The organism is Bradyrhizobium sp. MOS001 (assembly GCF_004634465.1).
Lineage (GTDB): Bacteria > Pseudomonadota > Alphaproteobacteria > Rhizobiales > Xanthobacteraceae > Bradyrhizobium > Bradyrhizobium barranii.
Genome location: NZ_SPVJ01000049.1, coordinates 1 through 53,757 on the forward strand (window position 1 = coordinate 1; position 53,757 = coordinate 53,757).

At 63.2% G+C, this 53,757-nt stretch carries 64 protein-coding genes, 1 tRNA gene and 2 pseudogenes (1 of these 67 only partly in view); 26 read left to right on the plus strand and 41 right to left on the minus strand.

Annotation, left to right across the window (positions count from 1 at the left end; all coding sequences use genetic code 11):
- A partial coding sequence (locus tag CT676_RS44885) for a hypothetical protein (protein WP_205124620.1) occupies positions 1-265 on the plus strand: 265 nt, incomplete at its 5' end.
- Positions 266-1,139: 874 nt separating this feature from the next.
- Here CT676_RS44885 and CT676_RS35900 read toward each other — a convergent pair.
- Together CT676_RS35900 and CT676_RS35905 are read right to left on the minus strand one after the other, a co-directional pair.
- Entirely contained in the window at positions 1,140-1,322 is a 183-nt protein-coding gene (locus CT676_RS35900; protein WP_135216479.1) for a hypothetical protein, read from the minus strand.
- A gap of 18 nt (positions 1,323-1,340) precedes the next feature.
- Entirely contained in the window at positions 1,341-1,541 is a 201-nt protein-coding gene (locus tag CT676_RS35905; RefSeq protein WP_135216480.1) for a hypothetical protein, read from the minus strand.
- Between the two features lie 576 nt (positions 1,542-2,117).
- On the opposite strand from CT676_RS35905, the pseudogene CT676_RS45545 reads away from it, so the two are divergent.
- A pseudogene (locus CT676_RS45545) lies at positions 2,118-2,198 on the plus strand (DNA ligase); the annotation flags it as partial.
- Between the two features lie 992 nt (positions 2,199-3,190).
- Positions 3,191-4,069, plus strand: coding sequence for a hypothetical protein (locus tag CT676_RS35925; protein ID WP_135216482.1), 879 nt, complete (start codon positions 3,191-3,193; stop codon positions 4,067-4,069).
- A 281-nt stretch (positions 4,070-4,350) separates the two neighbouring features.
- Here CT676_RS35925 and CT676_RS44485 read toward each other — a convergent pair whose 3' ends face one another.
- The gene (locus CT676_RS44485; RefSeq protein ID WP_167768278.1) at positions 4,351-4,539 is read right to left on the minus strand and encodes a hypothetical protein; all 189 of its coding nucleotides are present in this window, start codon (positions 4,537-4,539) and stop codon (positions 4,351-4,353) included.
- A gap of 431 nt (positions 4,540-4,970) precedes the next feature.
- Here CT676_RS44485 and CT676_RS35935 point away from each other — a divergent pair, with 431 nt between their 5' ends.
- Positions 4,971-5,240 (plus strand): hypothetical protein, encoded by a 270-nt coding sequence (locus CT676_RS35935; RefSeq protein ID WP_135216483.1) that lies wholly within the window; start codon positions 4,971-4,973, stop codon positions 5,238-5,240.
- 595 nt (positions 5,241-5,835) lie between these two features.
- On the opposite strand, the gene CT676_RS35940 is transcribed toward CT676_RS35935, so the two are convergent.
- From CT676_RS35940 to CT676_RS35955, 4 genes are all read right to left on the minus strand, one after another.
- On the minus strand, positions 5,836-6,078 hold the full coding sequence (locus CT676_RS35940) for a hypothetical protein (protein ID WP_135216484.1): 243 nt from the start codon (positions 6,076-6,078) through the stop codon (positions 5,836-5,838).
- A 584-nt stretch (positions 6,079-6,662) separates the two neighbouring features.
- Positions 6,663-7,328, minus strand: a complete 666-nt coding sequence (locus CT676_RS35945) for a hypothetical protein (RefSeq protein WP_135216485.1) — start codon at positions 7,326-7,328, stop codon at positions 6,663-6,665.
- A gap of 36 nt (positions 7,329-7,364) precedes the next feature.
- Positions 7,365-7,580: a hypothetical protein gene (locus tag CT676_RS35950; RefSeq protein WP_135216486.1), complete on the minus strand. Its 216-nt coding sequence runs from the start codon at positions 7,578-7,580 to the stop codon at positions 7,365-7,367.
- Positions 7,581-7,800: 220 nt separating this feature from the next.
- Entirely contained in the window at positions 7,801-8,010 is a 210-nt protein-coding gene (locus CT676_RS35955; protein WP_135216487.1) for a cold shock domain-containing protein, read from the minus strand.
- Between CT676_RS35955 and CT676_RS44490 the strand changes: the two genes are divergently transcribed.
- Complete coding sequence (locus tag CT676_RS44490) at positions 7,921-8,127, plus strand: hypothetical protein (protein WP_167768277.1); 207 nt, start codon at positions 7,921-7,923, stop codon at positions 8,125-8,127. The two genes, CT676_RS35955 and CT676_RS44490, sit on opposite strands and share 90 nt — an antisense overlap.
- A 291-nt stretch (positions 8,128-8,418) precedes the next feature.
- Here the strand turns inward: CT676_RS44490 and CT676_RS35960 are convergent, their stop codons facing one another.
- From CT676_RS35960 to CT676_RS35990, 7 genes are all read right to left on the minus strand, one after another.
- The gene (locus CT676_RS35960) at positions 8,419-9,420 is read right to left on the minus strand and encodes a S49 family peptidase (RefSeq protein WP_135216488.1); all 1,002 of its coding nucleotides are present in this window, start codon (positions 9,418-9,420) and stop codon (positions 8,419-8,421) included.
- A gap of 48 nt (positions 9,421-9,468) precedes the next feature.
- Positions 9,469-10,269, minus strand: coding sequence for a hypothetical protein (locus CT676_RS35965; protein ID WP_135216489.1), 801 nt, complete (start codon positions 10,267-10,269; stop codon positions 9,469-9,471).
- Positions 10,266-10,709, minus strand: coding sequence for a hypothetical protein (locus CT676_RS35970; protein ID WP_135216490.1), 444 nt, complete (start codon positions 10,707-10,709; stop codon positions 10,266-10,268). Before CT676_RS35970 ends, CT676_RS35965 begins: the two co-directional genes overlap by 4 nt.
- Positions 10,710-10,726: 17 nt before the next feature.
- On the minus strand, positions 10,727-11,308 hold the full coding sequence (locus CT676_RS35975; RefSeq protein WP_135216491.1) for a hypothetical protein: 582 nt from the start codon (positions 11,306-11,308) through the stop codon (positions 10,727-10,729).
- Between the two features lie 547 nt (positions 11,309-11,855).
- Positions 11,856-12,617, minus strand: coding sequence for a hypothetical protein (locus CT676_RS35980; RefSeq protein ID WP_135216492.1), 762 nt, complete (start codon positions 12,615-12,617; stop codon positions 11,856-11,858).
- 77 nt (positions 12,618-12,694) lie between these two features.
- On the minus strand, positions 12,695-12,964 hold the full coding sequence (locus CT676_RS35985; RefSeq protein ID WP_135216493.1) for a hypothetical protein: 270 nt from the start codon (positions 12,962-12,964) through the stop codon (positions 12,695-12,697).
- Between the two features lie 52 nt (positions 12,965-13,016).
- Positions 13,017-13,277 carry a hypothetical protein gene (locus CT676_RS35990; RefSeq protein ID WP_135216494.1) on the minus strand — a complete coding sequence of 87 codons (261 nt, stop codon included), beginning with the start codon at positions 13,275-13,277 and terminating at the stop codon, positions 13,017-13,019.
- Positions 13,278-13,315: 38 nt separating this feature from the next.
- On the opposite strand from CT676_RS35990, the gene CT676_RS35995 reads away from it, so the two are divergent.
- A complete protein-coding gene (locus CT676_RS35995; RefSeq protein ID WP_135216495.1) occupies positions 13,316-13,513 on the plus strand; it encodes a hypothetical protein in 198 nt (65 codons plus the stop codon).
- A 284-nt stretch (positions 13,514-13,797) separates the two neighbouring features.
- Here the strand turns inward: CT676_RS35995 and CT676_RS45550 are convergent, their stop codons facing one another.
- Positions 13,798-13,977 (minus strand): helix-turn-helix domain-containing protein, encoded by a 180-nt coding sequence (locus CT676_RS45550; RefSeq protein ID WP_244623374.1) that lies wholly within the window; start codon positions 13,975-13,977, stop codon positions 13,798-13,800.
- 103 nt (positions 13,978-14,080) lie between these two features.
- On the opposite strand from CT676_RS45550, the gene CT676_RS36005 reads away from it, so the two are divergent.
- From CT676_RS36005 to CT676_RS36020, 3 genes are all read left to right on the plus strand, one after another.
- Positions 14,081-14,656 (plus strand): hypothetical protein, encoded by a 576-nt coding sequence (locus tag CT676_RS36005; RefSeq protein ID WP_135216497.1) that lies wholly within the window; start codon positions 14,081-14,083, stop codon positions 14,654-14,656.
- The gene (locus CT676_RS36010) at positions 14,653-15,483 is read left to right on the plus strand and encodes a site-specific integrase (RefSeq protein ID WP_135216498.1); all 831 of its coding nucleotides are present in this window, start codon (positions 14,653-14,655) and stop codon (positions 15,481-15,483) included. Before CT676_RS36005 ends, CT676_RS36010 begins: the two co-directional genes overlap by 4 nt.
- Before the next feature lie 396 nt (positions 15,484-15,879).
- A tRNA-Thr gene (locus CT676_RS36020) sits at positions 15,880-15,954 on the plus strand.
- A gap of 245 nt (positions 15,955-16,199) precedes the next feature.
- Here the strand turns inward: CT676_RS36020 and CT676_RS36025 are convergent.
- The 6 genes from CT676_RS36025 to CT676_RS36050 form a co-directional block, all read right to left on the minus strand.
- Positions 16,200-16,829: a TerC family protein gene (locus CT676_RS36025; protein WP_244623375.1), complete on the minus strand. Its 630-nt coding sequence runs from the start codon at positions 16,827-16,829 to the stop codon at positions 16,200-16,202.
- Between the two features lie 114 nt (positions 16,830-16,943).
- The gene (locus tag CT676_RS44495; RefSeq protein WP_167768279.1) at positions 16,944-17,315 is read right to left on the minus strand and encodes a hypothetical protein; all 372 of its coding nucleotides are present in this window, start codon (positions 17,313-17,315) and stop codon (positions 16,944-16,946) included.
- A gap of 371 nt (positions 17,316-17,686) precedes the next feature.
- Entirely contained in the window at positions 17,687-18,085 is a 399-nt protein-coding gene (locus CT676_RS36035) for a hypothetical protein (protein ID WP_135216501.1), read from the minus strand.
- Positions 18,086-18,223: 138 nt separating this feature from the next.
- Positions 18,224-18,637: a GFA family protein gene (locus CT676_RS36040; RefSeq protein WP_135216530.1), complete on the minus strand. Its 414-nt coding sequence runs from the start codon at positions 18,635-18,637 to the stop codon at positions 18,224-18,226.
- A gap of 20 nt (positions 18,638-18,657) precedes the next feature.
- Positions 18,658-20,490, minus strand: coding sequence for a PQQ-binding-like beta-propeller repeat protein (locus tag CT676_RS36045; RefSeq protein ID WP_167768280.1), 1,833 nt, complete (start codon positions 20,488-20,490; stop codon positions 18,658-18,660).
- Positions 20,491-20,595: 105 nt separating this feature from the next.
- Positions 20,596-21,309, minus strand: a complete 714-nt coding sequence (locus tag CT676_RS36050; RefSeq protein ID WP_135216503.1) for a class I SAM-dependent methyltransferase — start codon at positions 21,307-21,309, stop codon at positions 20,596-20,598.
- 87 nt (positions 21,310-21,396) lie between these two features.
- Between CT676_RS36050 and CT676_RS36055 the strand changes: the two genes are divergently transcribed.
- A complete protein-coding gene (locus CT676_RS36055) occupies positions 21,397-22,158 on the plus strand; it encodes a dienelactone hydrolase family protein (RefSeq protein ID WP_244623376.1) in 762 nt (253 codons plus the stop codon).
- A gap of 226 nt (positions 22,159-22,384) precedes the next feature.
- Here CT676_RS36055 and CT676_RS36060 read toward each other — a convergent pair.
- Positions 22,385-24,029 (minus strand): annotated as a pseudogene (locus CT676_RS36060) (HAMP domain-containing methyl-accepting chemotaxis protein).
- Positions 24,030-24,236: 207 nt separating this feature from the next.
- On the opposite strand from CT676_RS36060, the gene CT676_RS36065 reads away from it, so the two are divergent.
- Positions 24,237-24,455, plus strand: coding sequence for a hypothetical protein (locus tag CT676_RS36065; RefSeq protein ID WP_167768281.1), 219 nt, complete (start codon positions 24,237-24,239; stop codon positions 24,453-24,455).
- Positions 24,456-24,458: 3 nt separating this feature from the next.
- On the opposite strand, the gene CT676_RS44500 is transcribed toward CT676_RS36065, so the two are convergent.
- Positions 24,459-24,623 carry a hypothetical protein gene (locus CT676_RS44500; RefSeq protein ID WP_167768282.1) on the minus strand — a complete coding sequence of 55 codons (165 nt, stop codon included), beginning with the start codon at positions 24,621-24,623 and terminating at the stop codon, positions 24,459-24,461.
- A gap of 102 nt (positions 24,624-24,725) precedes the next feature.
- Between CT676_RS44500 and CT676_RS36070 the strand changes: the two genes are divergently transcribed.
- Together CT676_RS36070 and CT676_RS36075 are read left to right on the plus strand one after the other, a co-directional pair.
- A complete protein-coding gene (locus CT676_RS36070; RefSeq protein ID WP_135216504.1) occupies positions 24,726-25,115 on the plus strand; it encodes a hypothetical protein in 390 nt (129 codons plus the stop codon).
- 296 nt (positions 25,116-25,411) lie between these two features.
- Positions 25,412-25,666, plus strand: coding sequence for a hypothetical protein (locus CT676_RS36075; protein WP_028150218.1), 255 nt, complete (start codon positions 25,412-25,414; stop codon positions 25,664-25,666).
- Between the two features lie 40 nt (positions 25,667-25,706).
- Here the strand turns inward: CT676_RS36075 and CT676_RS46320 are convergent, their stop codons facing one another.
- The 4 genes from CT676_RS46320 to CT676_RS36095 form a co-directional block, all read right to left on the minus strand.
- A complete protein-coding gene (locus CT676_RS46320) occupies positions 25,707-25,949 on the minus strand; it encodes a DUF6719 family protein (protein ID WP_038935984.1) in 243 nt (80 codons plus the stop codon).
- A 254-nt stretch (positions 25,950-26,203) separates the two neighbouring features.
- Entirely contained in the window at positions 26,204-26,911 is a 708-nt protein-coding gene (locus CT676_RS36085; protein WP_071917379.1) for an outer membrane protein, read from the minus strand.
- A gap of 287 nt (positions 26,912-27,198) precedes the next feature.
- Complete coding sequence (locus CT676_RS36090; RefSeq protein WP_135216506.1) at positions 27,199-27,591, minus strand: hypothetical protein; 393 nt, start codon at positions 27,589-27,591, stop codon at positions 27,199-27,201.
- Between the two features lie 254 nt (positions 27,592-27,845).
- A complete protein-coding gene (locus CT676_RS36095) occupies positions 27,846-28,214 on the minus strand; it encodes a hypothetical protein (RefSeq protein WP_135216507.1) in 369 nt (122 codons plus the stop codon).
- Positions 28,215-28,465: 251 nt separating this feature from the next.
- Between CT676_RS36095 and CT676_RS36100 the strand changes: the two genes are divergently transcribed.
- Together CT676_RS36100 and CT676_RS36105 are read left to right on the plus strand one after the other, a co-directional pair.
- A complete protein-coding gene (locus tag CT676_RS36100) occupies positions 28,466-29,008 on the plus strand; it encodes a tetratricopeptide repeat protein (protein ID WP_135216508.1) in 543 nt (180 codons plus the stop codon).
- A 109-nt stretch (positions 29,009-29,117) separates the two neighbouring features.
- Entirely contained in the window at positions 29,118-30,506 is a 1,389-nt protein-coding gene (locus CT676_RS36105; RefSeq protein ID WP_135216509.1) for a serine hydrolase domain-containing protein, read from the plus strand.
- Here the strand turns inward: CT676_RS36105 and CT676_RS36110 are convergent.
- Positions 30,493-32,064, minus strand: a complete 1,572-nt coding sequence (locus CT676_RS36110) for a peptidase S10 (protein ID WP_135216510.1) — start codon at positions 32,062-32,064, stop codon at positions 30,493-30,495. The two genes, CT676_RS36105 and CT676_RS36110, sit on opposite strands and share 14 nt — an antisense overlap.
- A 250-nt stretch (positions 32,065-32,314) precedes the next feature.
- Between CT676_RS36110 and CT676_RS36115 the strand changes: the two genes are divergently transcribed.
- Positions 32,315-33,094, plus strand: a complete 780-nt coding sequence (locus CT676_RS36115) for an NAD kinase (RefSeq protein WP_135216511.1) — start codon at positions 32,315-32,317, stop codon at positions 33,092-33,094.
- 13 nt (positions 33,095-33,107) lie between these two features.
- Here the strand turns inward: CT676_RS36115 and CT676_RS36120 are convergent, their stop codons facing one another.
- The 3 genes from CT676_RS36120 to CT676_RS36130 are packed head-to-tail and all read right to left on the minus strand — an operon-like array spanning position 33,108 to position 34,547.
- Positions 33,108-33,692 (minus strand): hypothetical protein, encoded by a 585-nt coding sequence (locus CT676_RS36120; RefSeq protein ID WP_135216512.1) that lies wholly within the window; start codon positions 33,690-33,692, stop codon positions 33,108-33,110.
- Positions 33,693-33,726: 34 nt separating this feature from the next.
- A complete protein-coding gene (locus tag CT676_RS36125) occupies positions 33,727-33,981 on the minus strand; it encodes a helix-turn-helix transcriptional regulator (RefSeq protein ID WP_135216513.1) in 255 nt (84 codons plus the stop codon).
- Between the two features lie 2 nt (positions 33,982-33,983).
- A complete protein-coding gene (locus CT676_RS36130; protein ID WP_135216514.1) occupies positions 33,984-34,547 on the minus strand; it encodes a DUF2975 domain-containing protein in 564 nt (187 codons plus the stop codon).
- Positions 34,548-34,719: 172 nt separating this feature from the next.
- On the opposite strand from CT676_RS36130, the gene CT676_RS36135 reads away from it, so the two are divergent.
- Both CT676_RS36135 and CT676_RS36140 read left to right on the plus strand, forming a co-directional pair.
- On the plus strand, positions 34,720-35,265 hold the full coding sequence (locus CT676_RS36135; protein ID WP_008549760.1) for a response regulator: 546 nt from the start codon (positions 34,720-34,722) through the stop codon (positions 35,263-35,265).
- A gap of 31 nt (positions 35,266-35,296) precedes the next feature.
- Positions 35,297-35,875, plus strand: coding sequence for an Hpt domain-containing protein (locus CT676_RS36140; RefSeq protein WP_135216515.1), 579 nt, complete (start codon positions 35,297-35,299; stop codon positions 35,873-35,875).
- A gap of 167 nt (positions 35,876-36,042) precedes the next feature.
- Here the strand turns inward: CT676_RS36140 and CT676_RS36145 are convergent, their stop codons facing one another.
- From CT676_RS36145 to folE, 4 genes are all read right to left on the minus strand, one after another.
- Complete coding sequence (locus CT676_RS36145; protein WP_135216516.1) at positions 36,043-37,218, minus strand: DUF2336 domain-containing protein; 1,176 nt, start codon at positions 37,216-37,218, stop codon at positions 36,043-36,045.
- Between the two features lie 182 nt (positions 37,219-37,400).
- Positions 37,401-38,420 (minus strand): lytic transglycosylase domain-containing protein, encoded by a 1,020-nt coding sequence (locus CT676_RS36150; RefSeq protein ID WP_244623378.1) that lies wholly within the window; start codon positions 38,418-38,420, stop codon positions 37,401-37,403.
- Positions 38,421-38,559: 139 nt separating this feature from the next.
- Positions 38,560-38,982, minus strand: coding sequence for a phosphoribosyl-AMP cyclohydrolase (gene hisI / locus CT676_RS36155; RefSeq protein ID WP_135216518.1), 423 nt, complete (start codon positions 38,980-38,982; stop codon positions 38,560-38,562).
- Between the two features lie 45 nt (positions 38,983-39,027).
- The gene (folE, locus tag CT676_RS36160) at positions 39,028-39,720 is read right to left on the minus strand and encodes a GTP cyclohydrolase I FolE (RefSeq protein WP_028150233.1); all 693 of its coding nucleotides are present in this window, start codon (positions 39,718-39,720) and stop codon (positions 39,028-39,030) included.
- Positions 39,721-39,962: 242 nt separating this feature from the next.
- On the opposite strand from folE, the gene CT676_RS36165 reads away from it, so the two are divergent.
- The gene (locus CT676_RS36165; RefSeq protein WP_014494348.1) at positions 39,963-40,418 is read left to right on the plus strand and encodes an iron-sulfur cluster assembly scaffold protein; all 456 of its coding nucleotides are present in this window, start codon (positions 39,963-39,965) and stop codon (positions 40,416-40,418) included.
- Positions 40,419-40,469: 51 nt separating this feature from the next.
- Here the strand turns inward: CT676_RS36165 and CT676_RS36170 are convergent, their stop codons facing one another.
- The gene (locus CT676_RS36170; protein WP_167768283.1) at positions 40,470-41,366 is read right to left on the minus strand and encodes a hypothetical protein; all 897 of its coding nucleotides are present in this window, start codon (positions 41,364-41,366) and stop codon (positions 40,470-40,472) included.
- Between the two features lie 248 nt (positions 41,367-41,614).
- On the opposite strand from CT676_RS36170, the gene yidD reads away from it, so the two are divergent.
- Together yidD and CT676_RS46140 are read left to right on the plus strand one after the other, a co-directional pair.
- A complete protein-coding gene (gene yidD / locus CT676_RS36175) occupies positions 41,615-41,953 on the plus strand; it encodes a membrane protein insertion efficiency factor YidD (RefSeq protein ID WP_063982515.1) in 339 nt (112 codons plus the stop codon).
- A 188-nt stretch (positions 41,954-42,141) separates the two neighbouring features.
- Positions 42,142-42,264 carry a hypothetical protein gene (locus tag CT676_RS46140; RefSeq protein WP_275552136.1) on the plus strand — a complete coding sequence of 41 codons (123 nt, stop codon included), beginning with the start codon at positions 42,142-42,144 and terminating at the stop codon, positions 42,262-42,264.
- 128 nt (positions 42,265-42,392) lie between these two features.
- Here the strand turns inward: CT676_RS46140 and CT676_RS36185 are convergent, their stop codons facing one another.
- Together CT676_RS36185 and CT676_RS36190 are read right to left on the minus strand one after the other, a co-directional pair.
- Positions 42,393-43,607, minus strand: a complete 1,215-nt coding sequence (locus tag CT676_RS36185) for a hypothetical protein (protein WP_135216520.1) — start codon at positions 43,605-43,607, stop codon at positions 42,393-42,395.
- A gap of 2 nt (positions 43,608-43,609) precedes the next feature.
- Positions 43,610-44,974, minus strand: coding sequence for an APC family permease (locus CT676_RS36190; RefSeq protein ID WP_135216521.1), 1,365 nt, complete (start codon positions 44,972-44,974; stop codon positions 43,610-43,612).
- Between the two features lie 328 nt (positions 44,975-45,302).
- Here CT676_RS36190 and CT676_RS36195 point away from each other — a divergent pair, with 328 nt between their 5' ends.
- On the plus strand, positions 45,303-46,628 hold the full coding sequence (locus CT676_RS36195; protein ID WP_071912671.1) for an alpha/beta hydrolase: 1,326 nt from the start codon (positions 45,303-45,305) through the stop codon (positions 46,626-46,628).
- Between the two features lie 168 nt (positions 46,629-46,796).
- Positions 46,797-47,123, plus strand: coding sequence for a GrlR family regulatory protein (locus CT676_RS36200; protein ID WP_135216522.1), 327 nt, complete (start codon positions 46,797-46,799; stop codon positions 47,121-47,123).
- Between the two features lie 60 nt (positions 47,124-47,183).
- Here the strand turns inward: CT676_RS36200 and CT676_RS36205 are convergent, their stop codons facing one another.
- Positions 47,184-47,561 carry a hypothetical protein gene (locus CT676_RS36205; protein ID WP_135216523.1) on the minus strand — a complete coding sequence of 126 codons (378 nt, stop codon included), beginning with the start codon at positions 47,559-47,561 and terminating at the stop codon, positions 47,184-47,186.
- A gap of 91 nt (positions 47,562-47,652) precedes the next feature.
- The gene (locus tag CT676_RS36210; protein ID WP_135216524.1) at positions 47,653-48,828 is read right to left on the minus strand and encodes an MFS transporter; all 1,176 of its coding nucleotides are present in this window, start codon (positions 48,826-48,828) and stop codon (positions 47,653-47,655) included.
- A 185-nt stretch (positions 48,829-49,013) separates the two neighbouring features.
- Between CT676_RS36210 and thrS the strand changes: the two genes are divergently transcribed.
- The 3 genes from thrS (at position 49,014) to CT676_RS36225 (ending at position 53,039) form a co-directional block, all read left to right on the plus strand.
- A complete protein-coding gene (gene thrS / locus CT676_RS36215; protein ID WP_135216525.1) occupies positions 49,014-51,056 on the plus strand; it encodes a threonine--tRNA ligase in 2,043 nt (680 codons plus the stop codon).
- 93 nt (positions 51,057-51,149) lie between these two features.
- Positions 51,150-51,713, plus strand: coding sequence for a nitroreductase (locus tag CT676_RS36220; protein WP_028154760.1), 564 nt, complete (start codon positions 51,150-51,152; stop codon positions 51,711-51,713).
- A 63-nt stretch (positions 51,714-51,776) separates the two neighbouring features.
- The gene (locus tag CT676_RS36225) at positions 51,777-53,039 is read left to right on the plus strand and encodes a serine hydrolase domain-containing protein (RefSeq protein ID WP_135216526.1); all 1,263 of its coding nucleotides are present in this window, start codon (positions 51,777-51,779) and stop codon (positions 53,037-53,039) included.
- Here the strand turns inward: CT676_RS36225 and CT676_RS36230 are convergent.
- Positions 53,025-53,757, minus strand: the end of a protein-coding gene (locus CT676_RS36230) for an EAL domain-containing protein (protein ID WP_135216527.1). Its footprint extends 1,730 nt past the window's final position; the window shows 733 of its 2,463 coding nt (coding positions 1,731-2,463); the start codon falls outside the window, past its right edge — the gene reads right to left on this strand; it ends in the stop codon at positions 53,025-53,027. The two genes, CT676_RS36225 and CT676_RS36230, sit on opposite strands and share 15 nt — an antisense overlap.

Below are 53,757 nucleotides of genomic sequence, written 5' to 3' on the forward strand. Positions count from 1 at the left end.
CAAGAAAGCGAGGTCCAACACCCCGCTTTCCTGCAAAATCGAATACTACATCAAGACAAATTCTGCTTATTTCTCAGATCAATCCGCATTCTTCACGGATGACTATTTGGGCCTTGGTTCGCGTCCAATTTTCTTCGGAGACAAAGCTCGCTCGATTGCGCGTTCGGCTTCCTCGATTGCAGCACCTTTTGTGGTTGTTTGTCCTCCTATGCGGACATCGCCGATGGTCGCTGACCACTTCCAAACGTGCCTTCCCAACCCCTGAACTACTGTGTAATCGACATCCCGATATTTCACAGCGTGCTCCCCGTGCTCTGCGGCGGATCGCTTCCGGCTTGATCGGATCTCGAGCGCGCTCGTGCTTCGCTGACTGAGCTGCCCCTTTTTCAATCAACGCATTCCAAGCCCGCCCTATCTAATATAACTGGGAGGTCGGTTTTGTTTCTCGGGGGGCATGCCTGCCGCGACGAACTGGCGATTGGGGAAGTACGACGGGATGTATCTCGGCCGGCGCAAGGGCGACGACTGGTCTACGCAAGGTCGACCACGGCTTCGACAAGGTCTGAGGCAACTCAGATTGCGAGAATAATCATTGCGACTAAAATGACGTTGAACGCACCCACGACAAGCACGGCAACATCAAAGATACGGGTTAAGCCAATCATGGTGTTCCCCATCCACGTCTGACTGATCAGAAAATGCTCCTGTTCGCGGCGCCAGTCTATGCAGGTTGTGCCAGCTCCTTCACCGTGCAATATCAATTGGTATATTGCTTTGCTAGCAAATGCGACTTACTGTCGGCTCTAGTACAGGTTGCATTAGTAACTTGTGCTTGTGGTAGAGGGCCCGTCAGATTAGCCAGCCCCGGCGGGCCTTCCCTCAGCCCAGTGCTGCACCACCCACACAGGCTAAGTTCCTCGAAGGAACAGCATTTTCGCCGCTCGACGAAATACCGCTGAAACAATGCAGTGTTTTGCTGACGGTACCGGGGCTGGCTGCATATTTCACTTAGATCTCTTTCACCCGGAGATTTTTGACACGGCGCGGGCCGCAGCGATTAAACTTCCGCTGCGGCCTTCGTCTTTTTGAATCGCCCGCGTGAACCGTCGCATACGAAGAGGCCTCCGATTGAGGGGGCCTTAGTTCTTCGAGTTGTCTTGAACGGCTTGTCTGAGCAAGTCGATTTTGATCTCGTTGCCGTCCATGTCGTGGACTGAGACTTGGCCCGGGTAGTCCGCTGTTAGATCGTCAAACAGCTTGACGGCCTGCGTCGGCCCGGGCGTCACCGCGATGAATGAATCCAGTCGGACTTGATAAGGCATCCGATACTTATGCCGCGCCTATTCCGGCGGCTGCAAGCCCGGCGATTTCAGCCACTCGCTCATGTGCGAGCCGGTCTCGGCCTGCCGGGCTCTGCGCAGCAGGGTTTCCCGCTCGATACCTGGAGGTGCCTTGGAGGCGTCCTCCCGCAATCTCTTAGCCTGTTCGGCAAGACGTTCTTCGAGGGAAAAGGCCTGCTTGATACGGCGGCGTTTCATCATGGCGTCCTCGTCGGTGCTCGGGTCCTAGCCGGTGGGTTGGCACTAACGAGACCTATTATGCAGAGGAACGGGGTTTGGTTCCCAGTCAGCTAGGCATAGAGGAACCGCCGGGGCGGACGAATGTTTGAGTCGTCGCTGGCTCGCCGCCAGAGCTGGCGGAGCGGTCCCGGCCTACCCTCTTATCCCCCCAGGAGCCGGGGCCGGCTCTCCGCCCAAGGAGGGCGCGATGAGTTGTTTCGTTTGCGAAGATGTCGGATGGGTCTGCGAGGCTCACCCCGATCATCCGTGGGACGGCACTTGCCCCTGTGGCGGCGCCGGCGCGCCATGCCCACGCTGCAACGTGCCGGTGGAGGGGCTGCCACCTCGGATGCCCGAGGGCTTCAGGACGGTGTTCGACAAGGACGGCTGGCGACATTGAGGTCGCCCGCGCGGCTCGGCACTCCTCGTTTTTCTCGTCGCGGACTTCTTTTCCACCCGCACGCCTTTGGCTTTTTTGCAGCCTTCTTGGCGTTTTTCGGCTTCTTCACGGCCATGAACTCGCCGGACGTCCTGTCGCGCTTGGTATAGCCGGTGGCGCTCGTGGAGATTGAGTACCGGGCGAAGTCGGCCGAGGGAAAGGTGCGGCATCCCTTTTTCAGGGGTCTGCGAGAAGATTTAATGTGTTGCCGTCGGCATCAAAAGAAAGGGCCCAGCGTCCGTAGCGCCAGGCCACTAAGTCAGCTGCGTCGCTGCATCGTGACTTGCGGAAGACTATATAAACGCCAAGACTGATGCGGCGTTCTTTCTTCATGCCGGATAGATGCATCGTGGCGCACCCAGCTAATTGAGGACCGGTCTTGCAGTCGGCAAAAGCGCGCGAACTAAATCCGCCTCGCTGACGTGGGCAGCATCCGTTGCCGCAATGAGGAGACTTAACGAAGTATTTAGGTTTCACTGATCTGGTCGAAGCTTGTAGCGTTTCTGTAGGTTGCGTTCGGTTGTTCTGACGGCGTACCGAAAGCGGTCGAGATCGGCTCCCTCTCGCGTTTTCACTGCGGCGTTCCTGGTCCGGTATCAGTCAATCGATCGTGCCGATGTGACGTTCCTATACGCGGCAAACCGCTGTGGGGCTGCATGCCCATCCCACCTATTGAGCGTCAGTCAGACGTAGCGCAGATGAGCCCGGATCGCGCTCAAGCGGACGCGCTTGTATTTGGGAATCTAGAACACCGAACGACTTTCGCGCTGGACGACCGGCTCGCGAGACTGCAGATCGCGCAAGAGCTTTCGGACCTGGCCTGCGAAGCGGGAGACAGTCCCTTGGACCAGCCAACCAGCATTGAGACATCTGGAGTCCAGCCAGCAGCAAACCATCCATCGGCGAAGCGGCGAGCTGTGGCTTACTTTCTGTTCGCAGTGCTCATTGGTGTCGCTGCTTTTTGTGGTTGGCTGTCGTCGCGCGTCGGTTGACGGCAGGCTTGGTCTGCTGGCTGGTCTTCCTCGTCCCTCGCGACGCATCGTCAGCAATAGTTCCGGGCGGCCGTTATTCGGTCGGAATTGGACGTCAACGTCCACGACAATTCGATTTCGGCCCGCACCTCGGCCACTGATTATTTCGCGCTCGACGATGATCGAGGATAGCGGCTTCCTCCAGAACAGGAGTGATTTCAGTGAAAGTATGGGCAATAGTACTTGTTGTAAGCTTCGGTTTTGTTGGTGCGCCATTGGCGAACCCGCTGGACTCTCCCAGCACCGTCTACATCGATGGGTTGCCGTGCAACCTTCCTTGCCAGTCATACATGGCGTGGAGTCGGCGGACGCTTCAGGGAAACCGGGTTGCCGCCACGAGAGCTGCCAGCACATCTGGTGCCAAGGCTTCGAGGCAAGTCCCCCACATACGCATTTCTAAGCGTGCTGAGCAAACATCCGCCGATGTCCTGCCTCCGAAGAAGAAGACCGGCAATGTTCAGGCCGCACTTTCGGCGAAGCCTGATGAGCCTACGCCGAGGCCAGCCCCCGGCACTGCCCCCCTCAATTCGGAGATCCCTGAGGCTCCGATCCCGATCACGACTGAACCAAAGGAACCGCCTGTTTTAGAGATCGAGAAGGCGGCGGCTTTGGAGAGCACAGGCTCACAAAGAGAAAAATCACCTCAGGAATTGGTCATGGCAGCGCTGGCGGTCGCGGTGCAAATGACGAATGCCGGTACACCGGAGGCGCCGAATGAGACCAAGGGTGGTGACGCTTCCTCGCCGCTGGTCGCTCTCCTGCTTTCCCGTCCGGACGTAAGATCAGCCTCCGCGCTCAACGGCCTGAATGTCGCTATCGATATGGCGCAGTCAGCGGTCGAAGAGGACATCCTTATCGCATTGGCGGCCGTGGGTGCTACAGATGTCCAGCTTTCAGTAAGCGACGCCAGTCCGCTCGATCGACTCATCAACGGAGATGTACAAGCCGCAGTAGTGAAACTGGTTTCCTCGGACGCGGCCGAGGCGTTCCCCGATATTAAGGGCTTCAAGGTTCTCCGTATTGCCTTCGCGGCTCGTTAGTGGAAGCGCCGACGTTCCAACTGCGACGTTGGCCGAATGCGCCTTACGCCGCACCGGAACAGTTGAGTCCTGAAGTACGGGAATTGTTCGAAAGGCTTAGGCGGAAGCATTGAGTGTAGGCCGCAACGCTCCGGTACACCCGCCGGTTCACGCCGGCGGGTCCCATACGATTGGTCCAGAGTACTAGCAGACCCTCACTGTTACATAGCTATATCCATTCCATTGCTGCTGGTAACAAGATGAACCGTACGCAGCCGCGGCTCCCAGCGCAGCGCCTGTTGCTACACCAGCGGCGGCAGCCCCCCAATCTGGACCGCGATAGCCGCCACGGTAATAACGACCGCCACCAGCCCAGCGTGCCCCTCCACCGTGCCAGTGCGCACCACCACCGTGGTAGCGTGCGCCGCCTCCATGGAAATGCGCACCACCACCATGGAAGTGAGCGCCGCCTCCGCGCCCACCACGGGCATCAGCCACGCCAGGAATAGCAGTTGCTGTGGCAGCGACGAAGCTGATCACTAAGAGAACCTTGGTCGGTCGCATTACACTCTCCTTACGATTACGACGAGAGGTAAAACACCGCGACGCTCGTTCGTTCCCTTGCGATCTACTACTTGGTTCGCGCTGGCGGGGCTTCTTGCCGTCCTCACCTGCAGCGTACGCGGCCCCAACGGTCTCTCCAGCACGTTAGGCAGCGCATGCGACCCCAGCGATCCCGCCAGCAACGACGCCATGAGGCTTGCACTACATCGCCGAGGTCCGCCGTAACCGCGAGAAGCTTGTGACCGCAATCGACGACTACGTCGGAGAGATGACCGGCGATCGAACTGCGCTGCACGCCAAAAATCATAAGTGCGGATGAAGTAGCCCACCCTTGCGAAGAATCGGGTAGTCGATCTGCATGAAGCTCACTGTCGAACGTGCCTTTGCCGACTCGGAAGTCGCCGCGCGAAAGCTGGTCGAACTCGCAGCCAACATCGAGGCTGTCCAGGACGGCCGCATCTACATCGAGAGGATCAACGCGCCGTTCATGTTCGAGCTGAAGGGCAGCGGCACCGAGTTCGGCGCCGGGCTCAGATATGCTGTCGCACAAGGCTGGCTAGAGCTGCACGAGAGCGGGACATATGTGCGGCTTAAGTCGACGGGCGAAGATCTGCTGGCGAAAGACTAGGAACCGCGAGTCCCCGTAGCACTACGGGCCGAATCTTCCAGTGCGGACTTTACGGGTTGGGTGTAATAACACCGGATGGTGCAGACATCGGAAGAGCGCTGGGAACTAGAGTTCGCTCTGATCGCGAAGACGGAGCAGTGCCGAAGGCTGGCACGCCAAGTCAACGACCCGATCATCGCACAGCGCCTGCTTGCTCTCGCAGACGAATATATCCGGCAAATCAAAAGTAGCCAGAACGAGTAAGGCCGCCTCATCTGGCGACCATTCTGGTCGGCTTTCCCCATCTGCGAGACGTGGAACTCGGCGAAGGGTTAAGCCCTGACACTGACGCCTTGGCTGGGAGCTCCATTGGGGGCCACCGTAAGCTGGCGCGACCGTACGCCGGCCTTACCGCAGGCGCCGACGCTCCAGCGCGTTAGCGACCTCGAATATAGCGATGATAGCCGCGATCAAGACGAGGCCCACCATCATCGTGACCAGAATTTGTGCGGGAACTCTGCTTGTGCTGCGCGCCAAATCAGATCGTCTGATGCTCCGGCTCGGTAAGCATTAAAGACAAGCTCTTGACCGTCCTCTTCATCGCTTCACATCCTGCTCAGATGCGCCCGGCTGATTTGATGCCGTTCATGAGCGCTGTCAGGGCCGCTTCAGCGGTCTCTCCTTCGCCCTTAAAATCTCCACCCCATTCCCCGATATGCACGGCAGGATGGCCGCCTGCGATAGCTCGCCAGCTTTCCTGGTCGTAGGTCAGGCATACCTCCCGGACCGTTCGACGGCCTCTCCGGGTCGTTTCAGGGAGCGCGGTCGCGATAGCTTCCATCAGTCTATCGATGCTCATTTCTCACCTCCGAGCATACCATTCGGGTGCGTCGGCCTCTGGCCGGTGGCGCCGCAGTACCAGCAGGCCATTATTCCGACGCGGCCATGTCCTTGGCAATGAGCGCATTGCTCGCGAACTGGGAAGAATGCTTCCACCAATATACAGTCTCAGCGCTGAACGTTTCGTCGAAGCCCTTCACGGGCTCGCCCAAAGGCTCGTCAGGGAATAATCGTTTCATCTGTCAGTCTCTCATCTTTCACAGAAGGGGGCACGCGCCGTGCGTCGTATGGGAGAGTTGTTGAAGCAGTTTGATGCACGGCCGATAATGCGTTGAAACAAAAGGAGGATGTCCTCCCTTTGATTTCGCAGAAGGAGGCCGCAGAAGGCGCCGGTATCTCCGAGCACCAGCGCAACCAAGCCGTCCGCGTAGCCAACCTCCCAGCGGAAAAATTCGAAGCCGCTGAAGCAGTTCGACCGGAGAGGCGGAGACCAGACCGAAAAGGGGGGCGCCCCTCTTTTTGCTCCGGAGCCAACGCGGCGAGAAGCCGCGGTGTATCCGTTCCCGGACACCGCCCCATCACAACTGACGGGAGATAACCACCTCACGAACGAGCGGCGGCTATTTCCTTCGCCCTCACGGGCTCGCCGGCGACAATGCGGCGTTCGAAGTCTCGGCGGTGCGCTGGCGATAGACATGTGGCCGACAACTCCGCCAACGTCTGCCATGCGACGTTGCTGCGATATATCTCAGGCCTGGTTCCATACATCCGCGCCACCCGCATCATCTCGCACGCCGCCACTGTGTCGACGTCAAATTGCTTGTTGCGCAGTCGGCCAAATGCCCGGTTGTTTGGCGTCTGATCCCGCAGCGCTGCTATCTGCCGGCCGATCTCGATGTTTCGCGCGTTCGCAGCACCACGCACCGCCGCAGCCGCCGCTTTGTCTGCCGCGGCCGCCGCCTTCTCCGCGGCGAGCCGTTCTGCCTTGCTTCGCTTCACAGGCTCAGGCTCGGGCTTGATCAAGATGCGCCGGAGCTTGTTCCGCAGAATAATGGAGAGCGCCATCGGGGCATCGGTCGCGCTGAAGTATTCGAGCTCCCGCATCATCGACATGATGCGCAGTAGTGGAATTGAATCGAAGGCCTCGACAAGCTTGAGGCCGTGATCCTCGAACTCCCGAACGACGCCAGCAACGGCCCGAACGATCGGTTCGCATAGCGCAGCCTCGTTACCCTCCGATTCCAGAATGCATCGAAGCACTATCGTCACATGCTCCCGCCCGGGCCACGCCCCAGGGATGCCGAGCTACAACCAACGAGCACTCCGGTGAACAATCCTTTGAAGTTCGAAACGCGTCGGCTCGTCTATCTCGCCAACTTCGAAGGCGTCCAGAATCTCGCGCACTTCCTTCGCGGCGGCGCCGTCATTCACCCAAGGCTGCGGCGGAGCCACGTAGTTCGCCGGCGGCGGGATGTCCTCCTCGTCGTCGTCCACCCGGGAAGGACGCGGTCGCTTTGCCATGGTACACCCTCTCAGTGCGTTTTGATGCGGCGGCCACCACCCTACCTGACCGTGTCAGCAGGGCTCTGGAAACCCTATAGAATAAGGCCCGCCGCCGCGGTCGGCGACGGCGGGTCCGCTGTCGGCAACCGGGGGCTTCCCCAAGAAGGCGGCGCGTACATCCGGCGCTACCTTCTTGGGTGCAATGACGGAGCGAAATCTCGCTCCACCAAATCAAACTTCACGCAATCTCCAAACGCAACTTGACGGCCCGCGTTCGACCATCGGGCAGCTCGGCCCGCTCGAATGAAAGTCTCAGGCCGATCGCCGGCTTGATCTCAGAGCGTTGGAAGGCGGTTGCATGAACGAATTCATCACCGGTGCCGTCGTCGCACTTGATGAATCCAAAGCCGCGAGTTTCATCGTAAAATCGCAATTTCCCGCCGTTCATTATCGCACCCCTCCTATTCGGTGTGCGGCGTCAGCGGCGATACGGCGCGAGCGGCGCGAGCTCGGTCGCATGACGCTCGCCGGCGGTGTAGAAGTCGACCTTGCGGTATTGTCCTGACGGCCGGGACCAGGACGGTGCCGCGGCCGTCGCCGCGGTCGGCGACGGCGTGCTGGTTGCCGATCAGCACGCCGGTTTCAGCGAGACACCACAGCCGGACTACCTCCTCGGAAACGACCTCACGCTTGACGGCGTCCAGGTTGATTGGGGCGGCGGATTTTCTAGCGGGCATTTTGCGGTCCTAGGATTGTGTTTCGTGAATGTGGCGCCGCGCGACCGAGGAAATCGCGCGGCGCCGGACGCCGGCAGCTTCGAAAGCGTGCCCACCGGCGGCGACCGTTTTCGGTTTGGTTACACGAATCCGCGACCTGCCAACGCTGCGGCCATCCCGGCGCGTACGCCGGCGGCATGAACGTCTTGAATCCGTTGATCCACGGCCTCGGCCTTGCCGTACAGCAGTTCGGTGCGATCGTATTTGTCTAGTTTCTTTTTCGCTTCCGGATGTAGACCCGCCATTTCGGAGATCACGCTTTCAATCGTCCCGACGGAGTCGACCAGGCCGACGGCCACGGCTTCGGCGCCGATATAGGTCCGAGCTTCGGTGGCTCTGATCGCTTTTTCGGTCAGCGAAGGCCGGTGCGCCGCGACGCTACTGACGAATAGAGTCATGTAACGATCAATCTCGCGCTGGATGTCTGCGCGGACGTCGTCGGCCAAAGGCTCGTACGGATTTCCGTCAGCCTTGTGGGCGCCAGCGTGGATCAGCGTTGGAGTGATCCCGTGAGCATCAAGGTTGCGTGAATAGTCGACGTGTAACGCAATGACGCCGATGGAGCCAACGATAGCCGAGGGTGCCGCCACTATTCGGCTCGCTGCCGCGGCTAAGGCGTAAGCGGCACTGCAGGCCATTTGGTTGCAAACTGCCACAACCGGGCGGCGTTTGGCGACCGAGGAAATTACATCAGCGCACTCAAACGCTCCAGCAGCAGCGCCTCCAGGCGAGTCGATATCCAAAATAACGCTGGTAACCTCTTCATCCCGATCCGCCGCCAAGACGGCGCGTTTCACACGATCGTACGAAACCAGGCCGCTTTCGGCTTCGAGGAAACTGGCACGCGAAACACGTGATCCGACAACGGAGATGATCGCCACGCCAAGCCCCAGCTTCGCATAGCCGATTGATGCATTAGTCGCCGGCCGCGCGGCGGACACCGACCAATCAGGTGTCGCAAGGGCGCCGACATCTACACCGATCCTCGGGCCGAGGACGGCCGCGATCGTCGCTGCTTTCTTCGGCAAGATCGCAAGCGGCGTGTTCAACACGAGTGCGGCGAGATGTGGAAGATAATCCAACGCTTCGGTCCTCTTCTATGCAGTGCGCGGCGAATCCTGCGCGACCATTCACGCAGCCTCGTTGTTGACCGGCTTGGCGGGGGCGCCGTGGGCGGGGACCAACTCGACCAGCTCACGGCGCGGCGTTGGTTCGACGGCATGACCGCGATCGAACAACAAACCGGGGCCATCGAAACGCGGGAGACGCAGCACCGATCCGAGCGACTCGGCCCATTCACGGTCGCCCTGCTCCAGATAGGTGATCTGCCGAAACCTTCGGCGGACAACTGGGACATTGCGCATGGGGGACCGGATGAGCCCGCGCTCATATGAGTGTTCGACCACGTCGCCCGGATCGCCAACAATCTCGCCGCTCTGCTCGAAAGTCCACAAATCGACGACGGTCTCTTTGATGTCTTCCCGCGGCGCCGGATCGCGATGGCGCGCGATATGGTCTGCATGAAGTAGCCGCCGTTCATCGGGAAGTTCACGGTTGAGCTGCTCGACCGCCTCTGCGTCGGCCCGGGCTTCCTCGGCGAGCTGAACCAGTGTTGCGGCCGCAGCACCGCCCTCCTCGGATATTCGGCGCGCCAAGGCGGCGCTTTGCTTCTCCAGTTCAGCCCTGCGAGATGCCAGGTCGGCGCTAGCGGCATCGGCGGCCTCTTGTTCGAGCTCGCCTGCCAGCTTGTCGACGAGCAACCCGAGGCGTTCACGTTCGAGTTCAGCTTCCTCGTGGGCAAGGCGCCATTTCGAAAAAGCTGCGGAACTCTTGAGGGCATCGGCCTTCTCCGCATCCAGAGCGATCAGCGCCTGGTCTCCCGCCGCCAAGTCGGCGCGCGCTTGCGTGAGTTGCTTCGCGATCTTTGTCACTTTTGATCCTCGTCTATCGAACTGGTCTCGGCATAACTAAACAACGGCTGCGCATCTGACGCTACCGACAACGCGGACTTGGCGGACACCGCGAACGTCGCTTCACCGCGCTCTACGCGAGCCGCGAATTCGTCGAACAAGTCGGCGTCGACATGCCAGGCGCCGTCCGTAAGCCGTTTTGCCCACTCCAGATGGTTCGAGCAGATTCGACGCACCGTATGCGGCTCGAAGCCGAACCTCCTGAATGCTCTCGCAGCTAGTTCCCAGCGAGGACGACGCTCCGCAACGAGTTGCTTTCTCGCAGCGTCCGGCTGCGAAATCACCGGTACGGCCGGCGCGCGTGCTTGTTGCAGTTTGAGCAAGGCTTCGAGCGAAGCTTTATGGAAATCTACCTGCGCTGCGATCTCGGCGTCGCTCATCGTGCTCGTGGTGTCGGTCATGTCGGGGTTGCTCTTGCTCACCGGCGACGGGTGGACGCTTTAGCGCGTCCGCGCTTCTTTTTCGGCCTCGGTCGCTTCTTTGCGATCCTCTCCTCCGGCGGAACCATCTCGATCAGTTCGGCATCGTCGGTCCTGAGGTGCGTCTTCCCCATCAATTTCATCGCGTGCGCAAGTAGCGCGCTCAACGCCTGACCCTCCTCGCGATCCCAAATGTTCCAAAACATCTTTCGCTCAGCATCGGATTTCGATTTGCAGGCCGTGAGAAAGCTCATCAGCACCGTGCTCCGCTGGATCGCGATGCTCGCCGCTTTAACGTCTTCTAGTCCGGCATCATCCTCGAACGCCCGTTTGTCTAATTCCCCGGCAATCCGCGCTATGTCCTCGGCCTCGTCAAAGCATAGGTCCCACTCACGCTCCGAGCCGCTGCTGAACAATCGATAGCGCTGGCGCGAGAGCTCCAAATCGTGCCCCTCAGGGCGTGCTGGCGGCAGAACCCGCTCATCGACGAGTTGACGAACCCGGCGATCGTTCAGGTTAAGGTCGCGAGCCAGTTCGATCTGGGAAACGAAAACTGGTTCGGAAGATCTCGTTGCTGTCATTGCGATGCTCCTATCGGGTCAAACCGGAACCGGAAACGACGATTTTCGAAATTCCGGCTACGCTGAATCGCTGCGGCGTCGCGCGCCGCGATCGATTTTTCCCGCGGAAAGGTACCTTGGAGATTTCCGCGAATTCGCCCCCGACCCGGCTCTGAGGCGGCCGCCGTTGCGCGCGCCGTTCTCCGTGTCGCGAAAGACTGTCCAGCGAGAGAGCGCCTCTGTGCGAGCTTCCTAGAAGTGCGATTGCCGCTGGTACGGCGGGCGCTGGGGGGCCGTTGCTCTGTATGCTGTCTCAAGCACCCGAACGGATCGGGGCGGTGCGCAGCTGGAGGAAGCGGTGCAGAGCGCCGACCAGCGGTACACTGTGTGAGCTGGATCATAGGCGCCCGCGTCATCCTTCGGCAGGATGTCCCCATGACTACTGAAGGCAAACCGAAGCGCGCGCCTGACTGGCTGGTCGTCGACCTCGCGATACTTGTGGTCGGAGCGGCCGCGATCGTCGCGGGGCTCTGGATCGGTCTGTAGTTCCAGCGAATGGCAGGAGCGCTCATACCGCCCTCCATGCGTTCATCGCGTCGTCGATGGCTGCGGTCTTGATGATCCATCGCCGCCAAGCCTCATCCCAATTGCCCGAGTACGCGCCGCTCGCGATGCCCCAGTACTTGAAGGTTTCGTACTCCCCGTTCACCCTCTCGGTGGGGACGCCCATATCGTGCGCTATCTCGCGCTGGCGGTGGGTGGGTCGGAATGTCCGCCGAATTCTGGTGCGCGGAGGCTGGGCCGGTCGCCCAACGCCGCCACGACCTGCTGCGACTGTCTGTCCAATCGGCTCTTCAAAAACGATCGCCGCGTGTATAGGAGCGCCAGCTCCGATCGGTAGCCCAGCCAATGACTGATTTTTGGACGGGATATCGGAGGTTACCCCGATCGAATCTTTGGTTTGTTGACCGACGCGCGCCTGCGCGCGTTCATCAAAATCCTTGTTTGTACGGCTCTCGACGTCACGCTTTAATCCGTCACGCGTCCTAATCTTACTTATGTCGCGTGACGCATTTTTCCGTGACGCACGATGGCGCCTTGCGCGTTCGGCATCCTGCGCCCTCTGCCGTTGCAGCTTTTCTGCGTCCGAAAGCTGAAGGGCCGGCCTACCGCGTTTGCCGGAGGTACTGCGGGCGGCGCGGTATTTGCGAGACCGTTTCGCTGCATCCTCTCGCTTCAGCGCATTCCTGATCTCGTAGTTTGGGTCGTCATTAGCACCGATGAAACGAAACCGGAGATGCCGACTGATGCGCAGTGAGACCTCAAGCACGGCAGCACACTGGTCATTGGACCAACGCTTGTTCGTGCCCTCGGTCTTCCCGACAATCTGACTGAGTTCTCCGTCGGTCAGCCACGGTGCCCATTTTCGGCACCACCGCCGGACGGAACGTTCGGGTTCGCCGGACCCGCCAGCCAGGCGTGATCGGCGCGCCAGCGCAGGATGCGCATTCCTCGTTCATTCCGGGGAATCACTTTCCAGAAGCGGCGCTCGAACAACTTGCGAGCGTCCGCGAGCCGACTGCGGGCGAGTACAGCCTTGCTATCGCGATCTTCGTATTCATCGCCACCAAAAGTCTTGATGTCAGCGGAGTTTTGTGATTTTGTACTGGTACGCATATTAATCCTTTGACGCCGGTGGGCCCTCCAACCTGCCGGCGTTTTTTGTGGGTTAAGCTGATTTCCCTTGGTTATTCGGCAGATCCTCTATGCCGACCGCTTCAATGATGTCGGCCTCGTTCCGCAGCTCGGACACCACTTCGGCAATCGTGTATCCTTTGACGACCCGCCGGCGCGCGAACCTGTTGATCGCCCACGCAAGCGCATCGGCGCGCTTATGGTGCTCCAGCAGCGCCACCGCCTCGGCTCGGTTCACGTCTCGAGCGTGTTCAAGATCAATCACAACGGCGGACTGCCGGTGACGGCTGGTCATGCTGGTGCTCCTTCGCTGAACTTGGGGAGATGTCTGCTATGCCGCCGCAACCACGCGGCGCGCGCGAGCTCGTGGGCGGCGACGGCCTCTGCGAATGCCCGCGTCTCGAACGGGCCGGCGGCATCGTCGGCGAGGCCGAGTTGATAGCGGCCGTCGTCGCGCTGATGGACCAGGGGCGTTCATGGCCCGGCCCTATCAGCGGCTGCGGCGAGGCACTCGGCTGCCATGCTGACTAGACCGCCGAGCACCGTGCCGCCCTCGACTTCGATCCGCACAGGTAAGGCGGCCAAGACTGCAGAAGCTTTCGGATCGATGGTCCCGGAATACTCACGCGCACAGCGGATCAACGCGTCCCGGGTACGGCAGTAGCTGCGACCCCGCCAATCGTCTCTACGTGGCTTATCTGGCGATCCGCGGCGCTGCAGAACCCATTGGACTGCGTCCGTGCATTGGACGACGCGCCAGTTCGAGTTCAGCATCACAACGATGTGCGGGTAATCGTCGGCGGTTTCGCGCAAGCTCATTTCGTGCCGGCTTCTTCAAGCATCCGGTGAAACGCCGCCTTTGGCACGCGGATTAGCTTGCCGATTCTGATTGTGGGGATGTCGCCCCGCTTTGCGGCTTCGTAACTGCCGTTACGAGTTAAGCCGAGCATGGCTCCGGCCTCGGGGACTTCGTAAACGAGACGGTCATCTGTCACTGCGGCATTCTCCAATGGTGCTGACACAGCACTATATGGTTCACGCTTGGTTCGCAATAGTGCTGCTGGACAACCACTGCTCTTTTTTGGTAACGTTCGCGTCATGGCAAGCCTGAAAGCGTTCCTCCCTGATATGGCAAAATTGTTCGGCACTACGGCGGACGCGCTCTACACGCGCCAGCGAGCTCTTGCGGAGTTAGGCGTGCTGAAAGTCGTTGAAGGGCGCGGCCCCGGTAGCGGAACACCACTGGACGGAAGCGGAGTCGCCGCGATTATCATCGCCTTGCTTGCAGCCGATACCTTGCAAGACACCGACATCAGAGTGCGCGCCTTTTGCCGAGCAACACCGTTTGAGGACATTCCACCGGACTATCGTCCCGGCAAATCCCGTAAGGATTTTGACAGATGTCCATGGACGGGAGAGACAAATTTGCAGTCAGCCTTAGCGGCCGTGCTGATGTCCAGGGAGAAGGCGGAGAGCCTTGGATCTTTTACCGTACACCGACACAACAACACTGCTTCGCTCACTTTCGGCCGGCCCAATGCGTCCTTTGCATCATTATTTGCGTCGTCCGCACCGCAGCCGCGCTCGGCAATTAGGATCAGCGCTGACATTGAGGCCGCTAGCATCAGAAGGCTGGCCGCTTTTCTTCAAATAGAAATGGCAGGCTCGAAATGAAGCGTTCGCACGGCGAAGGTAGCATTCAGAAGCGCGGCGAAAGTTCTTGGCGGCTGCGCTATTACGTCGGCGACATCAGGCACTCCCTCACCTTCCGCGGCACACGTAAGGAAGCGGCAGACAAGCTTCGCGGCCTGCTGACAGATGCAGGCAAGGGTATGCACGTCGCTCCCGACAAGAAGACATTGTCACAGTGGGCCGCTGATTGGATTGCGCTGAAGACGGCAGAGCGCCAGCACAAGACGGTGGCGCGCTATGAGGACCTGCTGAAGAAGCATGTGCTGCCGAAGTTGGGCGAGCGACCGCTGCAGCAGATAAAGCCCATCGAAATCCAGAAGCTATATGCCGAACTAACTGCGCTGGCGCCTCGCACCCGAAATCACGTCGCTACCGTGCTCAAGGCTTGCCTGCAGGCGGCCGTTGATATTGGCAAGCTCCTTCAGGTCAGCCCGGCAGCCGCCATCAAGAAACCCTCGGCCGGCGACTCCGACATTGGCCAAGCGCTCGAACAAGAGAAGATCACGGCATTGGTCGAGGGCTTTCGCGGGTCAACGCTTTTCGATTTTACGTTCTTGATGGCCTTCACCGGCATGCGCCGCGGGGAGGCGCTGGCACTGCGCTGGTCCAACCTCAATCCAACCGCAAAGACACTGCGCATTGAACGCGCGCTAGAATACACAAAGAAGTACGGGCTTCAGTTCAAGGACCCCAAGTCTGAGCGCGGCAAGCGCACGATCGTGCTCGACGACACTCTCGTGGCGCTGCTGCTCAAAATGCGCGCGCTATTAGAGGATAGTCGCTGGTGCACCCGACGGCGTCGAGGTTGACCTTAGCCTCGTCCGCATCCCGGACGACTGGCTTATATTTGCGGCCCCTGACGGCCAGCCGACCGAGCCTCGGCATCCCGACAGCATCACCAAACAATTCACCAACCGCGCGGCCAAGATCCTCGGATTTTCGATCCGCCTCCACGATCTACGGGTATCCCATGGAACCTGGTTGCTAGATCAGGGGACGCCGGTTCACACGGTCGCAAAAAGGCTCGGCCATGACCCTAGCGTTTTGCTCAAGGTCTACGCTAAGAGAACCCAGAAGGGTGACGAGTCGGCAGCCGAGAAGATCGGCCTTCTGACGAAGGGCTTGGCCATTGGGCCAACTTAGGGCCAAGGTTGCTATGACGTTCGATTTGGAATATCCCCAGGCGCTTGATAAATCAGAGTTTTGCCGGCTTAGCTCAGCGGTAGAGCAGCGGTTTTGTAAACCGAAGGTCGGGGGTTCAATCCCCTCAGCCGGCACCAGCGCTTAGCTTGTTTTATTTCGATGTCCCTCAACCGGGCGCGGCGCTTGTACCCTTAGTTGTTTTCATTCCCGGGGCTGGCTTTGCTCTAACCTAATTTTTTTGACCGGCGTCGATAGACTTTGGACAGGGCCGCCCCACAAAGGCGGCCCTTTCTTCTGCGGGCTTCACGCCCCATCTGCAGCCTATGCGTACCGCGTTCGAATTCTGCCTGACGACTTAGGATACCTAGGGTGAAACAGCATCTCATATCGACGCAACGTTGATGACATCCAACGTCCCGCGAAAGACCATGTCACCCGCCACATAAAGGATGACGGCTAGACCGACGTAAGCAATCCATCGATAAGTTTGCAGAAGGCGCGCAATGAAAGAAGCGGCCACGCCCATCATCGCGATGGAAAGCCCCAGGCCGAAAATCAAGATCATCGGATGCTCGCGTGCTGCCCCTGCCACGGCCAGAACGTTGTCGAGAGACATGGAAACGTCGGCCACGACAATCTGCCAACTCGCTTGAGCGAGTGTTTTGCGAGCTTTGCTGCCTGCAATTGCTCCAGCAGTGTCCATCGCACCTGTTGGCTCTGTGGAGGATGTGCGCAACTCTCGCCACATTTTCCAGCATACCCACAACAACAGGATCCCGCCAGCGAGCAAGAGGCCGACGATCTGGAGGATTTGCGTCGCCAACCCGGCGAGTAAGACGCGCAGTATCGTCGCGGCAACAATACCGATCAAAATCGCCTTGCCTCGTTGCGCCTCAGGAAGTCCGGCTGAAGCAAGACCGATGACGATGGCGTTATCGCCAGCAAGCACCAGGTCGATCAGAACGATCTGCAAGAATACGCTAAGGACATCTGTATCGAAATAATCAGGCACGGTCATGTCCCAGCCGCGGGGGAATGGGCAGCTGCAAGCGAGATCGCATACGTCTATCGGATCGGTTGACCGATACCTGCCACCAAGAAACGGGGGTCCTAACGCCGCCGGTTATCAGGGGCTAGCGCTATCGCCTAGAACCGCGTCCGAATGTAGTCTGACCGGTTGCTTGAAAAGAAGTGCCACTTGATCTGGTTCGCCAAGAATCGCTGCGGCACAACCCAACATGGTCAATGCCCCGGCAACATCCCATAGCGTTACATTTTCTAATGTCGCATTTCCCGACTTTGCCCAAGCCAAGACCGCAGTGATCATCGCGTCTGAGAAAAATAGAATACTGAGCGCTGGCAAGACGAGCTGGGAATCCAGCAGGAGTATCATCAAGAATGCAGGAGCTGCGACCAGTATGCTCAACACCGCGCATGTGCAAAATGCTTGCCGCCAAGAAGCATTCCTGTTTGTCCGACTTGCACCAGAAAGGATCATTTGATCCTCCTGCGTAGGAGCATTCTAGCGCCACTCACCTGCTGAACTACTCTGGTCTAGCTGATCGTTTTCCGACGTCTCCCCATCAATGTTTTGTCCTATGCCGCTGACTCTCAATGAGCGTAAGAATGCCAGCGGTCACCACGGCAATAACGACGACGGCTGCCAGCGCCTCGACAGAGGCCAAGGTCCCGTACCACTTGTTCCAAAGCTCAATCATGTGCTGGCTTCTCGCGAGAGCGCACCCACGATCGAAAAAATCTGCTCTCCAAGAAGAACGAACCGGGCGATCAAAAAAGCAATGCTACTCATCGTCGCGCGGTTTTTCACCGCGCGGCAAGGTGACTTATGTGGCAAGCCTAAGCTGAGCTTCATTGCGGAACCGGAACTAAGAACCTAGCGTTCCCACAGCTCAACATCCGCGCGCGGATAGCCACGAACCACAGCCCCACGAGCGCGAGCACGGCGTCGATGACATAGCTCCGCATGAGTCCCTCCCTATTTACGGAAACTATGCGCGAGCGCGATCGACAGCCGGCGATGGCCCGGCTTCGCGCAAGCTTCTCGGCCGCAGCTTCATTGCCGCCAGCCTCGGCCAGCAGGACCCGCGCGCCTGCACAGAACGCCGGCAGATCCGCGCACTGGAAGCCGGCGCCCATGGCGACGTAACGCGCGCCGCCGAAACAGGCGTATGGATTGGGATCGGCGGCATACGCCGGCGCGGCCGACAATGCGACCCCGAAGGCGGCCGCGAGCGTGAGCCGCCTCAACCGAGCACCACAAACAGCAGTGCGGCAGTGAACGGGAACGCGCACCACATGCCCAGCGCTGTGGTCAAGCTTCGTAGATCGCCTCGAAGGTCGGGGGTTCAACCCCCTCAGCCGGCACCCGCGCTTGAGGCGGAAACCTCAGCTTGCATTTTTCGGCGCACTGCTTTGCTGAAAGTGCTCCGCACCATTGATGTCGACCCAGCCATGTTTCGACTGCTCGAAAACCGATCTTAGCGGAGCCGGGAAATTCGGATCCGCCATCGCGCCGACGGCGACGCCGATCATCCCTGGCAGATTGTCCGCCTTCCAATAGACCGTCGAACCGCAATGAGTGCAAAAGTAGCTGCGGACCTTGCCGCCGCTCGCGGCCTTGCGAACGTATTCGCTTGGGGTCCCCGAGATCGCGACGGCCTCAGCCGCGTAGAAGGCACCGACGCCGAAGGGCGCACCGGTTCGGCGCTGGCAGTCCATGCAGTGACAAGCAACGACCGCGCGGGATGGCCCCGCGAGCGACAATGCAACGGCGCCACAACTGCATCGGGCATCGATCATCGCGCCTCCGAACGTCCCGCTCACTCCGTCCCCACCTCGAACGCCAGCAGCACGTTGCCGGCGACGCCGCTCCATTGGCCGTAGCCGGAATTGGTGTAGAGCATGCCGCCGGCGATGACCGGTCCGGGACCATCGATCGCGCCGCCATGGGCGGGGACGCCGTTGACGGCCTTGTAATCCTGCGCGGTGTCGAACTCCCAGAGCAGCTTGCCGTCGCTGGCATAGGCCCGCAGGAAGCCGCTGACGCCGCCGGAGAACACGACGCCGGGGATCAGGCTGACCGCCGCCGACAGCGCGGGGCTGCATTGGAGACGATCGCCGCAGGCGACCGGAGGCACCTCCATCACGACTGCCCCGCTGGCGAGATCGAGCCCGAACAGGCCGCCGCCTTGCGTGGAGTCGAGACGCCTGGTGCCGTCACGCAGGAAACGCACGTCGGAGTTCGCGACATAGATGCGGTCCTGATCGGCCGCCGAGCCCCATTCGCTGCCGCCAAGCGCACCGCCCTTCCCGATCCGCGTCTGCCACAGGATCTTGCCACCGTCGTCGGGATCGAGCGCGTGCACGACGCCGGATTTCTGTGCGATGGCAAGAACGCGCCTGCCGTCGCGCAGGGTTACCAGAATCGGCGACTGGCCGAAATCGTGGTCGGGTCCGTGATCCTCGGGACAATTGGTCTTGTCCACGCCGTAGCATGCCACGACATAAGCGTCCTTCGGCGTGGCCTGCTGGCTCCAGAGCAGCTTTCCCGTCGCAAGATCGAAGGCGAGAATCGCGTCACTCGTCGCGGATGGCGGATTCGAATAGGAATTGCTGGTCGCGACATAGATCGCGCCGCGCTTCGCATCGATCGTCGGCGCCGACCAGATCGCGGCACCGGACGGGCCGAACAGCTGCACGCCCCTCGCGTTCTTGTCGGTCGGATGCGGCACTTCCGGGATCGTATAGGCTTGCCAGACCGGCTTGCCGGTCGCGGCCTCCAGCGCCACCACGCTGCCGCGGAAGGTGCAGCATTCGTAAGAGGCTTGCGAGCCGGCGGCTTCCTCGAGCGAGGACACCGGCACGTAGAGCACGCCGGAATGCAGCACCAGTGCGCCGGTGATGCGCGCGGCCGGATGCTCCTCCACCTTCGTCCTCCAGATCAGCGCCCCCGTCAGCGCGTTCACGGCATAGGCGTTGGCGCGCAAATCACCGAAGAAGATCGCGAACTGATCGGAGCCGGGGAGCGGTGCGACCGTGATCGCGGCGCGCACCGCCGCATCGATCGCGAACGTCCACAGCGTGCAGCCGGTTCGCGCATCAAGCGCATGCACCTTGCGGTCGGTGCCGCCGATGAACAGCAGGCCGCCCATGATCGTCGGCGGCGCAAAGGACACTGAGGCGCCGGGAAACGCGTAGGCCCATTTCAGCCGCAGGCGCGGCACCTGCGCCGCGGTCAGGCCCGCCATGTCAGCCGGCTGGAAGCGGCTGTTGTTGAGATCGACGCCCCACCCGTTCCAGCGTGGACCGTCGAGCGGTTGCGGAAAGCCGCTGATCTGCTGCGTGCAGCGGCCCTGCCCGTCGGACGCGCTGTTGATTGCGGCCTTGCCGGTGACGAAAGCAGCAATCGCGCGACGCTCGTCGTCGTTGCGCTCCTTCGCCATCGCGGCCATGCTGCCGGAGGTCAGCGTCCCCAGCACGTGATCGAACGACATCGCCTGCATGGCGCCGCGCGCGGGCGCGCGGTTCTGGGCATCGCCGGCATCGTGACATTGCGCGCAGTGGGTTGCGTAGAGCGCGGCGCCGTCCTGCTGCGCCAGTGCTGGCGTGGAGCACCAGATCAACAGAGCCGCTACGGCAAAACTCGGCTTCATGGCGTTCTCCGGTATCGTCGGCACGCGACCTAAAGACCGCGTCACACAACCTGAAGTGTATCGCCAGTGCGATCGCGGAAGCAATGGACGTTCCGCCTGCGTCCGTCACATCGCCGTGGCCATGCGGATACGATCGGGCAGTTCATCCAGACGCAATAGGGCAAGGCTCTTGTCGCGCCAGCCGCCGCTGCCCTCCTCGCAACGCTCGTTGATCAGCGCGCGCGGCGACGGCCAGTTGAATGGTGCCTTCTCCATGTTCAGCGCGCGCCAATCGCCATCCGCGCAATCGCGATTTGCATCCCATTCTGGAAATGTCGTGACCAGCAGGAAGCCCGCGCCGCTTTCGGCAAAGCGGGCCACGGCGCGGGCGATGTTGTCGAAGCTCAAATGAACCAGGCAGTCCCGGCACAGGATGACATCCGCGCGCGGCAGCGCATCGCGCGTGATGTCGGCAACGAGAAACCGGCCGGACAACTCGCCGCCGGCCACGCGCCGGCGATTGGTCTCGATCAGCGACGGCACGATGTCGATGCCGGTGTAGTCGAGGTCGAGCTTGATGCGGCCGATCCAGCCGGCATCGCCGCAGGGCGCATCGAGCAGCGAGCGCGCGCCGAGCCGTTGCAGCAGGGGAGGAAGCTCCTCCCGGATCGCGGCGGTCGCCGGGTCCTCCGAGCCGAGGCCCGAGACTGATGTGGCCGCGCCCCACAGGTTGGTCCGCTCGATCCGCTCGAACCGCGCGGCGAGATCGAGGCCGTCAAAGCTCTCGCGGTCCGCAACGAAGCGCTCATGGGCGAGCACGGGTGGACGATTGGTGATCATCGGGCGGAACTCGCGTCAAGACTCCGTCGCAAGCACACTATACAGTCGACGCGTCGCCTCCGAAATCTCCCTGGCGCGAGTTCGCTGATGATTACCCGACGAACGGCCATGACCGGCATCGCCGCGCTGCTGACGTCTATCCCTGCACACGGTGCACCAGGCGAACAGTTCAGCGTCACCTCCGGCAATGACGGCCTGCCTGTATCACGTTACGCGGCGACGGTGGCCGGGAAGCGCCCTGCCGTGATCGTGCTGCACGGGTCCCGCGGCATCGAGCTTAGGCTCCGCGCCTACGAGCGATATGCCGATGCGCTGTCCGCCAAGGGCATCGACGTCTATTTTCTCCGCTATGTGACACCGGCCGATACGGCCGCGCTGACGCCGAAGTCCAGCACGCATGAGAGCCGCGATGCCTATCACACGACGCGGTTCGACGATTGGGCCGACACGGTCTCCGCCACCGTGACGGCCATCCTGGGCCGGTCCGACAGTTCCAGGCGCATCGGCCTGCTCGGCTTCTCGCTGGGCGGCTACGTCGCCGCCGACACCGCCGCGCGGGACACGCGTATCGCCGCGCTCGCGGTGCTCTATGGCGGCATCCCCGACGCTATGGCCGCCAAGGTCAAGCACCTGCCGCCCCTGATCGCATTGCATGGCGAGGCAGACAGGAACGTGCCGGTCGCGAAGGGACGGCAACTGGTCGAGCTCGGCAAGTCGGTCGGCGCCGAGGCCGAATTCGTGCCCTATCCAGGCAAAGCCCACGGCTTTGATTTCTCCGACACCGACCCGATGACATCCGATGCGATCGATCGCGTCACACGGTTCTTCCAGCCAAGGCTCGCCGCCTGACCGAGGCGGGTCACGAAGATGGCTCCTGACCGCAGATTGGACCGAAGTTCAACATCAGGTAGCATTCAGCCCGCATGCGCTCGACCACCAGCAAAGAGAAGGCCAAAATCGTTGCCGGCGCCGTGACGGCCGTCGTCATGACGGCGATGCTGTTGGTGTTCGCGCTCGGCCTCTTGCTTCCGCATTAGGCGCGGTGAGCGCGGCGGACGAGTGCCGCCGCACACACTTACGCCGCGCGCACGGTCCGCAAGAATTTTCCGACTTCGTCCTTCAGCCGGTTGCTGTCGGTCGCCAGCATCTTGGCGGTCGAAAGCACCTGCGAGGACGCCGAGCCGGTCTCGGCCGCGCCGCGCTGCACGTCGGTGATATTGGTGGAGACCTGCTGGGTGCCGTGAGCGGCCTGCTGCACGTTGCGCGAGATCTCCTGGGTCGCGGCGCCCTGCTCCTCGACGGCCGCGGCAATGGTGGACGACACCTCCGACAGCCGCTCGATCGTCGCGGAGATGTCGCGGATCGCGTTGACGGATTCCTGGGTCGCGGTCTGGATGCCGGAAATCTGCTGGCTGATCTCGCCGGTCGCCTTCGCGGTCTGCTCGGCCAGCGTCTTCACCTCGGAGGCGACGACCGCGAAGCCGCGGCCGGCCTCGCCGGCGCGTGCCGCCTCGATCGTGGCGTTCAGCGCCAGCAGGTTGGTCTGGCCGGCAATGGTGTTGATCAGCTCGACGACATCGCCGATCCGCGCCGCCGCGATCGAGAGCTCGCTGACCTGCGCGGTCGTGGTGCGCGCCTGGGTGACGGCCTCGCCCGCCATCCGCGCGGATTCCTGCACCTGCCGGCTGATCTCGTTGACCGAGGACGACAGCTCCTCCGTGGCGGTCGCAACCGACTGCACGTTGCCGGTGGCTTCACCCGAAGCGACCGCGACCACCGAGGTCAGCTCCTGCGCGCGTTGCGCGGTGGTGGCCAGCGTCGAGGACGACGCTTCGAGCTCGGTGGACGCCGAGCCCACCGTCTCGATGATCTCGCCGACCGCGCGTTCGAAGCCGTCGGCCAGGTTGACCATGTCACGGCGGCGCCGCTCGGCAGCCTGCTTCTCGATCTCGAGCTGCGCAGCCTTGAGACGTTCGACCTCGAGCGCGTTGGTCTTGAAGACTTCGACGGTCCTGGCCATGTCGCCGATCTCGTCGCTCCGCTCCTTCTCGGGCACCTCGGTCTTGAGATCGTTGCGGGCGAGACCCTCCATGGCGAGCTTGAGCCGGGCGATCGGCCGGGACATCGCATTGAGGCCGATGAACAGCGCGATCGCGATGCCGACGATCAGGCCGCCGGCGCTGACTCCGATCACGGTCCAGATCGCGGATCTGGCGTCGCGGTTGATGGCTTCCTTGCGGGTGCTGACCGCCCGTGCGGACTCGGTCACGAACTGGACGATGCGTGCGAGGTGGCATTCTCCTCCACGCTGCTTGCCTGCGCACCGGCCTGAAGTACCGGATCGCAGCTGGCGAACGCGGCCTTCAGCTGGTCCCCGATGCTCTTGACCTGGCTGGCGCGCGACGGGTCGTCCTGCACGGCCGCATCGAGGTACTGACTGATTTCGGTGCGGTTCTGGTTCGCGATCTTGAGACGGCCAGCGTTGCCCGCCTCCGTCGCTTCGGTGAAGACCGCATAGAGCGCGGCATGATAGGTCTCGGCGCGGCGCTGGGCCCGCGTCAGGTTGAGCGCCGAGGATTGTGCGGCGGAGAGTTCGGCAAATCCGTCGACGGTCGCCGAAAGTTCACGCGCGGCGAAGCCGGCGACGGCGAGCATCGCGCATCCCATCACCGCCACGATCAGTGCGACCTTCCATACGACAGATTGTTCAAAAAGCTTATCACAGCCGTCCCAATGCTTCTGCCGACGCATAATCCCAGCAACGGCATTGGAACCGGTGGACGCTAAGATTTAATGCCAAATCCCCCGAGCAGTCTTACGGAAAAATAACTATTCGGGGGGTCGACGTAAGCCTCGCGTAAGCTTCTGCCTGTTTTGGGGGCGTGATCCGGCCGGAACCGGTCGACGGCGTCAGCCGTTGTCGCCCCATGCGGATCAAGGAAGAAAACCGAAACATGTTTCTGCTGGCGACGGTGACGCTATGCTCTGTCGCCGTGGCCGGCACCGTTGCGCTGTTCGAGCTGGCACCAGGACCGGCTCCCGCAACGCAGGTCGCCGAACGCGCGGCGATCGACCTTACGGATCCGACGCCGGTCCGGGTGGTGGGCGCGCCGTTCGAGCCCAACATCAACCCGCGCGAGCGATAGCGCTCACGTCGGCGATGCCTCTGTGCCCGCCTCGGGCCGGCCTTGGGCCCGCGCCAATTCCTCCACGAACGCGATCACCTCCGCCCGCTTGTCGGGCGGCAGGGCCAAGAACGCACGGACGAGCCTCAGGCCCTGCGCTTCGTCCCACTGGTCCGATTTGACGTCCATTCCCCACTGTCGGGCGGGCGGGAAAAATATGCAATCCCCAGCCGGACACCTCCTTGATTCGGCCGGCCAGCTTTGCTGGAATAGCTCCAACAGAGGTGGACCATGAAGTGGATCAGCGAGCGCGACGCACTGATCGCGCAGACAATGGCCTTCGTCCAATCGGTGACCGGCAAGAAGGGTGACGTCCATCCGCCGGAGAGACCGACGGCTGCACCGGACGTGCCGGTGGGGACCGTCACCGTCGAGACCGTGGCGGTCGAGACATTGCCGGTCGAGATCAAGCCGCCGCCAGTCCCGCTCGCCCCGCCCGTCATGATCCCGCCAGCACGGACAAGCGGCGATTTCCGCTCCGAGATGCAGGCCCGCATCGCCAATTTCCGCAAGCATCAGGAGCGATTCGAGCGTGAGCGGGAGGAGTATTGCGCGGCGACCCTGACCAGGCTCCGCGCGGCCATTCGCGACCCCTCCCTCCGTCCGCCAGCCGAAAACTAAGGCCGACGGTCGATCAGACACCTACAGCCAGGACCAAACCAACCAGAGATTGGCCGCACAGGCGCTGAGCAATCCCAGCGTCAGTGGCAGCAGCATGTGCCCGCAGCAGGTCTTGAGGTCGGTCGTCATGGCCGAAAACATCCGCTGATTCCGGCAAATGAGTCCCAGGGATTCTTTTTTTTGGGATTCAGGACTCGTTAAAGACTCAGGGTCCGCGGCTCCGATCACGCCCCCGTGATCGTCCCGGAACCCCCTGCCCCATGAAGCCGTTAACGCGCTTTCCGGGAGCGGGAAGAATGCCCTACGCCCTGTTCTGCAACGACGCCCAAATCAGCAAGGCCTATCCCAGCGAGGCCGACGTCTGGCAGCTCGCTCAGCAAAGCGGCCTCGTCGTGGATGTCAGCACCGACGACCAGCGCCACGGGCCGCGCCGGGTCCTGGACAATGATTACGAGATCAAGCCCTGCCGGGCCGCCCAAGGCGAGGACCCCGCCAGGAACAAGGCCGAGGCCGAGCAGCAGTCGAGGATGGAGCTTGAGCTGAATTCCTGAGGTTCGGCCGCAAGCCCAGGGTATCTCAGCGAGGGATCTCTCAGGGGGTCGCGGTCGCCAGCGAGGCCTGCTCGCCCGCCAGCACCACGCAGGCCTTGCGGCGGTGCAGCCCGCGGATCGCGCCCGTTACCTTCAGCACCTTGCCGGATGGGCAGGAAGCGTCCTTGACGAAGGCCACCTCATAGGGTGCCAGCATCAGAGGCTCGGATTTGAGGATTGTCTGTGCAGCGCACGGCAGGGAGATGAAGCACGAGAGCACTACTGCCGACACAAAGATACGCATGTCCGTCGTCCCACCAGCCCGGTAATTCTCATATAACGCCTTCCGGAGCGCGAGTTCCGTAGGCGGCAAAAATTATTTTTGCTTTACGCCAGTCCCATGACGCGCGTGAGAACGCGCGCGCCAGACCGTTTGCTTGCAAATGACGCGCCAGATGGTCCACGCAAAGCAAACAACAGGCAGGTAAACAAGGGTCTGGTGGCAAACGAAAGGCCGGCGTGAGCCGGCCCTTGTCAGGTCGTGGTCGCTGTTGGGCGTCAGTAGCGCGAGGCTGCCGGTCCGCCCCAGCCGAAGCGGTAGTTCACACCGACCTTGACGGTATGCTCGTCCTCCCGGCCCCGGACGCCGACGACGTCGGCCGGACCGGAGGTGAAGGTCGTGCTGCCAAAGTTGTAATACTGGTACTCGGCCTTGGCCGACCAGCTCGGTGCGAACATGTATTCGAGGCCGGCACCGACAGTATAGCCGTCCTTGTTGTTGCCAGTGGCGGTGAAGGGCTGCGCCACGCCGGCGACGTTGACGCCGAGGCCGCCATTACGCCAGGCGTAACCGCCCTTGGCATAGACCAGCGCCGGTCCCCAGGTGTAGCCGATGCGGCCGGTCACCGACCCGAGCTGGTCGGTGTTGGACGTCACCTGCGTCCCCAGCGGGAACGTGACACCGTTGTTGTTGGTCGGCAGCCAGGAGTACTGGGCCTCGATACCCACCACCCAATTGGGCGCGAACTGGTAGTCGAAGCCGCCCTGCACGCCGCCCAGGAAGCGGGCGTCGCTCGACTGGAAGCTGCTGTCACCGGCGAACGCGCCGCCGACATGGCCGCCGATGTAGAAACCGGTCCAGTTGTAGATCACCTGCGGCGGCGTATAGGCGGGCGCCTTGGTATAGGTGCGCGGCTGCATGTCGGCCGCGGCGGCCGGTGCAGCCAGCGCCAGCAGAGCGACGGCGCCCAGCAAAATCGTCTTCATGATCATCCCCGTTCTTTCAAATTCGACACTCAGGAAACAACGTGGCGTGAATTAGGTTGCTTCGCGGCGATGCCGGAACGTTGATCGTCTGTAACTGTGACGGGTTGGCAACAACGCGATTTTGTTCCGTCACACCTGCTTGCACCGACTGTTTTCGTCGTCTGCGCAAGGCGGGCTGTAACGATCTGTCGCAAGGCAAACCAGCCCCGTTCAAAGCTCGCCAAATTGTGATCCAGCGGCTCCGGCGGCCCCTGTCCTAGCACCTGCCGATGAAGGCCGGCTTTGCGCTACCGCGCCATCTTTTCCAGTTCCGGAAAGGGTGCGTAAACCGCACCGGCGCAGAGCTCGCCGGCGCGATCGACGATGCGGTCGCCCCGCCCGTTGACGAAGACGGCGGCCCGTTCGCGCATGCCCTTGTAGCTGCCGTCAGTCTCGCGTGGCGTGAAGTGCAGGCAGGCGACGTAGAACTGCCGTCCGCCGATCTCGCGCAGCACCGGATCGGCCATGCTGGCCTCGCGCACGCCGACGGGATTGTTGAGGTAAGCGCGCATCAAGGCCAGCGTGTCACTGCGAAAATTGTCGGGAAACGGCTGCGGCCCTCCCGCCTGGGTCCCCTCCATCAGGGATGGACGATCACCGTCGCTGCCGAAACATGCCGCGAGCGCCAGCGGCAAGACCATAACCAACGCCAAGATCACCGCACGCTTCGCCAATCGCCCCACAGGCCACGCTCTCCGCTCGATCAGACTCGGAGGATGTTCTAGCTCCAAGGTTGCACGAAGGGAATTCGCTCCTGCTCGTAGGCTGCGCAAATAACGCACCGCCCCGCCGTCGGCGCCTGCGCTTTCGCGCTGACTCCGAGACGACGGGCCGGGCCTGAATTCCGCACGCGGCGGCGGGCAATGCCAGGGATGCCGCCGCGCCGGATCAGTCGTTAGCTGCGCTTGTCGATGGCCGCCGGCTTGGTCACGTCAGGCTGCGCCTTCAGCGACTTCTTGGCCGACAGATGCTTGTTGTGGTGGCGATGCGTGCGCACGGCCTTGTGCTCGTCGGGCGTGACCGCGGCATTGGCGTTCATCGCCTTCGACTTGGTATCCACCTTGGCGTCCGCCTTGACGTCGGCGGCCTTCGTGTCGGCCTTGACGCCGGCCTCGGGTTTCACGGCGGTGGTCGACACCTTGGTCTGGCTCTGGTCCGCCTTGATCACCGGCGCGGTCGTGGTGGTCTTGCCGGCTTCAGCGGCGAAGGCCGGGGCTGCGATTACGGAAGCGGCGAGCAAGGCTGCGGAAATGGTCTTCAACATGGTCGGTCTCCTCTTTGAAGGATCTTGAGGCGGCGCCCTCTCGCCTACTCTTCGATCGTGGGTGGGAGCCTAGGCGGCGTGCACTGAACCCAATCTGAAGCCCGTCGCAGGCTTCTGTTCATCTCGATGACAAGTTTGTCATCTGCGGAGGGGCGAATAGATCGTGCGAAGCGGGAATGTTTTTGCCCGCTGGGTGTTCCGGTCTTTGGGCAATCGTGTAGGATCGCCACGTTCCATACGGGAGAAGATAGATGCGCAAACTTTCCATGCTTCTGGTACCGGGGCTTGTCTCGATGGCGTTGGCCGCCGGACCGATGCTGACCAGCGCCTACGCCGCGGGCAGCGACGAGCCCTCGCCGCCGCCAAAGTCGGACAGCTCGGCCAAGAAGGGGAAGAAGAAGAGCTCCTCCATCAGCGATCCCAAATTCCTCGCGGCCTATCGCGCCGCCTACACCACGATCTACGACGGTCACGACTACACGAGCGCGATCGGCCAGCTGAAGTCGCTCGAGCGCGACGACGTCGCCGACGTCGCCAATTTGATCGGCTACTCCTATCGCAAGCTCGGCGACTACCAGTCGTCCAAGGTCTATTACGAGATCGCGCTGAAGGACGATCCGAACCACGTCCGCACCTGGCAGTATTACGGCCTCTGGCAGCTCGAGCAGGGCAACCGCGAACAGGCGCAGTACCACCTGAACAAGATCGCCTCGCTCGCCGGCACCGACAGCTCCGAGTATCGCTCGCTCGCCGCGGCGCTCGACAAGCCGACCGGCGCGACGCTCGTCTACTGAGACATCGCATCCTCGAACGAAACGAGCGGGCACAACCTCGGGGTTGTGCCCGTTCCGCTTTCTCGGTTAGCCTCTCGCATCAAGTGCTCCCCTCGCAAATTGGTGCGCAATGGATACGTGGCTGCGATCCGCGATCGACTACATCGGCTCCTGGATCGAATTCCAACAGACGACATTCCAGCAGCCCGGCGTCATCGTCGCATTTGCCCATCGCGGCGAAATCGTCGCCGAGCACGCCTTTGGTCTTGCCAATCTCGACACTGGCGAGAAGCTCACCCCGCGCCACCGCTGCCGTATCGCCTCGCACTCGAAGAGCTTTACCTCCGCCGGCATCATGAAGCTGCGCGACCAGCGCAAGCTCCGGCTCGACGACACGGTCGGCCAATATGTCGGCGGCCTGCACCCGCGCGTTGCCGAGACGACGATCGCGCAGGTGCTCTCGCACAGCGCGGGGCTGACGCGCGACGGCGCCGATTCCGGGCAGTTCATCGACAACCGTCCCTATCTCAACGCCAGGGAGTTGCTCGCGGAATTGAAGCTGCCGACCGCGATCGAGCCGGGGACGCGCTTCAAATACTCCAACCACGGCTTTGGCCTGCTCGGCCTCGTCATCGAAGCCGTGTCGAAGGCGCCCTACTCCGCCTGGATCAAGCGCGAGATCATCGAGCCCGCAGGCCTGCGCGAGACTGAGCCGGATGCGCCGCTTCCCAAGGGCGCATCGTTCGCGCGCGGCCACACGCGAAAAGTGCCCTTGGGCGAGCGTTGCGTGATCCCCGGCGACAATCCGACGCACGCGATGGCATCCGCTACGGGCTTCGCCGCCACCGCCGGCGATACGGCCCGCTTCTTCGCGCAGCTTGCGCCCAACGCCAGGAAGAGCGTGCTCTCAGTCGCAAGCCGCCGCGAAATGACCCGGCATCACTGGCGCATCCCGCAGAGTTTCGAGGCCTATTACGGCCTTGGCATCAACGCCGGCAAAACCGACGGCTGGGACTGGTTCGGCCATGGCGGCCATTTTCAGGGTTACATCTCCCGGACCTGCTCCATCCCCGCTTGCGAGCTCGCGATCAGCATCCTCAGCAACTCCATCGACGGCGCGGCGCCGTTCTGGATGGACGGCGCGATGCAGATCCTGCGCGTGTTCAGGACTCGCGGCGCCCCCGACCGCCGCGTGCGCGACTGGAACGGCCGCTGGTGGACGATCTGGGGCGCAACCGATCTCGTCCCCGCGGGCAACCGCGTGCTGGTCGCCAATCCGCAGTTCATCAATCCGTTCATGGATGCCGCCGAGATCGAGGTCACCGGCCGCGACACCGGCAAGCTCGCCTGGGCTGCCGGGTACTCCAGCCACGGCGAGCCGGTGCGCCGCGTCCGTGACGCGCGCGGCAAGGTCAGCGACATCTGGATCGCCGGCGCCAATATCAAGCCGGAGCGTGTCGTGGCACGCGAGATCGCGCGGAGATATCCGCCGCGCAAGCGGCGGCCTACTCTCGGATAAGAGCCTCGACCTCGCTCCGAAACGCCTGCCGCGAGCCGTCGCGCGAATAGAACATGTGGCCACCGGGATAGACGACGAACTTGACCCGCTGCGTGGCGAACGCCGGAAGCTGGTCGAGCACCCGCTTCGATCCGAAATAGGGCGTGGCGAGATCGAATAGGCCGTGCGCGACCAGCACGTTCAGCTTTCCGTCGGTGGCGAGGATCTGGCGCAGCTCCGACACCGACTGGGGCGGGTTGATGCCGCGGCCGAAATCCCAATTGCCCTCGACGGCGCCGTTGAGGACTTCATAGGAGCCATCCGGCCGCCAGTTGAGCTTGCGCGTGAGAACATCGACGGCCGCACTCGTCAGCGGCGCCTGGAGCGCATCGCCCGAGGGATCGCCGAACCGGGAGCTGCTCGAAGCCGGATAGGGATCATAGCCTCGCACCGAGGCGTCGTAGCGCCCCGTCACCTTGCCGTTCTTGCGGTCGAACTCGCGGCGGAATTCACCGACGTCGAAACGGCCGGCGAGCCGGCGGCTCACGGCCTGATCGATCCCGGTAAGCTCGGCGACCTTGTCGGCAAGGCGATTGGTGGCCTCCTTGTCCGCCTCGCCCTTGACGAGGTCGGCCAGGAACTCGCCCCGCGCGTAAGCCTCGACGTCGGCGAGATCGGCGCGCTTGACCGGCCCCTTGGCTTCGCGCGCCACCGCGACATAGCTCGGCAGCGTCGCGACATATTGCAGGAGGCTGGTGCCGGTGAACTCGCGGAAGTCCAGGAGCGGCGACACCAGGATCAATCCCCTGACGCCGACGCCATGCTGGAGCTGCAACTGGCGCACGACCTTCGGCCCGCGAATGCCGCCATAGCTTTCGCCGCCGACATATTTCGGCGAGGTCAGCCGGTCGTGCTTCTCCAGCCAGCGGCGGATCACGAGCGCGATCGAATTGACGTCGCCGTCGACTGAGTAGAAGGACTTGCGCGCGTCCTCGCCGCTGGCAACGAAACGGCTGTAGCCGGTGCTGACGGGATCGATGAAGACGAGATCGGTGAAGTCGAGCCACGTCTCCGCGTTCGGCTTCACATCGGGTGAGGCGGACGGCGACAGGGCTTCGCCATCGAGCGGCAGCCGCCACGGACCCGCAGCGCCGAACTGGAGCCATGCCGAGGACGCGCCGGGACCGCCGTTGAACAGGAACGTCACGGGGCGCGTCGTGCGGTCGGCACCATCGAGCTCATAGGACGTATAGGCGATGTCGGCGAGCGGCTCACCCTTGCCGTCGAACACGCGGATCGAGCCGGCCGTCGCGGTGAAGTCGAGTGCGCGGCCCGGCAGATCGAGCGTCTGCTTCGTGGTCGAATCCGACGGAAGTCGATGCGGCTCGGCGGCGGACGATGAACCCGGTGACGCGCCTGGCGTGTTGCCGCCGCGCCCACCACCCTTCTGTCCCGCTGGGGCCGCCGTCTCGGCGCGCGGCTGCGGCGGATCGTCCGCGCGGGCAAATCCCGCGAGCGCGAAAGTCGACACCGCCAGTACCAGGGTCGCGCGGCGGAGCGCCGGCAAACGCATGACCATGATCGTTCTCCTTGTCCGGCTGCGAGAGCCGGCGAGCATCGCAAGGCTAGCGAGAAATTGCGACGGTTTGGGGGATAGCCGGCCCGGCGGCGCCTGAAGAAGCCGGGCGAGCACAAATCGACCCGGATTTGCCCTGAATCGGGATGGACGCTGTTTGCCTTGAACAGCGGTCCTTCTCGACAATGGAGGCCCAGGTCGTATAGACGAGCCCGGCGGAACTTTCTCCAGCCAGCGGCCCTGCCCGGAAGCCATGACCAAGCCAGCGCGATACAACCGGATCGCCTTTGTCGCGAGCCCAAGCAGCGAGGCGCAAACCGCCTTCGGCCAGCTCACTCGGGACTATGGCAATTGCGACCCGAAAGACGCCGATGTCGTGGTCGCGCTCGGCGGCGACGGACTGATGCTCCAGACGCTGCACCAGAACATGCACTCGGGCAAACCGATCTACGGCATGCACCGCGGCACCGTCGGCTTCCTGATGAACGAGTATTCGACGGTCGACCTTCGCGCCCGTCTCGAGGCGGCGCAGGAATCCGAGATCAACCCGCTCCTGATGCGCGCCACCGACGTCAACGACCGCGTCCACCTGCATCACGCCATCAACGAGGTCGCCCTGTTCCGGCAGACCTTCCAGGCCGCGCGCCTGCGGATCCTGATCGACGAGCGCGAGCGCATGGCTGAGCTGATCGCCGACGGCATCATGGTGGCGACGCCCGCCGGCTCCACCGCCTACAATCTGTCCGCGCAGGGACCGATCCTGCCGATCAACGCCGCGCTGCTGGCGCTGACGCCGATCAGCGCCTTCCGCCCGCGCCGCTGGCGCGGCGCGCTCCTGCCCAATACGGCTTACGTCGTGATCGAGGTGCTGGAGGGCGACAAGCGGCCGGTGGCGGCGGTGGCCGACCATGACGAGGTGCGCGACGTCCGCCGCGTTGAGGTGCTGTCCGACAAGACCATCTCGATGCGCATGCTGTTCGATCCCGGCCATAGCCTGGAAGAGCGCATCCTGCGCGAGCAGTTCGGCTACTGAGCGCCGGCGCGGATCACTGGCCGCAAGACTGAATCGATTCCAGGCCGCCCGCCATGGCGGGATCACCGAGCAGATCGAAATCCCTGACGACGGGAACGAAGCTCTTCGTCTCCGACGTCATCAGATAGATCCTGACAGGCAGCGATCCCTGCGACGCTGCGTTCGCGCGACAGAATTCCTTGGCTGCCACGCCGAGCCCCATCGACCCGCGTTTGCCTTGCTTCCCCTGCTCGACCATCGACGCACGTAGCGCTTCGAAGCGCGCAGCATCGCCCGGCGACAAGCGATAGGCGTAGGTCGAGGAGCCCAGCGGCGGCGCAGGCAGGCCGGCGCGATCTCGCGGGTCGCTCATCTCCATCATGGCGAAGCTCGTCCTGGTCTCGGCCTCGCCGGCCACTTTGGTGACGACGTCGAGCTTGACGCCGCCCGAACGTGGCCGTAGCGCGTCAGGCAACTGCACGGCGACGCGCAGCATCGACAGATCCGTCGTCCTGGCATCGATGCGGGCAAGCGGCGGGATCGATGTCAGCGGCACCGAGCTGCAACCGGCAAGCATGAGCGCAGCCGCGCTCGCAAGAACACGCGCCAGGCGGTTCATCGCAGGCATCTCCAATCTGGACTTGAAGGATTGGCTAGGCTGATTTCCGGCCGGCCCCGCGCGGCTCCAGCGCGTCGTCCGCGTTCTCGGGGACATATTCCAGGATATCGCCGGGCTGGCAGTCGAGCACGGCGCAGATCCGCTCCAGCGTGTCGAAGCGGATGCCGCGCACCTTGCCCGACTTCAGCAGGGAGACGTTCGCCTCCGTGAGCTCGATGCGCGCAGCAAGCTCGCGCGACCTGATCTTGCGCCTGGCGAGCATGACGTCGAGGTTGACGATGATCGGCATGGTCAGATGATCTCGCTGTTCTCGTGCCACATGCGAACGGCATCGGCCATCACGGTCGCGAAGGCGACGAGCGCGAGGCCACTCAGCACCGACAGCACATGCGACTGCTCGATCCCGAACATGACCACGAGCTGGCCCGGCTGGTTGGCCCGCGTCAGGTTGAGCGTGGTGAGCATCTGCACCAGCGGCGATATCAGCGCGTTGACGATCAGCGCGAGACCCATCCGGCGGATGCGCCAGGCGTTGTCAGTCACGAAGACCTCGCCGCGCGCGAAACGGGAGAACAGCATCGAGAGCTGCAACAGAGCGTAGAGGACAGGCGCAAGTCCGATCAGGCTGATCAGGGCGCCGGCGAGGCGCGTACTGAGGTTGAGCGTGAAGGGCCGCGCCCCCAGCGGGGATTGGGTCGCGATCCAGTGCCGGAGCATCTCGTCGCTCGACCAGAGCAGCGGCACCGCAAGCACGGCGCCGGCGACGCACAGGAGCGCGCCGACGGCCACGATCCGTCCGATGCGCCGCAACCGCGGCTCGACCGGCGCAGGAAAAGGAAACGCGACGACGCTCATCGGACTAGCTCCCATCCAATTGTATATTTTTATCGTTTTACAATAAAAAATGGCAGAATTACGATATTAACTTCTCCCCTTCTCACGCACGCCGCGAAATGCCGGCAGCAACCCTTCCTTAACCCCCGCCGCGATATGGTTAACGAAAGTTGACCGCTCCGGCCCAGGCGTCATGTTCCGCATCGATTTCAACAAGCTGCGCTTCCTCGTCTGCGACGACAATCCGCACATGCGCCGCATCCTGCGGACGCTGCTGCACTCCTTCGGCGCGCGCGAGGTTTACGAGGCCGAGGACGGCGCCACCGCGCTGGAAATGTACAGCCATTACGTGCCCGACATCGTCATCACCGACTGGGCGATGCCGATCTTCGACGGGCTCGAGCTCGCGCAGATGATCCGGCAGCCGGAATCCAAGGGCAATCCTTACGCGCCGATCATCATGCTGACCGGTCATTCCGAGAAGCGCCGCGTCACGGTCGCGCGCGATGCCGGCGTCACCGAATTCCTGGCCAAGCCGATCTCCGCCAAGGGCCTTTACCAGCGCATCCTCAACGTCGTCGCCAATCCCCGGCCCTTCATCAAGACCAAGACCTATTTCGGTCCGGACCGGCGCCGCAACACCAACTCCGCCTATATGGGCCCCGAGCGCCGCGTCGGCGAAAAGCACGAGGTGCTCCAGCAACCCTCGCTGCTCGACAAGGCTCGTTCCTCCATCTAGCGCAACGTCTCACGCGATCGGGGCAGACATCATGGCGAAGAACGGCGCAAAGGACATCGAGGTCACGGCCTTCGCCACGCACCAAGTGATCACGCAGCCCAATCCGCTGCGCAAGGTTCTGCGCCGGGTCGAAGAAAAGGACCTGGACGATCCGGTCGCCCGCGCCGAGCAGGCACTCGCGGGCCTGTCCAGTGAGTTCAAGGACTGGATGACGACCGAGGTCAATCGTCTGTCGGCCGCTTATGTCGCTGTTCGCCATGAGGGCTTCACCAAGGAGCGGCGTGACGAGCTGTTCCGCGCCGCGCACGACATCAAGGGCGACGCTGCGACGTTCGGCTATCCGGCGGCGGCGGGAGTTGCGGAGAGCCTGTGCCGCGTCATCGAGCACGCGCCCGATCTCGACAAGGTGCCGGCCGAGCTGTTCACGCACCACATCAACGCCATCCTCGCCATCGTGCATGAAAACACCAAGCTCGACAGCATCAGCGTCTCCGCCGAGCTCAGCCGCCGCCTGCGTAAAGTCGCCGACGACTATCTCGCCCACGTCAACCGCGACCGCCCCGAGCATCTCGAGGTGATTTTGGCACCGAGCATCGTGCCGGCGGAGTAGCGGCTCCCGCTCTAAATTGCGAGCGCAAGTATCGTAGGGTGCGCAAAGCGACTCGTCCGCCGTAGCTCGAAGAGCGAAGGCGGAAGCGTGCCCACCAACTAATATAAGCTGTGCGGATAAATGGTGGGCACGGCGCTACGCGCCTTTGCCCACCCTACGGCGTCTCGTCACGCCGCAATCAGATCGTCATACACCGGATCGAGCGCGTCATCCGCAACGAGCTCGTCGCAGAACAGCCTTGCCTCTTCGCGCGCGGATTCCGTGGCGAAGCGGCGGAGCAGGACCATCAGCGGTTCGGTGGCGCCGCGGTCGGTCTCGCAATGGGTCAGCACGCGCTCGACCATGCGCCGGCGCAGCCGCGCCGCGCCGTCGTCGGTATCGACAAAACCTTGCTCGTGGCAGGCATCGAGCGCGACCTGGAACGCCGCAAAGGTCGCCTCGGGAAGTCCGGCGCGGCGGAGCAGCGCGTGCAGGCTATTGCCGCCACGGTCGTGCAGCAGCGCGCAGACGCGTGCCAGCGGCAGGTCGGCGAGTTCGGCGAGTGCCGCGTCGAACAGATCGAGATTGCTCGACAGCAGCGCGCGCAGGATCAGGCCCGCGGTGAGCTGGCCGGTGACGCGCAGATGATGCACCAGGCCCTGCATGTCCTCGCCGCGCGACCGCGCCGCGATGTTCATGGTGGAGCGATCGCGCACCTCGACCGTGATGCGCTCGGCGCGGTCGACACTCAACCAGTTCCGCGCGACGACGAATTGCGCAAGGGTATCGGAAAGTTTTGCCACCAGCGCGGCGCGCGTTGCGGCCGGCAGATCCTCAAGCACCAGCATCGCCTCGCGGATCGCGGCGAGATGGCCGTGGCGCTCGACGATGCGATTCCAGGAGAACGGCGCGAGTTCGGCGTGGGGATTTTCGATCAGCTCGAGCGCGGCCGCCGCGCAGCCGACTTCGGCGATGGCGGCGCAGACCGACACCGGCAACGCGACGCGGCGGGCGACCGCGCATTGCACCTCGTCATTGCCGGTTGCGACGATGTCGACGAGATCGGCGTCGATCAGCAGCGGCGAATGTTCGAGCACAGGCAGCGCGACGGTCGGCTGGTCCGCCGACAGCGCCCGCACGATCGATGCCGGCGCATCCGTGCTGCGCGCAAAGGCCTCGGCCATCGCCTGCCGCACCAGCGGCGAGGGATCGTCGAGCAGCATCAGGAGCGCACCTTCGGCCGCGATACGGTCGTCATGGGAAAGGTCTGAGATCAGCCAGGCCCGGGCCAATGCCCGCGTTGCCTCGGCCCGCTCGCCGGCGGGCGCCGTCCTGATCCAATTGATGAACTGCCGAACAATCATGTTGCTTCCGGCTTACACAACAAACGAAAACGGTGACGGCTTGTCACCTGCAACACAAAATAAACCACGACGCTTAACAAAGCGTTCACCATAACTGGCTGGTTTTATTGACGTTTTGTTAAGGGAACAAAGCCGCCTGCCACGCGTCCGGGACACGAGAGCAGGTTATTCGCGCGACGACATCAGCTCGAGAACGTACCGCTGCGATCGCTGAAGAGATCGAGCGGTTGCGGCGGACGCACGTCAGGCGTCGCCGATGCGATCGAGGCAAGCGAGGCGTTGTTGCCCCACAATTTCTGCACCGTGGTCGAAACCGGCTGCGTGGTATCGCCGGGCTGATAGATCGAGCGGAATGCGGGCGTGATCGGCGTGTTGTCCGCAGCCGTTGACGACGACGTCGCACTCACCGGCGTAACGCCGCGCGCCTCCGGAAAGGTCTGCAGATAAGCGGCGTTGTCGATGACAGGCGCGGTGGGTTGCACGCCGTTGGCACTTGCGACCTGCGTCGTGGGTGGCGTGTCGCCATACATCGCCATTGCGCTGCGGGTCGTCTTCGAATTCGCCGCGCTGGCGTAGCGCGCATCGAGCACCGAATAGACCTCGGAGACGCTGCGTGCGCGGCCGTCCCTGGCGTAGAAGATCGAGCGGTTGGCGGAGGCCGCGTTCGGGAACAGCCGCGCACCGACCGCTTGCGGATTGTCCTCGGCATTGGCAATCAGCTTTGCGGCGCCGCCGACACCCATGAAATGCGCCATGTAGAGTTCGCTGTCAGACGGCCTGCGGCCGAGCAGGCCGGTCAGCTTGAAACTGTTCGACTGCGTCAGCGCTGCGGCCATGGTGGAGGCGGCTTCCGGATCGTCGCGCAGCTTCATGATCGACCGCTTCATGGCGGGATCATCGACAGCGTAGCTGCCCGACGACGTCCTTGTGATGGCGTCGGAATAGTTGCCATAGCCGAGCTGGGTGCCCGCCTCCTTCACCGTACCGAGCCAGGTCTGGTCGATGAACTGGTAGAGCCCGTGGGCGGATGACGTGGTGGCTTCCGCCGTCGGATCGAAATCCGATTCCATCTTGGCGGTCGTCAGCATGTACTGGAAGCTGACGCCCGTCCGGTTGGAGACCTGCTTGATCGCGCCGGCGACGCGTGCCCGCGACGGATCGAGACCCGTCGTCTGAGAGGCACTGGAATTGTCGACCGACATGATGGAGTGCCCGCCCCGTGCGGCGTTGAGCGACGCCGGCAATTCGGCGCCTGTCGTCTCACCGTGGGACAGGTATGGTTAATGCGGGGTTAATCTGCCCCTCCCCGTTATTGCGGCCCGAATTCGGGGTGACGGCCGGCTATTTCTTGTAGACGGCGTCCGGATCGAACAACCTGTCCGCATCAATGAAGACCAGCTTGGCGCCGCCGCCCTCGGCCTCGACCTTGCGGTAAAAGCAGGACCGGCGGCCGGTGTGGCAGGCCGCGCCGATCTGCTCGACACGGATCCAGACCGCGTCCTGGTCGCAATCGGTGCGGATCTCGACCACGCGCTGGGTCTGACCCGACGTCTCACCTTTTCGCCACAAGGCATTGCGCGATCGGCTGAAGTACCAGGCCTCGCCGGTCGCAATCGTCTTGCGCAGCGCCTCGTCGTTCATGTACGCGACCATGAGCACGTCACCGGTGGCGACGTCGGTCGCCACGCAGATCACGAGGCCGGCGGCGTCGAACTTCGGCAGGAAAGCGAGGCCTTCCTCGATCTCATGGGAGTGAGCGGACACGGGCGTCCTCGCTAGAGCATGACGCGAACATAGACCTTCGCGAGGTCAGCGCGTCGTGCCTCGCACCAGGGACAGGAAACGAGCTTGCTCCGCCGGATTGTCGCGGAACATGCCTGTGAAGCGGCTGGTGAAGGTCGAGGCACCATGCTTGGCAACGCCGCGCACCGACATGCAGGTATGCTCGGCCTCGATCAGCACGGCCACGCCGCGGGGCTTGAGGATCTCGTCGATAGCCGCCGCGATCTGCGCCGTCATGTGCTCCTGGGTCTGGAGCCTGCGGGCGAAGATGTCGGTCAGGCGCGCAAGCTTCGACAGGCCGACGACGCGTTCCACCGGTGTATAGGCGATGTGCGCCTTGCCGTAGAACGGCATCATGTGATGCTCGCACTGCGAGGTGAACTCGATGTCGCGCACCAGCACGAAGTCGTCATAGCCGGCCGTCTCGCCGAAGGTGCGGTCGAGCACCTCGGCCGGGCACTGGTGGTAGCCCTGATAGAGCTCGTCGAAGGCCTCGACCACACGGCGCGGCGTGTCGAGCAAGCCTTCGCGCGCGGTGTTCTCGCCGATATAGGCGAGCAGCGTCTTCACCGCCGCTTCCGCCTCTGCGCGCGCCGGGCGCGGCTGGTCGGCGCGGACGGCGGCCGCGAGGAATTCGGCAGGGTCAAGCTCAGCCGGGCGGCTCTCGGGCTGGCGGTCGGAGGGCTTGCCCGGGCGGATGGATTTGATCGCAGCGTCCATGTCTACTCCGTTCGACGGCCTCGCGGCCGGAGTGTCACCGGCAGACGGGGCGGCAAGCCGCCAGACGCCTGAAGAGAACAGTTTTGACGAAAAAGGCCCTTTGGGTCATCACGCTGGCAGCGCAGATCTGGACCGCTGCCGCCGCACCGCTGGACTGTTTTTCCGCCAGTTCCGCCCCTATATAGGACGGTGGGCGGCGCCCGCCAAGGCCGATCCGGTGCGGAAGTGTTGGACTCCATCACATGCTGAACGACATCTATAACAAGCGGATCATCGAACTGGCCGGGAATATTCCACGCCTCGGGCGGCTGCCGGACCCCGACGCCACCGCCACCGCCCACTCCAAATTGTGCGGCTCGACCGTGAAGATCGACCTCAAGATGGAGGGCGACAAGGTCACCGACTTCGCCCATGACGTGAAGGCCTGTGCCCTCGGACAAGCCTCTTCATCCATCATGGCAAGTCGCGTCGTCGGCTCGACCGCGAGCGAACTCCGCGAGTTACGCGAAACCGTTCGCAAGATGCTCAAGGAGAACGGCGCGCCTCCTGAAGGCAAATGGGAAGAGATCAAGTTCCTCGAGCCGGTCCGCGACTACAAGGCGCGACACGCCTCGACCCTCCTGACCTTCGATGCCGTGGTCGATGCCATCGGCCAGATCGAGGCGAAAGCCAAGCAGCCGGCCGCGGCGCAGGGCTGATTTGGTCGAGGTCGTTCCGGCGCGCGCGCCGGCATGACGATCAGGGAAATCCTACTTTTGCGAGCCTGCGCTTTGCGCTGCACCGGTCGGCACCAAGGCTTCCGCCGTCTTGGTCGATTTGACGGGCTGCGGTTCCGCTTCCGCGCCGAACCTCGCCTGCGTCTTCGGCGCAAGTTCCGCCACCGCGGGCGCCGCGACGTCCACATGCGGCAGCACGTCGGCCACCAGATTGGTGGTCACGAGATTGGTGAGCTTCAGCTCGCCAGCATCCAGCTCGTGCAGATCTTCCCACGGCGGCACGCTGAGCGCGAGCGAGAGCAGGTCGCCGGCGCCGCCCATATCGAACGTGTATTTGGCGAGCCGGCCGATGTCGCGCTCCACGATCATCAGGTCCTGCGCGCTGTAGCTCGCCGCCTTGGCATCGTCGGCACGATCGCCCATCCAGATCTGGTGGACCCGGACATGAGCGGCTTCCGGCACGTAGCGCTTCTTGCCGGCCAGCAGCAGGAACACGCACATGGATTCGCAATAGGCTTCGGGCGCAACCGCCGGACGGGCCGACTGCCCGCTGCGATTCTGAACGCTGATGCCGACGGTGGTCGAAAGTCCGAGATTGCGGAAGCGCCGGCCGAGCGTGATCGCGTCGTTGACGGAACCGCCGCTGGAGTCGAGCACCACGGTCGTGCCGCCAAGCTGGCGTCCGCGCGAAAACTCCTCGAAATCCCTCGGCGTATCGGCGGTGATGATGCCGACCGCGCTGACCCAGCCGCGGCAGTTCGGGTCGCAGGCGACCCAGTTGAACTTCATCGGCAGCTTGCGCTCTTCGAGGGCGGCACCGGCATGAGCCGTTGTGCCGGTCGTGGCGACAGCTCCGAAGAGCGCGGCGCCAAGCGCGGCTGCCCCAAGCAACAACCAGCCGCGACGGTCGAGGGAGTTCAGAAGTCTCAATCTGGTTCCTTCCCCAAGCCCCAAAGGTTCCCCAACAGTCCTCGGTAGCGCCCTCTGAGTCCATCATACGGGCGTATGTTTCTACACACGGTCGTCATAAAAATGGTATCCGGGGGAATACAGATCGTCCACAGGTACTTGCTGCACTGCTCCCAAAAAGCACGGGAAATATGGCGCAGAAACAACAACTTGCGGTTCCCTGCGCCGGAACCGCGCAATACCTCGCTCACGATCGCAGCACAGCGCTCATGAAGCATTCAACCTGCGAGCACTGTTCCACTCCCATCGAGGGCGCGCTCCGGCTCCCGCGCCGATTCGGCCGCGCACTGATCTGGCTCTACCGCCACACGCTCTCGCCGCTGGTCGGCTACAATTGCCGGCACCTGCCGACGTGCTCGGTCTATGGCGACGAGGCGATCGAACGGTTCGGGCTGTGGGCCGGCGGCTGGATGACGCTCGCGCGATTGCTTCGCTGCAATCCTTTCGGCACATCGGGAATCGACAACGTGCCCCTCAGCGCACCGCAAGGCGCGCGCTGGTATCTGCCCTGGCGCTATGGCAGGTGGCGCGGCGTCAACGCATCCTGAATAGGACCCCGAACGCCGCGGCGCTTCGCGCATCGCTGCCTTGAATGGAACCGGAACTTCACCCTCGCGTTGTTGTGATGCTCCCACGGGAGGAAACAAGAATGCGCTGGAAAATCAGCCCACATTTTCACTTCAGGCTTGGTCCACATCCTGGTTCCAGAAGGCATCACGACCCAAGAACCCTCGACATGATTGCCATCATTGCGCTGCTGACGCTCGTGCTCGGCTCCGGCTGGTATCTGGCGACGAGCCTTGCCACGGCGCCGAGCACCACGGCCTTCATCGTGCCGAGCCAGAGCGTGCACTGGTAGGCTGGACGTTAGAGATCTAGCACCAACCGATCTACACCGGGTTTGGCGACATATCATCAGATGGCGTTCGCGTTCGTACGGCTGGTTGTCATCGCCCGGAGCGCGTGACACCCGCCTCAACAGGCAACCTAACGAAACCAGAAAAAGCGCCCGGGCGGTGGCGGGATCGACTCGGGCGGACGCAGCCGCTTCGGACGCGGCGGCTTTGGCGACGGCTCGGCGGACGAGGTGGTCTCCGCAGCCGGCGCCGTCTCGCTTCCCGGCACCCTCACCGACAGCAGCAAGTTCGATTCATGCGTCCGCCAGCGATAGCCGACGCCGAAATCGATCGGCTGGGCGCGCGTGAACAGTTCAGCGTAGCGCTCCTGGTAGCGGCCGGGGAATTCGTCGATCGGTCCGAGATAGCGGCCGAACGGGAAGAACCGCCACTGTTGCGCATTGTAGTTCGCAAGCGGAATGCCGGAATCGTCCTGGATGATGGTCGCGCTGTTGGCCAGCAGCCAGTTGCGAGCGACGGAGAAGTCGCCCTTGTGCAGGAGATAGGACGCGCTCTTGAGCAGGCTATTGCCGGGCCCGAGCGTCTCGCAGAATTTCAGAAATCCCGTGTTGCGCGCGCTGGCATTGGAGAGATCGGTCGAGAAATAGTACAGCGTGCGCGCCTCGCCGTCGCTTCCGGCAAAGGTGATGCGGACACCGCGCGTCGCGTTCCGTCCCGGATTGTCGCCTCCCGTATGCACCCCGCCCTTGTCGTCGAGCGCGATCATCTCGACATTGCGGATGGTCTTGCCGGAGCGCGCGAGGAAGACATAGAGGATCGGCAACGTGCCGTTGACCTGGTTGGCGTGCAGGTCGACCTTCATGTGCTTGGTGATGAAGAAGGAGAAGCTCAGGATCGAGCCGAGCGAACGCTCGACATTGTAGAGCGCGGCACCGACCGAGCCGCGCGGCAGCCGCGTCAGGTCAGGCACCGCGCCGACCGGCTCCAGCGCGCCGAGCACGTAGGTGCTGGCCTTGGAGTAGAACGCATCGGCGTAGAGGAAGTCGGGGCCGCTGAACAAATAGAACATGGTCGGCCGGGGCGCGGCCAGATTGACGTCGGCCCAATTGCGGATCTTCGAGAGCTGCCGCTGCTCGAGCTGGGCGAAGGCGCCGTCGAAGAATTTTGCGTGGCGCTGCCAGCCCGGGTCTTTGGTGAGCGTCACCAGCGGCGAGTCCGGCGAAGGCTGCATGCCCGCGAGAAAGCGCGCGGTATCATCGAAGGTGACGTCGGCGGCACGTGCAGACGAGACGGCCGCGGCCAGCAGGGCAAGAGCGACGGCCGCAATTCTCATGGGTCGAAACATGTCTATTCGCGGTGTGATGACGTACCAGCGGCGGCCGGCCGCCTGCGGAAAACAGCATAGATCACTAGACCCGAGAGCATGAGCAGCATCCCCGCCAGCGACTGCACCGGCCGCTCGGTCAACAGGTAGTACATCATGAACGCGGTCACGAGCAGGAAAACGAGCGGCGTGAACGGGTATCCCCAGGCGCGATAGGGCCGCGGCAGGTCGGGATCGGTGATGCGCAGCTTGACGACGCCGGCGACCGTGAAGAACGAACAGAACAACAGCGCGAACTGGATGAAGTCGAGCACCGCCTCGAAGCTGCGCGTGAACAACAGCAGATTGGCGACGGCAAGCTGAAACAGGATGGCATAGGCCGGCGCGCCGCTCACCGATCGCTTCGAGAACACGCGCAGGGCCGGAATGTCCTCGCCCATCGTCATCATCACGCGCGGGCCGATCCACATCATCGCGCTGATCGAGGAGATCAGGCCGACGCAGATCATCGCACCGACGATCCGGCCGCCGAGGCTGCCGAAGATCGCGCTGCCCGCGACGCTGGCAACGTCGAGCTGGCCGGCCAGCGCACTGACCGGCGTCGAGTAGAGAAACACCGCATTCAGCGCGACGTACAGGACGAGCACGATCAGCGTGCCCGCGAGCAGCGCGCGCGGCAGATCGCGTTGCGGCATGTTCATCTCGCCGATGATGTAGGTCGCGGCATTCCAGCCCGAGAACGAGTACATCACGAAGACGAGGCCGATCGCGAAGGGCGCGCTGACGATATGCGCGAGATCACCCGGCTGTGGCGTGAAGACAATCGGCTGCGGCGTGCCGATGACGAAGCCGGCGAGCAGGAAGGCGACGATCAGCACGACCTTGAGGATGGTCGAGATCAGCTGGAAGGTCGATGAGTGCCTGACGCCGGTCAATTGCACGATCGAGACCAGCCACACCACGCCGATGGCGAGCGGGATCGGCGGCAGATCGGGAACGACCGATTTCGCGTATTCGCCGAACGCCATCGCCGCAAGCGCGACAGGCGCTGCGAAGCCAACTGTCGCCGAGACCCAGCCGGCGAGAAAGCCGAAGGCGGGATGATAGGCGCGGCTGAGGAAATTGTACTCGCCGCTCGAGCGCGGAAACATGGCGCCGAGCTCGCTGTAGGAGAACACCCCGCACAGCGCGACGATGCCGCCGACGGTCCAAAGCAACAGGATCGAGAAGCCGGACGGGATGTCCTTGACCTGGAAGCCGAGGCTGGTGAAGACGCCGACCCCGATCATGTCGGCAACGACGATGGCGGTTGCGACCAGAACGGAGACCCCCGGCCCGCCCGTCAGCCGGCCGGTCCAAGGTGCGGGTCCCACATCTGATGCCCTCATCAGGGTCCTCAACCTCAGGCGTCACGTGTCGTTGGGAGCATCGTGCAGTCCGGTCCAGTCAATTCAAGCAGGGTTAACAAGGGTTAAATGTGGCGCGTGGAATCGGTATCACGGCACCTTTTGTACGCGATCCTGGGCAATAAAGCCCCGCCAACGCCGGAGAATCCCGTTTCGCACCCCACAATCAGGACACGATTGCATGGTCCCCTTGAGCATTCCGGATTTGGGGAAGTTTCTCCGGACACTTAACGTCGCCTAAACGCCAGTCGGCTCAATTAGCTTGAATATTGCCGCTGGGCTTGTGGACATGACTTGGGGTCATGGGTGGATGGTCGGGGCCGCTCCGAAATTGAGAGCTGACATTCGTGCTGATCGGACGCTGTCCGGCGCGCGCAGTGGTGCGCGCCGGATCGCGCTGGTCTCAGCCTTGGTGCCGCTGTCGCTCACGCTGGTTCAATGCGGCAGGGCCCCCAACCCGGCGGCGCTCGCGGCGAACTCGCAGGCCAACGTCCAAATCGTCGCGAAGACCAATCCTCAGGTCGCAAGCAGCGACACGTTCGAGGATCGCTTCCCCGCCCCGCAATTCAAGGAGCGCTTCCCGTCGGCGAGCGAGAGTCTTCTGCAACGGCAGATGTCGGACTTCTCGCCCAAACGCGCCGTCCAGCAGCAGCCTCAGCCGGAGCAGGCGCCGTACAAGGTCGCCTCACTCGCACCGCAAATCCCCTACCAGCGTCCGGCACGTGAAGACCTGACAACGCTCGTCAGCATGAAATCGTCGGCCTTCCCCTATTTCGGCAACAACCCCGCCTCCGACGCGCCGTTCCTCAACATCTCCAAGGGCGATCGCCGCGGCCACCGCAGCTATTCCGGGCGTGTCTACTGGCAGGACGAGACCTACAGCGACAGCCGCGTGCTGATGCACGTGCCCGAGCATTTCGACGTGCGCAAGCCCGGCGTGATCGTGGTGTTCTTCCACGGCAACGGCGCAACGCTGGAGCGCGACGTGCGCGACCGCCAACTCGTACCGCAGCAGGTCACCGATTCCGGCGCCAACGCCATCCTGCTGGCGCCGCAGATGGCGGTCGATGCCGCCGATTCCAGCGCCGGCAAGTTCTGGCAGGCGGGCGGCCTCAAGCGCTTCATGGAAGAGTCGGCGGCCCATCTGGCCCGGCTCACCGGCGATCCCAACAACGCCCGCGCCTTCGCCAACATGCCGATCGTGATCGTCGGCTACAGCGGCGGCTTCCTGCCGACGGCCTGGAGCCTCGAGGTCGGCGGCATCAGCGACCGCGTCCGCGGCGTCGTCCTGCTCGATGCCGTCTACGGCGAAATGGACAAGTTCGCCTCCTGGATCGAGAGCCACCGCTCCGGCTTCTTCGTCAGCTCCTACACCCGCTACACCGCGCGGCGCGACCGCGAACTGATGAGCATGTTGCGGCAAAAGGGCATCAGCGTCTCCGAGGACATGGACGGGCCACTCCGTCCCGGTAGCGTGGTGTTCGTCGAAACCGGCGACGGCATCACGCATCGTGATTATGTGACGCGCGCCTGGACCCGGGACCCGCTCAAGGACGTGCTGGTGAAGATGTCGGCGACGCCGTCGTTGGCGCTGACGCGCGTTGCGTCCACCAATCCAGCCGCATCGAGCCGCTAGCCTGTATTGCGCGCGCCGGCATTTGGCCGCGCTGTCCGCAATTGCCGCAGGCTTTGATCAAAATGTGATGTTGATGGCCGACATCCCCGGGAGCCACCGGATTGCTTCCGCTGGCCACGATCATAATTTGCCGGCCAAGTTTTAGCTTGAATTCTGCGGGGACAGACGGTGCGTCAGGGACTGTATAAGGTCGACTTCCACACGGTTCATGGAACCGGCTGCGGCGTCGTCTATGTGACGGATGGCAAGATGCGCGGCGGCAATTCCGCCTTCGCTTTCATCGGGACCTACGTCGGGGAAGGCGACAGCATCAAGGTCAAGATTTCGACCCAGCGCTACAACGACGATCCGTCCTTCAAGCCGCTGTTCGGGCACGACAGGATCACGCTGACGCTGGCCGGCCGTGAGGACGGCGACACGGCGGAAATCGAAGGCACCGCGCTGCAGGTGCCGGGCGTTGCCTTCAGGGCCGTGCTCAGCCGGATCAGCGACTAGCCGTCCGGCTTCCAGACCTCGGCTCTTGATCTTCAGGTATTGATGGTCAGGTCTTGATGTTCAGGTCTTGGGCAGCTTCGGAATGCTCTCGGCGAAGCCGTTGAAGCAGGCCAGCCGCTCGTCCTCTTCGTTGAAGAAGCGGCAATCGGCGTAACCCTTGGCCTTCGCCGGTTTCGGCTTCGGCTGCGGCGCGATCACGGCGTCGTAGCAGTTGAGGCGGTCCTTGGTGCCGTCATCGAGGTCGAGGCAGGCCTGGAGCCGTGCCGCGATCGACTGCGGTTTGCCCTTCGGCGCCGCGGCCGGCTTGGCCGCGGCCTCTTTGGTCCCCTTGGGCGTGACCTGCACCAGCGGCTTGTCCCCCACCATGGGTGGCTTGTCGGTTTGTGCAAACGCGGAGGCTGAATAGAGCACCGCGGCAACCGCCAGAATCATCCTCATGTCAGTCAACTCTCTTTGGTCCCCATGCCTCGCCTTCTAGCGCTCCCGCGCGTGGTTTGCCAAGCACCTTGCGCATAGGAAAACGCACCCTTCAGGCCGTGGTGGCAGCAGCCGGCCGGGGCCGGGTCAGGACCACGAGGATCAGCGCCAGGACGACGAAGCCGACCGCGACGAAGCCAAGCGGATGCAGCAGTTCGCGCGCGAACAGCAGCCCGCCGATGGCGGAGCCGACGGCCTGGCCGATATAGAGCACGGAGGTGTTGAGCGCGACGGTCGCCGATGCGAGCGGCGGCGCAGCCGCGACCAGCCGCACCTGCTGCATCGAATTGGTCGAGGCAAAGCCGAGGCCCCAGATCGCGACCGCGAGCGCCATCAACACCAGGCTCCCCGCGCCGAGCGCCCAGCCGGTGATGCCTGCAAGCAGCAGGCAGGTGAACAGCAACGAGGTTCGGTAGGGTCCCCAGGTGTCAACGATGCGGGTCGCGATGACGACGCCGAGGAAGCCGCAAACTCCGTAGATGCCGAACACCATGCCGATTGCATCCGGGCTCGCCTCGGTCAGCTTCTTGAGCAGCGGACCCATGAAGGTGAACACCACGAACTGCCCGGACATTTGCAGCATCGTGATCGCAAGCAGTAGCAGGATCGTCCTGCTGCGGCCGACCGCGCTCCACGTCTTCAAGTCCACCGGCGCGCCCTTCAGGCCCACCGGCAGGCGCAACAGCAACAACAGGAAGCTGATGCAGCCGAGCGCGCCGATCCCGCCATAGGCCGCGCGCCAGCCGTAGCGGCTGGCGATGAAAGTAATCAGCGGGAGACCGACGGCCGCAGCTAACGACCAGCCGAGAAAGATGTAGGCGATGGTGCTGCCCCGCCGCTTCACCGGCACGATCAGCGCCGCCGTGCCCGCAGCCTGCGGCGTGTAGAGCGCGCCGACCGCCAGCATCAGCAGGCGAATGATGAGGAGACTTGTGTAGTCAGGGGCAAATGCCGAGGCGAGATTGCCAAGGGCGAGCACCGCAAGCGTGGTCGCAAGCAGCGTCCGCCGCTCGATGCGGCTGGTCAGCCACGCCGTCAGCGGCGAGCCGATGCACAGCGTAATCGCGCCGAAGGTGATCAGGAGCCCCGCGGCATGGATGGTGATACCGAGCCCGGTCGACAATTCCGGCAGCATGCCCGCCGGCGCCAGCACCGAGCAACCGGTGACGAGATTGCCGAGCATCAGGGCGGTTGGCGTGAAACGGGCAGCGGCAGGCGAATTTTCCATGCAAATGCATGTACAGCGGGCCTGCGGCCATTGAAAGGGTATCGCACGAAATAGTTGGTTCACGGCCCCGGCTTTTGCGCGCCACTTTCTTGGAAATGCCGGATTGCACAGGCCGAATCGCCTGATATATCGCTCGTTCCCGCTTACCTGCGCTCGTTCGCAGGAGTGAGCCTCAGGAGAAAAGCATGACCGACCAGCCCAAATCCGAATCCGGCTTTCAATACAGCCTCAGCAATCTGAGACCCGTGACCCCGCCCGAAAAGATCACCCTCACCTTCCCCGACGGCGCCCGGCGCGAATACGCCAAAAGCATCACCGGCCTCGAGATCGCCAAGGGCATTTCGCCGTCGCTGGCCAAGCGCACGGTCGCGATGGCGCTCGACGGCGAGGTCGCCGACCTCGACGATCCCATCGAAGCCGATGCCAAGATCGAGCTGATCAACCGCGACGATCCGCGCGCGCTCGAGCTGATCCGCCACGACTGCGCGCACGTGCTCGCCGAAGCCGTGCAGACGCTGTGGCCCGGCACGCAAGTCACCATCGGTCCCGTGATCGAAAACGGCTTCTACTACGACTTCTTCCGCAACGAGCCGTTCACGCCGGAAGACTTTGCCGCGATCGAGAAGAAGATGCGCGAGATCATCGCGCGCGACAAACCCTTCACCAAGGAAGTCTGGGATCGCGAGAAGACCAAGCAGGTGTTCCGCGACAAGGGCGAGGCATTCAAGGTCGAGCTGGTCGACGCCATTCCCGGCAACGAGCCGATCAAGATCTACTACCAGGGCGACTGGTTCGATCTCTGCCGCGGCCCGCACATGACCTCGACCGGCAAGGTCGGCAACGCCTTCAAGCTGATGAAGGTGGCCGGCGCCTATTGGCGCGGCGACAGCAACAACCCGATGCTGACGCGCATCTACGGCACGGCGTTCGCGAAGCAGGAGGACCTCGACGCTTATCTGAAGCAGATCGAGGAAGCCGAAAAGCGCGACCATCGCAAGCTCGGGCGCGAGCTCGACCTCTTCCACTTCCAGGAAGAAGGTCCGGGCGTCGTGTTCTGGCACGCCAAGGGCTGGACCATCTTCCAGCAGCTGATCGCCTATATGCGCCGGCGCCTCGCCGGCGACTACAGCGAGGTCAATGCGCCGCAGATCCTCGACAAGTCCTTGTGGGAGACCTCGGGCCATTGGGGCTGGTATCGCGAGAACATGTTCGCAGCGCAGTCGGCCGGCGACGAGGCCGAAGACAAGCGCTGGTTTGCGCTGAAGCCGATGAACTGCCCCGGCCACGTGCAGATCTTCAAGCACGGCCTGAAGAGCTATCGCGACCTGCCGCTCCGTCTCGCCGAGTTCGGCGTGGTGCATCGCTATGAGCCGTCCGGCGCCATGCACGGCCTGATGCGCGTGCGCGGCTTCACCCAGGACGACGCGCACGTCTTCTGCATGGAAGACCAGCTCGCCGACGAGTGCCTGAAGATCAACGACCTGATCCTGTCGACCTATGCCGATTTCGGCTTCACCGGAGATCTCACGGTGAAGCTCTCGACCCGGCCCGAGAAGCGCGTCGGCACCGATGCGATGTGGGATCACGCCGAGCGCGTGATGGCGACGGTGCTGCGCGAGATCCAGTCGCAGAACAATCACATCAAGACCGAGATCAATCCGGGCGAAGGCGCCTTCTACGGGCCGAAGTTCGAATATGTGCTGCGCGACGCCATCGGCCGCGACTGGCAGTGCGGCACCACGCAGGTCGACTTCAACCTGCCGGAGCGGTTCGGTGCGTTCTACATCGACCATGACAGCGGCAAGAAGGCGCCGGTGATGGTGCACCGCGCGATCTGCGGCTCGATGGAGCGCTTCATCGGCATCCTGATCGAGCACTATGCCGGCAATTTCCCGCTCTGGCTGTCTCCGGTGCAGGTGGTGGTCACCACCATCACCTCGGAGGCCGACGAGTATGCCAAGCAGGTGCTGGAACAGGTCCGGCGCGCGGGGCTTCGGGCCGAGATCGACCTGCGCAACGAGAAGATCAACTACAAGGTCCGCGAGCACTCGCTGGCCAAGATTCCGGCGCTGCTCGTGTGCGGGAAGAAGGAGGCCGAGACGCAGTCGGTCTCCGTCCGCCGGCTCGGCAGCGACGGCCAGAAGGTGATGACGACGGTGGAGGCGCTCGCCGCCCTCGTCGACGAGGCCACCCCACCGGACGTCCGGCGGGCGCGCGACGCGGCCTGATCCCTGAAATCGATCTAAACTCGCTTTCGGTTGCGGGCGTGCATGCTTATCTCGGCATGGCACGCCCGACGACCAGCCGAAGAGGACATCGCAGTGCCCGACGCCATCGAACTCCTGAAGACCCGCCGCTCGGTCAAGCCGCGCGAGATGACCGGGCCCGGCCCCTCCCCCGCCGAGCTCGAAACCATCCTCACCATCGGTGCGCGCGTGCCCGACCACGGCAAGCTCGCGCCCTGGCGCTTCATCATTTTCGAGGGTGACGCCCGCGAGCGGGCCGGCGAGGTCATCGCGACGGTCTTTGCCCGCAAGAATCCGGACGCACCGGCGGCGAACATCGAGACCGAGCGCAAACGCCTCACCGACGCGCCGCTGGTGATCGGTATCGTCAGCTTCACCAAGCCGCATCCAAAGGTGCCGGCGTTCGAGCAGGAATTGTCGGCCGGCGCCAGCGTCATGAACATTGTCACGGCCGCGACCGCGCTCGGCTACGGCGCCTGCTGGCTGACCGGCTGGTTCGCCTTCGATCGCGACGTGCTGGACGGCCTCGGCCTCAAGCCGGACGAAAAGCTCGCCGGCCTCGTCCATATCGGCACGCCGACCAAGCCCAGCGAAGACCGTCCGCGGCCGTTCCTTTCGGAAATCGTGACGCGTTTTTAATCGATGTCTTGTTGACGCCTCCAACGTCTTGCGGCTTTGATCCCGGCGAGGGAGGAAGCCCGGATGAAGCGTCGTGAATTTCTGGTCGGAGCCGCGCTGCTGGCCGGCTCCATGGCGCGAGGCAGCGCCGCCACCAACATCCCTACTCCGTCGGCTGACGGGCTCGACCGCATCACCGCCTATTTTGACAACGAGGTGACGCTTGGCCGCCTGCCGGGTGCGGTGGTCCTGGTGCAGCAGCACGGCAAGCCGGTGTATCTGAAGAACTTCGGCGTGCGCGACACCAGGACCGGCCTTGCGATGACGCCGGACACGATCTTCGCCATCCACTCGATGACCAAGCCGATCACGTGTCTCGGCGCGATGATGCTGATCGACGAGGGCAAGCTCGCGCTCACCGCCCCCCTGTCGAAATACGTCCCGCTCTTCGCCGACACCAAGGTGGGCCTGGAGCCGGAGGGCACCTCGAAGGTCGAACTCGAGCCGCCGATCCGCCCTGTCAACATCGAGGATCTGCTGCGGCAGACCTCGGGCATCAGCTACGACTATATCGGCGCTCCATGGGTGATGCAGGTTTACCAGGCCGCAAATATTTTCGAGGGGCCCTTCAACAACAGGCAATTCGCCGACCGCATCGCCAAGCTGCCGCTCACGCGCCAGCCCGGAACGCTGTGGCGCTACGGCCATTCCACCGACGTGCTCGGCGCCGTCATCGAGATCATCTCGGGCCAGACGCTGTATGAATTCCTCAAGCAGCGCATTCTCGATCCGCTCGGAATGAACAGCACCAAATTCGTGCTGAAAACGCCGGACGAGCGCGCCCGGATGGCGCGGCCGCTGCCGAGCGACCCGGTCCTGCTCGCCGGCGAGCGCGACCGCCTCGACCATCCCGAATGGGAATCCGGCGGCGGCGGGCTGCTCTCGACCATCACCGACTATCAGCGCTTCTCGCAGATGCTGCTCAATGGCGGCGAGTTCGAGGGCAAGCGTTACCTCAGCCCCGCCGTGTTCAAGGCCATGACGACCGATCACGTCGGGCCCGGCTCCGGCGTGGGACGCGACTATTTCTATTTCCCGGGCGACGGCTTTGGCTATGGCTACGGCATCGGTGTGCGCACCGATCCCGGCAATGCGAAGCCGCCGCCGGCCGGATCGATCGGCGAATTGAAATGGGACTCAGGCAGCGGCACCTATTTCGGCGTCGATCCCAAGCTCGACATGGTCTACCTCTTGATGCAGCAGACCCAGAACGAGCGCAGTCGCATCACGCCCGCCTTCAAGGAACTGGTCTACGGCTGCTATCCCGAAGGGCTACGCCGCCCGTGAGGCGCGCTGGCCGAAATCGGCGAGCAGCTTTGCGATCTCGGCGGCGGGCCGCGCCGCGCTGAACAGAAACCCCTGCACCTCGTTGCAGCCTTCGGCGCGCAGCCAGTCGAGCTGATCCTCGGTCTCGACGCCTTCAGCCGTCGTGGTGATGTTGAGGCTGCGGCCGAGGCCGGAGATCGCGCGCACGATCGCGACGCAATCGGGCCGCTGCGCCAGATCCTTCACAAACGAACGGTCGATCTTGATCTTGTCGAACGGGAAGCTACGGAGATAGCTGAGGCTGGAATAGCCGGTGCCGAAATCATCCATGGAGATGCTGACGCCGAGCTCCCGCAATTGATGCAGAATCGCAAGATTGGCATCGGTCTCCGCCAGGAAGATCGACTCGGTGATCTCGAGCTCGAGCCGCTTCGGCGACAGGCCGGACTGCGCAAGCGCGGAAATCACGACTTGGACCAGGTTGCGGCTGCGGAATTGCGCCGGCGACAGATTGACCGCGACCTTGACGTCGACAGGCCATTTCACCGCCTCCGCGCAGGCCTCGCGCAGCACCCACTCGCCGAGCTGGGTGATGAGGCCGATGTCCTCGGCGACCGGAATGAATTCCGCCGGCGAGATCATGCCCTTGTCGGGATGACGCCAGCGCAACAGCGATTCGAAGCCGGAGATGCGGTCGGACGCGATCGACACCAGCGGCTGGTAATGCAGCTCGAACTCG

What these genes read in the sequence shown, in the direction of transcription:
- CT676_RS35900 (WP_135216479.1), bottom strand. Translation starts at nt 1,322, where the DNA reads ATGCCTTATCAAGTCCGACTGGATTCATTCATCGCGGTGACGCCCGGG.
- CT676_RS35905 (WP_135216480.1), bottom strand. Translation starts at nt 1,541, where the DNA reads ATGATGAAACGCCGCCGTATCAAGCAGGCCTTTTCCCTCGAAGAACGT.
- CT676_RS44485 (WP_167768278.1), bottom strand. Translation starts at nt 4,539, where the DNA reads ATGCCCGTGGTGGGCGCGGAGGCGGCGCTCACTTCCATGGTGGTGGTG.
- CT676_RS35935 (WP_135216483.1), top strand. Translation starts at nt 4,971, where the DNA reads ATGAAGCTCACTGTCGAACGTGCCTTTGCCGACTCGGAAGTCGCCGCG.
- CT676_RS35940 (WP_135216484.1), bottom strand. Translation starts at nt 6,078, where the DNA reads ATGAGCATCGATAGACTGATGGAAGCTATCGCGACCGCGCTCCCTGAA.
- CT676_RS35950 (WP_135216486.1), bottom strand. Translation starts at nt 7,580, where the DNA reads ATGGCAAAGCGACCGCGTCCTTCCCGGGTGGACGACGACGAGGAGGAC.
- CT676_RS44490 (WP_167768277.1), top strand. Translation starts at nt 7,921, where the DNA reads ATGAACGAATTCATCACCGGTGCCGTCGTCGCACTTGATGAATCCAAA.
- CT676_RS35955 (WP_135216487.1), bottom strand. Translation starts at nt 8,010, where the DNA reads ATGAACGGCGGGAAATTGCGATTTTACGATGAAACTCGCGGCTTTGGA.
- CT676_RS35970 (WP_135216490.1), bottom strand. Translation starts at nt 10,709, where the DNA reads ATGACCGACACCACGAGCACGATGAGCGACGCCGAGATCGCAGCGCAG.
- CT676_RS35975 (WP_135216491.1), bottom strand. Translation starts at nt 11,308, where the DNA reads ATGACAGCAACGAGATCTTCCGAACCAGTTTTCGTTTCCCAGATCGAA.
- CT676_RS35985 (WP_135216493.1), bottom strand. Translation starts at nt 12,964, where the DNA reads ATGCGTACCAGTACAAAATCACAAAACTCCGCTGACATCAAGACTTTT.
- CT676_RS35990 (WP_135216494.1), bottom strand. Translation starts at nt 13,277, where the DNA reads ATGACCAGCCGTCACCGGCAGTCCGCCGTTGTGATTGATCTTGAACAC.
- CT676_RS35995 (WP_135216495.1), top strand. Translation starts at nt 13,316, where the DNA reads ATGCCGCCGCAACCACGCGGCGCGCGCGAGCTCGTGGGCGGCGACGGC.
- CT676_RS36005 (WP_135216497.1), top strand. Translation starts at nt 14,081, where the DNA reads ATGGCAAGCCTGAAAGCGTTCCTCCCTGATATGGCAAAATTGTTCGGC.
- CT676_RS36010 (WP_135216498.1), top strand. Translation starts at nt 14,653, where the DNA reads ATGAAGCGTTCGCACGGCGAAGGTAGCATTCAGAAGCGCGGCGAAAGT.
- CT676_RS44495 (WP_167768279.1), bottom strand. Translation starts at nt 17,315, where the DNA reads ATGATCCTTTCTGGTGCAAGTCGGACAAACAGGAATGCTTCTTGGCGG.
- CT676_RS36040 (WP_135216530.1), bottom strand. Translation starts at nt 18,637, where the DNA reads ATGATCGATGCCCGATGCAGTTGTGGCGCCGTTGCATTGTCGCTCGCG.
- CT676_RS36045 (WP_167768280.1), bottom strand. Translation starts at nt 20,490, where the DNA reads ATGAAGCCGAGTTTTGCCGTAGCGGCTCTGTTGATCTGGTGCTCCACG.
- CT676_RS36050 (WP_135216503.1), bottom strand. Translation starts at nt 21,309, where the DNA reads ATGATCACCAATCGTCCACCCGTGCTCGCCCATGAGCGCTTCGTTGCG.
- CT676_RS36055 (WP_244623376.1), top strand. Translation starts at nt 21,397, where the DNA reads ATGATTACCCGACGAACGGCCATGACCGGCATCGCCGCGCTGCTGACG.
- CT676_RS36065 (WP_167768281.1), top strand. Translation starts at nt 24,237, where the DNA reads ATGCGGATCAAGGAAGAAAACCGAAACATGTTTCTGCTGGCGACGGTG.
- CT676_RS44500 (WP_167768282.1), bottom strand. Translation starts at nt 24,623, where the DNA reads ATGGACGTCAAATCGGACCAGTGGGACGAAGCGCAGGGCCTGAGGCTC.
- CT676_RS36070 (WP_135216504.1), top strand. Translation starts at nt 24,726, where the DNA reads ATGAAGTGGATCAGCGAGCGCGACGCACTGATCGCGCAGACAATGGCC.
- CT676_RS36075 (WP_028150218.1), top strand. Translation starts at nt 25,412, where the DNA reads ATGCCCTACGCCCTGTTCTGCAACGACGCCCAAATCAGCAAGGCCTAT.
- CT676_RS46320 (WP_038935984.1), bottom strand. Translation starts at nt 25,949, where the DNA reads ATGCGTATCTTTGTGTCGGCAGTAGTGCTCTCGTGCTTCATCTCCCTG.
- CT676_RS36085 (WP_071917379.1), bottom strand. Translation starts at nt 26,911, where the DNA reads ATGAAGACGATTTTGCTGGGCGCCGTCGCTCTGCTGGCGCTGGCTGCA.
- CT676_RS36090 (WP_135216506.1), bottom strand. Translation starts at nt 27,591, where the DNA reads ATGGTCTTGCCGCTGGCGCTCGCGGCATGTTTCGGCAGCGACGGTGAT.
- CT676_RS36095 (WP_135216507.1), bottom strand. Translation starts at nt 28,214, where the DNA reads ATGTTGAAGACCATTTCCGCAGCCTTGCTCGCCGCTTCCGTAATCGCA.
- CT676_RS36100 (WP_135216508.1), top strand. Translation starts at nt 28,466, where the DNA reads ATGCGCAAACTTTCCATGCTTCTGGTACCGGGGCTTGTCTCGATGGCG.
- CT676_RS36105 (WP_135216509.1), top strand. Translation starts at nt 29,118, where the DNA reads ATGGATACGTGGCTGCGATCCGCGATCGACTACATCGGCTCCTGGATC.
- CT676_RS36110 (WP_135216510.1), bottom strand. Translation starts at nt 32,064, where the DNA reads ATGGTCATGCGTTTGCCGGCGCTCCGCCGCGCGACCCTGGTACTGGCG.
- CT676_RS36115 (WP_135216511.1), top strand. Translation starts at nt 32,315, where the DNA reads ATGACCAAGCCAGCGCGATACAACCGGATCGCCTTTGTCGCGAGCCCA.
- CT676_RS36120 (WP_135216512.1), bottom strand. Translation starts at nt 33,692, where the DNA reads ATGAACCGCCTGGCGCGTGTTCTTGCGAGCGCGGCTGCGCTCATGCTT.
- CT676_RS36125 (WP_135216513.1), bottom strand. Translation starts at nt 33,981, where the DNA reads ATGCCGATCATCGTCAACCTCGACGTCATGCTCGCCAGGCGCAAGATC.
- CT676_RS36130 (WP_135216514.1), bottom strand. Translation starts at nt 34,547, where the DNA reads ATGAGCGTCGTCGCGTTTCCTTTTCCTGCGCCGGTCGAGCCGCGGTTG.
- CT676_RS36135 (WP_008549760.1), top strand. Translation starts at nt 34,720, where the DNA reads ATGTTCCGCATCGATTTCAACAAGCTGCGCTTCCTCGTCTGCGACGAC.
- CT676_RS36140 (WP_135216515.1), top strand. Translation starts at nt 35,297, where the DNA reads ATGGCGAAGAACGGCGCAAAGGACATCGAGGTCACGGCCTTCGCCACG.
- CT676_RS36145 (WP_135216516.1), bottom strand. Translation starts at nt 37,218, where the DNA reads ATGATTGTTCGGCAGTTCATCAATTGGATCAGGACGGCGCCCGCCGGC.
- CT676_RS36150 (WP_244623378.1), bottom strand. Translation starts at nt 38,420, where the DNA reads ATGTCGGTCGACAATTCCAGTGCCTCTCAGACGACGGGTCTCGATCCG.
- folE (WP_028150233.1), bottom strand. Translation starts at nt 39,720, where the DNA reads ATGGACGCTGCGATCAAATCCATCCGCCCGGGCAAGCCCTCCGACCGC.
- CT676_RS36165 (WP_014494348.1), top strand. Translation starts at nt 39,963, where the DNA reads ATGCTGAACGACATCTATAACAAGCGGATCATCGAACTGGCCGGGAAT.
- yidD (WP_063982515.1), top strand. Translation starts at nt 41,615, where the DNA reads ATGAAGCATTCAACCTGCGAGCACTGTTCCACTCCCATCGAGGGCGCG.
- CT676_RS46140 (WP_275552136.1), top strand. Translation starts at nt 42,142, where the DNA reads ATGATTGCCATCATTGCGCTGCTGACGCTCGTGCTCGGCTCCGGCTGG.
- CT676_RS36185 (WP_135216520.1), bottom strand. Translation starts at nt 43,607, where the DNA reads ATGTTTCGACCCATGAGAATTGCGGCCGTCGCTCTTGCCCTGCTGGCC.
- CT676_RS36190 (WP_135216521.1), bottom strand. Translation starts at nt 44,974, where the DNA reads ATGAGGGCATCAGATGTGGGACCCGCACCTTGGACCGGCCGGCTGACG.
- CT676_RS36195 (WP_071912671.1), top strand. Translation starts at nt 45,303, where the DNA reads ATGGTCGGGGCCGCTCCGAAATTGAGAGCTGACATTCGTGCTGATCGG.
- CT676_RS36205 (WP_135216523.1), bottom strand. Translation starts at nt 47,561, where the DNA reads ATGAGGATGATTCTGGCGGTTGCCGCGGTGCTCTATTCAGCCTCCGCG.
- CT676_RS36210 (WP_135216524.1), bottom strand. Translation starts at nt 48,828, where the DNA reads ATGGAAAATTCGCCTGCCGCTGCCCGTTTCACGCCAACCGCCCTGATG.
- thrS (WP_135216525.1), top strand. Translation starts at nt 49,014, where the DNA reads ATGACCGACCAGCCCAAATCCGAATCCGGCTTTCAATACAGCCTCAGC.
- CT676_RS36225 (WP_135216526.1), top strand. Translation starts at nt 51,777, where the DNA reads ATGAAGCGTCGTGAATTTCTGGTCGGAGCCGCGCTGCTGGCCGGCTCC.